The sequence below is a fragment of the Anabaena sp. CCY 9402-a genome (assembly GCF_963920945.1).
In the GTDB taxonomy this organism is placed as follows: domain Bacteria; phylum Cyanobacteriota; class Cyanobacteriia; order Cyanobacteriales; family Nostocaceae; genus Trichormus; species Trichormus minutissimus.
This window is the reverse complement of the sequence record NZ_CAWUDL010000059.1, coordinates 1-43,320: the sequence shown is the minus strand read 5'-3', so window position 1 is coordinate 43,320 and position 43,320 is coordinate 1. Positions and strand designations below refer to the sequence as shown.

Below are 43,320 nucleotides of genomic sequence, written 5' to 3'. Positions count from 1 at the left end.
TCTTGGCAACAATGCCTACTTTACATCACTTTGAGCCTTAACTGAACCGTATTGGAATTGATCCAACTTTGTTGTTAGCAGGAATGAATACTCGCTTGCGCCACTGAATTACTTCAGTGAAACATCCAACAGCCACAAGTCGATCAGCTAACGGTAAAGCATCAACTAACTCAATTCGTGGCTCACCACCAGATCAAGAGTCGCCCTTGGTACTGAGTAGCAAACTCAAGCATTTCCTCAGCCATTCTGATGTTGTTCCGTTGAACTCGCTCAATCTTCAGGTGACCAAAAATACTAATAATAGAAAAGCAGGGAGTAATTGAGAACCAATTTGTACTAGCTCAGTTGGATGTCTTGAATCCGGCAATCCGGGAATTCCCTGGTTAGTAGAAGACATTGGTCATTTCACAGAATTTGTAATATCAAGACTGCTAAAACCTCACAAAAGTTTCTGTGAAAATAACTATGTATTTCTTCTGAACAGGAAAAAATACTTGATCCAAATTTCAATCTAAATTATGATGCTCAAAAATCAATTATTTTGTCTTGTTAGCTTCTACCCGACAAACAATTTCCATAGAGTTAGCATCAGCACTTCTGGGTTTAGGAAAAATTTCTTGCTCTGTTTTATCAACACGATGCAAATGACCATTAGATCCATAGACAGCCAATCTTCTAGAGAACAATCTGCCTTGGATACAAGCAGCACGAAGAGTTCTCCTTGCTATGCCATTACCATGCTGTTCTAACAGAGTATATTCAGTTCCTTTGACAGATGCCAAATCTAAAACAATTGGATCACCATTTCTATTAGAACCTACTTGCAGGTAAAAGTTATCTTTTGAGGTTTCAGCTATTGCTATACCACTAAATGATAATGAGAGTAGCGCAACCAATCCACCAATTTTTTTTAACCACATAATTAATATTTTTGTAAAGCTATACTTTATTTTTATTCATAAAGTATTGTTTTCGGTGTGGTAAAATCACTAGAAAATCTTTACTTAGCGATACAAGCGAAAATATCAAAAATGAGTATTTATAGCAAAATAAAAAAACCGTAGCGGAACAACTACGGTTAATTTAAGTGAAATACTGAACTCTAAACCTATTTTTAAAGTTGCTGTCTTACAACTTCAGCTCTTCACCTTTCGGTAATCTCTTTATGAAATGAAGTCTAACTACTTAAAAGATATTTGTCATTACTGAATTAAGAAATTGAAGATGGTCAAATATTCATCTAATTAACTGTGGAATTATCTGTATTGTTAGAATTTAAGAAGCTATTAAATAGAGATTCTATGTAATATCACTGAATGTATGAACTCGCTTAGATACTTTTTTGATAATATACCCAGGGATCAAGTATAAATTGTTATATTTGCAAACTGCAAAAAATTCGGTAATCAAGCATAAATAAACCTTCATGAAGAGTGCTGAGTTAAAAGATTGCCTACATTCGCGCAGCGTCCCGTAGGGAGGGGCGGGGCTTTTACCGAGTGCGAAAGTACTGAGCCATCTTCTTACTCAGCACCGACTAAACGCCCCGCTACCGCTAACAGCACTCAGCAAAGAGGATAATTAGCCTAAGTGAGCGGCTTTGTTTTCCCTGTCATCTGTAAACTGTTACCTGTTTCCTTTTATGACTTACACTCCTTAAGTAATTGCGGCATCTGCTGCTCTATTTTTTTAGCTGTCTGTTCTTCCTGCTGCAAGTTTTGCTGTAGCAGTTGGACAACTTTTTGTTGTCCCATCTGTTCAGCAACTTGAATCAAACCACGGTAGCAAGCAATTTCTAATTGTTCGACCTTAGCTTGACATCCAGCCAGTCCCAAGGTGAGAACTTTCTGACTTTCCGCAGCTAGTAGCATGAATTTTTGACCATCACTGACCAGACCAGCCGCAGCATCACAAGTGATCCGCTTTGGTTGCTGTCCTAAAGCGTTGAACACTTGTTCTAAATTTTGAATCTGTTGTTCTGTTTCTCGAATATGAGTCTCAATCAAAGACTTCAACTGGCTGTTTTGACAACACTGCAACATCATCTGCTGCGCTTCCCAAAAGCGTTGTTCCGCATCGTACATAGCACCAACTTCGTAGATAAATTTCTCTTGTAAGTTAGTGATTTTGCTAACGGGGCGTTCACTTAGTTGAACCATAGTTCTTCTCCTGGGGTTTGGACACCAAGTGATTTGGTGTTTGTACTTTTAAACTACGTTCTACCTTCGCCAATCAATTCTCTCTTCTCGTCATACCAGAGGAACAACTGACTGTTAATTATGAATGCTAAGTAAAATACATAATCATTAGTCATTGGGACATGAGTTACTCTCTACCTTGTCCCTCATCCCACATGAGAGCGTTAGTAAAGTAAAGTAAAGATAGATTAAGAATGCGCTGATAATTAAATGACTGTTCCACAATTGCAGGAAATTTCCTCTCAGTTAGAAAGTCCAAATTTGCGCGATCGCATGGTAGCGTTGGCTAATTTGCGACACATACCAGCTGAAGATGCTGTACCTCTCATCAAAAAAGTCTTAGATGATGAATCTTTGCAGCTGCGATCGATGGCAATATTTGCCCTAGGCATCAAGCCAACAACAGAATGTTATCCAATTTTGGCTAAAATTCTCGAAAATGACCCAGATTATGGTATGCGTGCAGATGCTGCCGGTGCTTTGGGCTATTTGGGTGATACTAGAGCCTTTGAGGTGCTAGCACGAGCATTTTATGAAGATACTGATTGGTTAGTACGCTTTAGTGCGGCTGTTTCCTTGGGTAATCTTAAAGATCCACGGGCAAGTAAAATCTTAATTCAAGCTTTAGATAGCCCAGAAGTTGTCTTACAACAAGCTGCCATCTCAGCTCTCGGAGAAATTCAAGATATCGATTCGGTAGATAATCTGCTACGCTTTGCTCAATCAGATGATTGGTTGGTCAGGCAAAGACTGGCGGAATCTTTGGGTCATCTGCCTACGGATAAGAGTGTATCAGCTCTCAAGTATTTAGCAAAAGATAGTCATCCCCACGTTGCGGAAGCAGCTCAGATTTCACTGACACGACTTGAGCAAAGAGATAATCAAGTCTAGTATTAAAACCTCTAACTGCTTTTTAATAATAAGTGGGATTTTTCGGATTTTGATGCAGGGTAATTTCCATTATGAATATTGAAGAATTTTTGGAATTGAGTGCTGGTAAATGGTTTTCCCATCGTACTAGTCACAATTTAGCTTTTAAACAATCGCAAGACGGTAAATCGGAGGTGATTATTGAGACACTGACAGCAGATCACCCAGAAGTTATCACACTGTGTCAACAATATGAAATTTCTCCTAGTGCTGCCTTTTTTAGCATAAAAGTTACCTGGAACGGCACAATGGGATTAGAGGACAAAAAACACACTCGCTCTACTATATTAGTGACTGTCCCGGATGATGATAAACCCAATGAAGGCAGACTACTGCGAGCAATGGGTGATGCCGAGAAAACACTTGTAGCTGGTCGGTATAAAATGGGCAGTGATGAAGCATTGACTCTAATTACAGAATCCGAAACTATGACGTCTGAAGAACGCTTGTGGTTTGCCAGCCCTAATTTACGGATGCGGGTAAGTGTCTTGAAACATTTTGATGGTTCAAGTCTAGCTTCCTTTACTTCTGAGATTCGCATGGGTGTTGCTGCGCCTGCGAAGAAAGCTTCTGAAGCTGCTAATTCAGCAAGTTAAGAGAGTGCTGAGTGCTGTTAGCGGTAGCGGGGCGTTTAGCCCGTGCTGAGTGCTGGGTGCTGTTAGTGTAGCTAGAGCATAAGCCCTTGCGGAGTTAAAAAACCGCTAAGAAAGGACAGGATATTTACTGAAGGCAGCTAATACTGATACTGGGCATTTTCTACTCACTACTCAGCACTCACTACTCAGCACTCAGCACTCACTACTCACTCATTCCTGCTAAATTTGCAACAAATTAGCGATCGCCTGTGGCATTGGCAATATAATAATCACTAGCAAAGCAATTGCCATTAAGCCTAAGATGTCCCGCCTATTATCTAATTCCGTGACATCATTTAAGGCGGGTTCATCAATCAAGGGGATGAACAGTAAAATAATTGCCCACACAAAGAATTCTGGCTGGATTAAAGACAACATTAGCAGCAACAGACGGGAAATTTGCCCAATCAGCATAGCAGTACGTTGTCCGAACATGGCATGGACAATATGACCACCATCTAGCTGTCCCACAGGCATGAGATTCAAAGCTGTCACAATTAGACCCAAAAAACCAGCTACAGCGACGGGATGTAAATCAATTGCTGATTTTGTCGTTAATTCGCTGCCTAAAGCTATTTTGGATAGTATCGCTAAAAGAATGGAATATTTAGGATTGAGAGCATCGGGGTTTAATAGACCTGTTTTATCACTCATGGGAACTATCTCTGAGTGAATCAACCCCCACATAATTAAGGGTAGTGTGGCGAGAAACCCAGCTATTGGGCCGGCGATACTCACATCAAATAAAGCCTTACGGTTGGGAATGGGACTCCGCATTTGAATGAATGCCCCAAAAGTTCCCAAGAAAAATGGTATGGGTATAAAATACGGCAGAGTGGAGCGAATTTTGTAAAACTTAGCGGTTAAATAATGTCCAAGTTCGTGGATACCCAAGATAGTCATCAGACCTAAAGCATAGGGTAAACCTTGCAAAAGTATCGCTGGGTTTGATGCTAGGGTTTTGGGATCTATGCCAGCCATTTTTACCCCCACCAAGGAAGTAGTGACTAAAGTTGCTAACACCAGTAATAAAGCTAGTCCAGGGCGGGTTAATTTTTCTGGCTTCTTGACACTTCCCTCTTTAGCTGCTTGTGCGTTAGGAACTAACACAAAAAAGGGTTTACCATTAAAACCTTCTTGAAAAATAATCAAGAAGCGATCGCCAAATCGTGATTCAATATTTGCTCTAATCTGCTGATAGGCTTGAATAGGTGTTGTTCTCAACTGACCGCGACAAATAATTGCCTGGGGTCTATACTCAATGTTTTGGATGTAGTAAATAGACCAGGGAAAACAATTTCGCAATTGGGTTTCTTCCGTCGGTTCAATGGGGCGCACAGGTACTTGTTCTGCGGTAGGATGGATAGCCGATTGTGATTCTGGGGTTTGGGCTTGGGTTTGGGTATCCCTCGGCGGTTGCCGTCCCCACTGAAACAACAGCCAGTATAACAAAAGGCAGATGATTGCAGGCCAGATAATCAGTGATGGCGGTGGAGGTTGTTTTACTCCATACGCCAACGTCCAACCACTCAACAATAATGCTGGTGTCATTAATACCAACCACAACAACCAAATTGGTGTGCGGGTGATATTAGCAACACTGCGCTGCACCATTAGATAAGTAGCCAATCCCAATAGGAGGAGAAACCAAAATGTCATTTGCTCTTCATTAATTTGGAAAAAACAGCCTCCTAGTAGAAGAAGGCAAAAGTAAAAAGCAAGAAATATTATTTTCTCAGCTTCTTACCTGTTGAATACACCCTACTCCCTAGTAGAGACGTAATTAGCCGCGTCTCTACCTACTCCCTAATCCCCACATTTGCTCATGTTCCCCCAATCTCAATCACCAAGTTCTACAACCAAGTCACCACGGGTTATCTTAGAAAATATTTTTGCCTTTCCACCAAATCGGGACACATTAGGGGGAACTTCTTATTTTATTGTAAGAAATGAAGGGAATATCCTCATAGATTGCCCATCACTAGACCAAATAAATCAAGATTTTTTGCGATCGCATGGAGGCATAAAATACTTATTCCTCACCCATCGGGGTGCTATTGGTAAAACCTCAGAAATTCAGCAAAATTTTGCTTGTGAGGTACTAATTCAAGAACAAGAAGCCTATTTATTACCCGGTTTGACAGTCACTACCTTTACTCAAGAACTGACTTTAGATGCCACAACCAAATTAATTTGGACACCAGGACATTCTCCTGGTTCATCTTGCTTACACTATAACAATATGGGAGGCGTGCTGTTTTCAGGCCGTCATTTAGTCCCCAATCTGCAAGGCGAACCAGTGCCATTACGAACCGCAAAGACATTTCATTGGCCACGACAAATTAAAAGCCTACAAGCACTACTAGAACTCTTCACACCCGAAACACTTCAGTATATTTGTCCTGGTGCGAACACCGGATTTTTGCGAGGTAAGCGAGTTATAGAGCAGGCTTATCAACGGCTTTCATCAATTGATTTAACGTGAGTTCGATGACCTCTCCCCAACCCCTCTCCGACGCGGAGAGGGGCTTAAATATCTTGAAATATCAACGAAAAATAAAGCTTTTGAAGCCTCTCTCCTTGCAGGGGAAAGGTTTGGAGAGGGGTTTTTTAAATTCGTCGAACTCACGTTGATTTACAAACCTTGTTGTAGGGAATTGGGCATTATAAATTCAAAATTAAGAATTAAGAATTTTAGAGATAGGGGATGGGATTAATATTCATCAATCACCCCAGTCCCCAGTCCCCAATCCCCTAAACCTTTGCACCCGCTACCACAGAATTTTTCTGCAACAATTCCAGAGCAGCTTGATATTGCAAATCTGACTCTGTACCAATCTGGTTGCGCTGGAGGGGTGGTTGGGAAATCACCTGATCTGGTTTAATCCCTAATTTATTAATATCTCGATGGGTAGGCGTTTCATACTTGGCGATTGTCACAGCCAAACCAGAACCATCAGAAAGTGCAAATAAAGATTGAATTAAACCTTTGCCAAAGGTAGTTTCACCTACCAACTTAGCGCGATCGTTGTCTTGGAGTGCGCCGGCTAAAATCTCGCTGGCACTGGCAGTTCCCTGATTGACGAGAATTACTAAAGGATCGTCTGTCAAAGCTGGGCCGAAGGCTTCAAAATTGCCTTCAACACCTTGGCGGTTGACGGTGTAGACTATAGTGCCTGAATCTAACCACAGACGGGCTATTTCAATGCCGGCTTGTAGTAAGCCACCGGGATTATTTCGTAAATCTAAAATATAGGCATCTGCGCCTTTTTTTTCTAGACTAGAAATGGCGTGTGCCAACTCTGTAGAGGCGTTGGCATTAAATTGTGTGAGGCGCAGATAGCCAATAGATTTACCTTCAGGGGACGAGCGTAATTCCGCCACAACTGGATTAAGAGCAATGCGATCGCGCATGACTCTGATTTCCTTTTCGCCATCTCCATCTCGTTCAATTAACAGCGTGACTAAACTACCAATCGGCCCGCGCATCCTGGCGGCGGCTTCATCTAGGGTCAAATTTTCTGTAGAAATACCTTCAATTTTGATAATGCGATCGCGCGGTTGAATTCCCGCTTTATCTGCTGGTGAACCTTCTATGGGTGATACTACCTCCAATTGACCAGTTTGGGCATTGAGGGCAATTTGTAAACCTACTCCAGTTAGTTCTCCAGAAGTATTAACCTGCAAACTGCGGTACTGCTCAGGGTCTAAAAACCTAGTAAAAGGGTCATCAAGGCTCTTGAGCATATTTTGAATGGCCACATATGCGGCTTTTTGGTCTTTAAAGGGCTTTGCGAGTGCCTTTTGTCTGGCTGCTGCCCAGTTTTGATGATTGAAAGTATCGTCCAGATAAGCACGATTGACAATTCGCCAAACTTCTGAAACTAGTTTTTGTTCCTCCGTCAATGCGTCTGCTGGTTGGATGAGTGTGCCAAAAACTAAACCAAAAGCCACTAATAGTGAAAATCCGAGCCGAAAAACCTGTTTGTGCATGAACCCCATTATCAATGTCACCTCAACCCAAATTGCCTAAGAATTCCCCAGTCACCACGTCGTTGATGAAATCTATCTCTCGATTATGTTACTTTTTTTATAGAAGTGGTGCATTGTTCTCATCAAGTTGTTAGAGAAACCATGTGAATAACCACCTCAACAAAAGATAAAATCTACTTTGTACCCACCACTAAGGGTGTTGGCTTGCAAAGGGAACGTAATATATTCCATATTTACAGAGTGTTAAGTTTCTAAACTTTTAGCACTCTCAAAGTGCAAAAGCAAACGAACAAAATCCTCTTACAAGAAAATCCCAAAACTGCTAATTGGGAGATTGAATCAACCGCAACCGATTTTTAGGAACTTGAGATTGTATGGCCAACGTTTACGACTGGTTTGAGGAACGCTTGGAAATTCAGGCGTTAGCTGAAGATGTCACAAGCAAGTACGTCCCTCCCCACGTCAACATCTTTTACTGTCTAGGTGGCATCACCCTGGTGTGCTTCCTAATTCAGTTCGCCACTGGCTTCGCCATGACGTTCTACTACAAGCCAACTGTGGCTGAAGCTTACTCCTCAGTACAGTACATCATGAATGAGGTGAACTTCGGTTGGCTAATTCGCTCCATCCATCGCTGGTCTGCCAGCATGATGGTGTTAATGATGATTCTGCACGTCTTCCGCGTGTATCTGACCGGTGGTTTTAAAAAGCCCCGTGAATTAACTTGGGTAAGTGGTGTTATCCTAGCTGTGATTACCGTCTCCTTCGGTGTTACAGGTTATTCTCTGCCTTGGGATCAGGTTGGTTACTGGGCGGTGAAAATCGTCAGTGGTGTGCCAGAAGCAATTCCCGTAGTCGGCGTACTCATCTCCGACCTACTACGTGGTGGTTCTAGTGTCGGTCAAGCAACATTGACACGTTACTACAGCGCGCACACCTTTGTATTGCCTTGGTTAATTGCGGTCTTCATGCTGTTCCACTTCTTGATGATCCGTAAACAAGGTATTTCCGGCCCCTTGTAATTTCATCAGCCTTAATGCGAACAGGCAACAGCACTCAGTTACAAGAGCGAGTCATTTAGTTTAAACTGATGAGAAATCAGCAATTAATGGCTCACAGTTTCCCTCACGGTAAATGCTCGTATTTGAGACTTAAGGTTGGCTACCCAAAAACACAGCAGCAGGGCTAGTTTGACTTTAGGTTTGCCTGAATGATATTGATGGCTGCCATCAAAGCTTTAACTGAAAACTCCGCAGGAGAGCGCATTTCCAATATGTCAATCCAAAAAAAACCCGATCTGAGCGATCCCAAGTTAAGAGCTAAACTCGCCCAAGGTATGGGTCACAACTACTACGGTGAACCAGCTTGGCCAAATGATCTACTATATGTATTCCCAATAGTAATCATGGGTTCATTTGCTTGTATTGTGGCTCTAGCTGTTCTAGATCCTGCCATGACAGGTGAACCAGCCAATCCTTTCGCCACACCACTGGAAATTCTGCCAGAATGGTATTTATACCCAGTATTCCAGATTTTGCGATCGCTTCCTAACAAATTGTTGGGAGTGCTAGCAATGGCTTCCGTACCTTTGGGATTAATCCTCGTTCCCTTTATTGAGAACGTCAATAAATTCCAAAACCCCTTCCGCCGTCCAGTAGCAACCACAGTTTTCTTGTTTGGAACTCTGGTGACTCTGTGGCTAGGTATTGGTGCTGCTTTACCTTTAGACAAATCCTTGACCTTGGGCTTGTTCTAAGCTGAAGCTAGTCGTCAAAAACTTCTTTGACGCTTGTAGTTTTCAAGAGTGCATATCTGAAGTTATGATGTCTGATGACAAGCCACCCTTGGGTGTCTACGACAAAACTGTCGTTCAGTTCTTCGGTATATGTACTTTTGAAAACAATCAACAAGCGTCAATTTTAGTGAATTGGGAATTGGGCATGGGGAATTGGAAATTGGGAATTGGGCATGGAATTTTTCTCCCCCGGCTTCCCTAGTTACCATTCCCTAAGAGTTCTTTAATTCTGAATTTTGAATTAATTTGTCCCCAATTCTGTCTAGTTAAATTTTTTATTTTGAATCCGAAAGTTATTTCAAAATTTAAAATAGATTGAAGAACAATAAATTACAGACATTCTTGTACATATTAAATTCATGCCACGGTCAACGCTTGGCATTATGCAGCAAGACCATCTCAAAGTAAAAAGCGAACTCAAGCTCTTAAACCAAGTACAACAATGGTTTGAGGACTTTTGCCTAAAACACTTATTTCAACTTGGCTGGTCAGAAACCCAACTGTATCGCCTCAACTTGGCACTAGCAGAAGGCTTTACAAATGCAGTTCGTCACGCCCACCATACGTTACCGCCAGAGACAACCATAGAAATTGAAGTAAATCTATGGGTTGACAGGTTAGAAATTAAAATTTGGGATCATGGCAAGCCTTTTAACCCAGATGCGATCGCAGAACCAGCACCAGGTACTCTACAAGTAGGCGGCTATGGTTGGTTTCTGCTGCGACGTTTGGCTGATCGTGTTGTTTATGAACGTAGCGATGATGCGAGAAATTGTCTGGTAATCCTCAAGTATCTTCAAGAATCACAGAGGTGAGACTAATACCGCAGTCTTGCCGTGATTTGTGTTCGCACAGCTTGGTATAGCCCTACTTAATATTACTTACGTGTCGTGATTGATGGATTACCCCAAATATTTACATTCCCATCAAATCCGCCGCTAGCAAGCATTTGCCCATCACGACTAAAAGCGATCGCGCTTACCCAATCACTGTGTCCGACCAGTGTATTTAATAACTCACCTGTAGTTAAATTCCACATTTTAATGCCATCCCTACCCGCACTAGCAAGAGTTCGCCCATCGGGGTTAATAGCGATCGCATTTACCCAATTGTTGTGTCCGGTGATGGTATACACTGGGTTTTCAGAAGCGAGATTCCAAAGTTTGATGGTGCGATCGCGGCTGGAAGTAACTAAATTTTGTCCATCAGGAGTATAAGCAATATCTGTCACTGCGTCAGTATGGGCGACAAATGTCCTAATTAACTCACCAGTGCTTAAATTCCACAGCTTAATTACACCTCTTTTGTCACCGCTAGCCACTGTCTGACCATCGGGACTCATTGCTAGGGAGTGAATTGTATTATCGAAGCGTACTAACGTAGCTAGTGGGCGTTGTTGTAGCAAATCCCACATCCGAATCCCATCTAAAGCTCCACTAACAAGAACTTTACTATCAGGAGATACTGCTAAGGACAAGACACTAGCACTATGTCCCACGAAAGAACGTGTAAATTTATTGTTTTTAATATTCCACAGGTTAATAGTGTTGTCACTACCACAACTGACTAAAGTTTGCCCATCTGGGGAAATTACTAAAGATTCCACGCTCGTTTTTTGGGCTTTAGTAATACTACCCGCCTTTTTGCCTGTGATGGGATTCCACATTCGGATTATCCCCTCATTGTAAGCACCTCCACTAGCCAGAGTTTTACCATCTGGACTAAAGGCTAAAGATTTTACAGTTCCCCGATGTGCCGCGAGGCTGTGAAGGAGGCGGGGATTGGTAAATGCTCCTGTCGTTTCTGGGGTATTAACTACTGGATTAGCATAAGCAGGATTGATTTTTAACTCTTGCCAGAGGTTTATCGGCAGAGCGATCGCTGCTATGAATGCCAAAATAAAATACAGACCACCTTTTCCCTCACTCCTCACTGTTTTTCCTCACCAGATTAAAGACACAAATCAAAACTCAACACTTTTATACAGACGCGATTTATCCCGTCTCTACTCTCTACGCTGCTCAACGCCCTGCTACCGCTCTAAGCGCAGCTATTGCCCGCAGGGCTTTACACCATTCCCTAGTAAGGTGGTTTTTTCTTATTCACAGTTAGCATAGGCAAAGTCGGACTCGATGAACGAGGCGGTAGGTAATGTTGTACTACAGGCTCTTCTGGTGCAGGACGTTGCTGCTGGCTATTGCGCCACAGCTTAAAAGCAAGGCTAACACCTGCTGTCCCTAAACCAACAGCAAATAATGACCAACTATCATCCAACCCACCAATTAGGGCATCTACTACACCCATAGTCATCAAGATGGTGACTATAGGTTCTCTACGGTAGGCTGACTTTAAAAAACGAGGTAATACAGCATTCATCACAGCTTGGTTTATCCAGATTACCTTTTGTTGATTGACCAAGAATACCTCACCTGGGAATTACCCTTCTCAAGAAAACGCTTCTTAAAAAGATTATAATTTCCTTAAGTATAGAAGTACGTGTAGTAATTAACGCCTTTGCATAAAGTTTTTGCAAGTTGAAGCTATTACTAGCAGTCTCTACTGCGCCTTATAAAGATAAAGGGTAACTTGTGTGTAGGTATTCCACTATTAACTAATACAGTTTAAACCAGCTAGATGTTCCAGCTGGTTTAAACTCTTCTAATTATTAGCTTACAACTTCAACACTAAGAACTACTTAAGGCCAAGCCAAGAGAGAACACCTTGATTGGTGGCATACTCAATTACCACCATTAAGAGAAATCCAATCATGGCAGCTCTACCATTTAAACGTTCGGCATACTCATTAAAGCCAAATTTAGGCTCTTCTAGTTTGGGTGTAACGGTAGGTTGTGTTTGTGACATATTCTAAAAACCTCTTTTCGGCAAACGGGAATGAATAGCGAGTTGTGAGATGATTGCAGGGCTTGAGTTTCAACATAACTTAAAAAGCTATGCTAACGCTCGTTAATAATTTGTAATTATTCTTTATATATTGTAGAAATAATTGGGCAATCGTCAAGGGATAAGTGCTTTGAGGTTTAGTTAATTGAAATAGGGAAACCTAATGTTGTAGATAGCTATCCCTAATACGGAACTGTCAGTCTGATACTGGCAGGCTAAATTAAATAAAAAATTGAGCAGAGGCGTTACATGGAAATCGGTGTTCCTAAAGAGACTAAAGATCAAGAATTTAGAGTTGGTTTAAGTCCTGCTAGTGTGCGGGTGCTGAAAGAAAATGGACACACTATTTTTGTAGAGACTCAAGCTGGTAGTGGTGCTGGGTTTACAGATGAAGATTATCAAAGCGCGGGTGCGGAAATTGTCTCCACAGCAGAAGCGGTTTGGAATCAAGAATTAGTGGTGAAAGTTAAAGAACCACTGACTAGGGAATACAAATTTTTACAAAAAGAGCAGATATTGTTTACTTATCTGCACTTAGCAGCCGATCGCAAATTAACAGAAAGTTTAATTGATTGTGGCATTTGTGCGATCGCTTACGAAACGGTAGAGCAACCAGGCGCAAACAGACTTCCTCTACTTACCCCCATGAGCATCATTGCCGGTAGACTAGCCGTGCAGTTTGGCGCACGCTACTTGGAACGTCAACAAGGTGGTAGAGGTGTGCTTTTGGGTGGCGTTCCTGGAGTTAAACCAGGCAAAGTAGTAATTTTAGGTGGTGGCGTAGTCGGTACAGAAGCCGCCAGAATCGCTGTTGGGATGGGTGCGGCAGTACAAATTTTAGATGTCAATGTTGAGCGTTTATCTTACTTAGAAACAATATTTGGTTCTAGAGTTGAATTGCTGTACAGCAGCTCTGCTCATATCGAAGCGGCTGTGAAAGAAGCAGATTTACTTGTGGGTGCAGTTTTGGTATTGGGAAGAAAAGCACCAATCTTAGTTAACCGTGAATTGGTGAAACAAATGCGCCCTGGTGCTGTCATAGTTGACGTTGCAGTTGACCAAGGTGGTTGTGTGGAAACCCTACACGCTACATCCCACACCAACCCGATATATATAGAGGAAGGTGTAGTACATTATGGCGTTCCCAATATGCCAGGAGCAGTACCTTGGACAGCTACTCAAGCTCTGAATAACAGTACCTTACCTTATGTTGTGCAGTTAGCAAATTTGGGCATCAAAGCACTAGAAGTCAACCCCGCTTTAGCTAAGGGTTTGAATGTGCAGAATCACCGTCTAGTACATCCGGCTGTGCAAGAAGTATTTCCTGATTTGGTAAGTTAAAATTTTTCATAATTTACTTCCTGTAGGTTAGTTATCTGTGATCAAACACCAGCCTACAGGAACTTTTATGTTTATTAATATTGAGTATTTTACTCGAAATTTACCCAAATCAATGTAATTTTGCGATTAATATTTAAGATACGGTATTAGTTTTTTATTTAAAAATTTACTCTGCTATAGTACATTATTTGTTATATTAATTGTGTAGATTGCAATAAGCAAAATAAATTAATTTTTTAATAAAGATGAAATTTGAATGTTCACAAATACCTAAACAGATAGAATTACCTTTAAGATTAGTAACTCATCAAAGTAAGTTTAATTTTGTTGATCTATTTGCTGGTATTGGTGGATTTAGAATTGCTTTAGAAAAATTAGGTGGTCAATGCTTAGGTTATTCTGAAATAGACAAACAAGCAATTAAAGTTTATCGACAAAATTTTATAAGCTACCTTAATGAAGATGAAATTGAATTGGGAGATATTACAAAAATTTCTGAACTGCCTTCTAATTTAGATATAGTCGTTGGTGGTGTTCCGTGCCAACCTTGGTCTGTTGCGGGATGTTTAAAGGGTTTTGATGATCCTAGAGGTAAATTATGGTTTGATGTGATTAGACTAGTTAATCAAAGTCAACCTAAATCTTTTATTTTTGAAAATGTCAGTGGATTAGCCAGCCCTAAAAATCGAGAGAATTTGGAACTAATTTTGCATGAATTAGAAAACTTAGGATATTGTGTTAAATGGAAGATTCTCAATGCTTATGATTTTGGTTTACCTCAAAATAGAGATAGAGTTTTTATCGTTGGCATTAGGAATGATATAGAAAAATGCCAAGAATATAATTTTCCTAACCCTTTGAAAGTACATCCTAAAGTTTTAGACATTTTAGATGAATTTAAGAATATTAAAATTTTAGAAAAAGTCAAATTAGATTCACATACCTTATTTAAAGGTATAATTCCACCATCTAGAACTAGATTTCAGAAAGATGATGAACTGAATGATTTTTTTATTTTTTCAGATTTAAGAAATGGACATACAACAATTCATTCTTGGGACATTATAGATACTACTGATAGAGAAAAAATGATTTGCTTAAATCTTCTAAAACATAGAAGAAGCAAAAAATATGGAAACAAAGATGGTAATCCTTTATCTTTTCATGATTTTCTGGAAATAATACCTGATATGAAGTTAACTGAATTAAATAAGTTGGTAGATAAACAAATACTTAGGTTAACTCATGGCAATAAGTATGAGTTTGTTAATTCTAAGAATATGACAGGTATCAATAATATTTATCGCATTATATTACCTACTGCTGATATAGTACCAACGTTAACGGCAACTGGTGCTAAAGACTATATAGCAACAATATCAATTTATGCGACTCATCCAGAAGAGTATAAACGTATTTTTTTAGAAAAAATATATAAAAATAAACAATATATACCAATTACTGGAAAGCACGCTTGTAAATTACAAGGGTTTCCTACAGATTTTAAATATCATGAAAAAGATGATATTGCCAAAAAACAGTTTGGCAATGCTGTTCCTATACCTGTTGTTGAGTATGTTGTTAAAGAATTACTCAAGATTATAAAAATATAGTTTTGAGCAAAAATTAATACCTTAAGTTACTTTTATTCGCGTTTATAAAAAATATCATGAAATTCTGCTGCGAAGTTCTCTTGACCTAGCTCAACAAAAAGTGATTTAAGTTGTTCAAATGTATTTTCTCTTCCAGAGCAGAAATCCCAAAACTCATTTTCAACCCATATATCTTTATTGATATCCAATGGAGAGTTAGACAACATACTTTTTTGATGTTCATACCAAGATTTTTTAAAAGGATTAAAAGGAATAGCAATACGAGCTTCTAAATTTGCATAAGGGTTTTCAGCATATCTATATGCGTACCATTCTAGAAGTTGTCGATTAAATCCTTTAAAATTCCCTTGATTTGGTTGCGTAGTTTTTATATCAAAAATATATTCAATGCCATTTTTGCAAAAATGGATATCAACACCAGTTCCAGATGGAGGAGATGTATATTTAATGATGTCTTCTTGATTAGTCTTTAAAGCAGCATCTTTCAGTCTATTTATACATTCTTCTGTTAAAACCCTCTGGTTATTCGGTTTACTTTCACGCTCATAAACTAATTTATTAAATTCATTCCGTAATTTTTGTGGAAATGGTTCAGGGCGTAATATTTTTTTTGTGATAATTTCAAACCCATTTATTTCTGCTAAGGTTTTCGCTATAGGTTCCCAACAAGTTGTTCCTAAACTGGTTTCTAAACCACCAATTAAAGAACGTATTCGTCTTTCAATTGGAAAAATATCATCTAATACTTGGTAATTTTGTACTTCTTTATGTTTAAAAAAGGCTCTAATTGATTTTTTAAGATTCTCCTTTATTTTTTGTTTAATATATTCATCCATATTTTAATATTCTGAATCTGTATTGTAATTAGCAAATAAATCAGGAATGGATATATTTAGAGCTTTAGCTAATTTTTCTATATTGTCCAAGGACACATTACATTTTCCTGATTCAATACTTGAAATGTAAGTACGATGAAGTTCTGCTTTTTTAGCTAATTCTTCTTGAGATAAGTCTAGTTCTCTTCTTCGCTTTCTTACAGATCGCCCAAAGTGATACTTTATATTCACCTCTTTTATTTGTCCCAGCTAGACATCATCAACAAAATAAGACTTTAAATCTACAGATTATAAACTACATTTTGTAGACTATAGTTGACATAATTACCAGCCAATTACAAACTTTCGGTATATTTGCACCGTGACTAAAAAGTTTATCCTAATTAGGGTGGCTAGCTAATGGAGAAAGTTAGTGGAATTTTTATCCGATTCCGTGGTGCTATCACGGATGCAATTTGCCTTGACTGCAATCTTTCATATGCTTTGGCCTGTCCTGACTACAGGGATGGGAATCTATTTAGTCATCGTGGAAGGAATTTGGCTAAAAACTAAAAATCCCGACTATTATCTTCATGCTCGCTTTTGGGCTAAATTTTATGTGCTGAATTTTGGGATTGGTGTAGCGACTGGTATCCCGATGGAATTTCAGTTCGGCACAAATTGGGCCCCATTCTCGGAAGCAGTCGGTAACTTTTTTGGTAGTGTAATTGGTTTTGAAGCTTCTTGGGCGTTCATGCTAGAAGCGGCTTTTTTAGGAATTATGTTATTTGGTTGGGAGAGAGTAAATCCTGCAATTCACTATCTCTCAACTATTTTGGTGGCTGTGGGTGCAAACCTTTCCACTGTGTGGATATTGACAGCTAATTCGTGGATGCAAACCCCAGCAGGTGGGGAATTAGTGAACGGTAAGTTTGTTGTTCACGATTATTTTCAAGCAATTTTAAATCCGTTTATGGTCAACAGTGTGCTGCATATGTTCTTTGCCACACTGGAGACATCTTTATTTGTGATTGGTGGGATTAGTGCTTGGTATATTCTTCAGCAACGCCATGCTGATTTTTTTGCTAAATCTTTGAAAATTGCTTTAGCAACTGCGATCGCAGTTGCTCCATTACAAATATACATCGGACACCTAAGCGGCGAACAAGTTTATCACTATCAACCCACAAAACTAGCCGCAATGGAAGCCCAGTGGAACAGTTCACCAGCCGGACAACCTGCTGACTGGAGTTTACTGGCGATACCCAACGAAAAAGCCGAGAAAAATGATTGGGAAATCACTATTCCCAATGCGTTGGGTTACATTCTGGAATTTAAACAGAACCTTTCTGAACCATTGCGCGGTTTGAAAGAGTGGAAAGCGAGCGATCGCCCCCACATGGTAGGTTTAATTTACTACGCTTTCCGTACCATGATTGCGATCGGCTTTTTCTTTGCCGGGTTAATGTTGTTGAGTACCCTGCAATGGTTGCGTGGTAAGCTTGCAGCCGAAAATATTAGTCAGCAGCGTTGGTTAATGTTGGCTTGGGTATTCGCTGCGCCTTTAGGATACATAGCTGTAGAGTCAGGTTGGATTGTGCGTTGTGTCGGTAGACAGCCGTGGACACTTTACGGACAAATTCGCACCGTTGATGCTGCTTCGCGTTTACCTGCAAGTAACGTGTTAGTTTCGCTTACTACTTTTGCCGTAGTTTATACAATTTTGTTTATCACAGCCATGTACTTTGGTAGCCGCATCATCCGCACAGGGCCAAATCTAGAATTACCAATCCCAGGAACAGAAATCACTAAACCCGCCATCGATACCACCCCTGGCGAGTTTGTCCCCGATGAGCGTCCAGTTGAAGCGAGGGAGTAGAAGTAGGGGACAGGGGACTGGGGACTGAGGAAAAGAAAGCAGGGGAAGCAGGGGAAGCAGGGGGAGAAAAATACAATGGCCACTCATCACTCAGCACTCACCACTCATCACTCACCACTCATTACTCATTACTCATTACTCAGCACTCAGCACTCAGCACTCAGCACTAATTATGGAAACACTCGAATATTTTCTTCCGCAAGTTTGGTTTGTGATTTTAGCTCTGTTTCTCTTCCTCTACGTCATGCTAGATGGATTTGACTTGGGTGTAGGGATTTTATCTCTCACTTCCTCCGATGATGAACGTCGGGGAATTTTAATGACTAGCTTAAGCAACATTTGGGATGCTAACGAAACTTGGCTAGTTCTGATGGCTGGGGGTTTGTTTGGTGCATTTCCCCTGGCTTATGCCACAATTTTAAACGCCTTGTATATCCCAATTATCGTGATGGTATTTGGGTTTATTTTTCGGGGTGTGGCGTTTGAGTTTCGGGAATTATCTAGACGGAAATTTTTTTGGAATCTCGCCTTTGGTGCAGGAAGTTTTACGGCTGCACTCGGCCAAGGTTTTGCTTTAGGTGCGGTACTTAAAGGAATTAAAGTTGATGAGGCGGGACACTTTATTGGTACTACTTGGGATTGGTTCAGTTTACCATCGGTGTTAGTGGCGTTAACTTTGATTCAAGGTTACGTATTGATTGGTTCTACATACTTGGTATGGAAAACTACCGGAGAATTACAAGAAACTCACTATAAAACAGCCAAACTTGCTGCATTGACTACGCTAATAGGTGCGATTTTTATTACTGTCACCACACCATTTATTTATGAAAATGCTAGAGCGCGTTTATTTCAGCAACCACTAGTTTATATTTTCGCCATTATTCCGATTTTGGGAGTGTGGTTAATTTGGCAACTTTTGAATAGTCTAAACCGCAAGGAAGAACGTGCGCCTTTTGTCTGGACTATTCTATTATTTGTGTTGTCATTCATTGGCTTGGGATTGATTGTTTTTCCCTACATTATTCCCCCGCAGATTACCATTTATGAGGCGGCTGCTGATCCTAGTTCGTTGGTAATTATGATCATTTTTATCGGCTTTCTGATTCCGGTGATGTTGTTCTATAACCTTTACCAATACATTGTTTTCCGGGGTAAGGTGACTGGTAATGGCTACGGGGAATAAACTCTTACCGGTTCGTAGTCAGGACTTCAGTCCTTTTTGCTGCAATAGTCGGTCGGAGACGATGGCGTACCCGCCCACCGGAGGTGATCGCAATAGTGCAAGATGTGTATATATTGATTTAATCAGCGATCGCCTTGAGTTACGATAATACCTGCAAATACCTAGCCGAAACATACCCAGCCGATTTTGCCAGATGGTTACTCGCATCTGAGACAACTGATATCGAGGTACTCAAAACCGAACTTACCCTCGAACCCATTCGCGCTGATTCGGTGACATTCCTACAACTTGCCAATCAAATCTTACACTTAGAGTTTCAGACTACACCTCAATCCACACGCCCGCTCGATTTTCGGATGCTGGATTATTACACCAGATTGAAACGTCAATACTGGTGCGATATTAAACAGGTGTTAATTTTTCTCCAACCCACCTCCTCAGAAATTGCGTTCAAGACTCAGTATGTAGATACCAATACTACACACAGATATCGAGTGATGAGATTATGGGAGGAAGATCCTACACCACTATTAGCTAATCCTGCACTTTTACCACTGGCAACGTTAGCACAAACTGACTCTCCCCAAGCATTATTAGAACAAGTCGCGGCGGCTGTCGATATGATTGAAGAAACAGATGAGCGACAAAATATATCCGCGTGTGTACAAGTTTTAGCTGGTTTGCGGTTTGAGAAAAGTTTGATTACACAACTTTTTAGCGAGGAAATTATGCAAGAGTCTGTCATTTATCAAGATATTTTGCAGAAGGGAGAAGAAAGAGGAAAGAAAAAGGAGGCGTTAGAACTGATCTTACGTCTGTTGACACGTCGCTTTGGTGCAATTGAGCCAGAAGTAGAACAGCAGATTTGTACTTTATCAATTACTCAACTAGAAGATTTAGCTGAGGCTCTTTTAGATTTCACTAGTCCCAGTGATTTAGTGAATTACTTAGCGAATATCTCCCCACTTCCACAGGTGACAGGTGACAGGTAAGAAGGAAGTGTTTCTTTCATTGGTTGCTATTGTGTAGCTATGCTAGTCAGAAGTTCATAAGATAGAGGAAGTGTAGCCATCCGATCGCCTGACTTCACATCACTCCACTACAATATATATATATATTGTTGCGAATTGTATAGTTAGGGTTTAGCTGTCATGGCTGCCGCCGTTTTAATTCAAAATCTACAAAAGCGTTACGGTACTGTTGAAGCCGTTAAGGATGTTTCCTTCCAGGTAGAACCAGGAGAAATCTTTGGGTTACTCGGCCCCAACGGTGCAGGTAAAACAACTACTCTGCGTGCATTGTGTACCCTCACTACACCAGATGCAGGCAAAATCGAAATATCTGGGATTTCTGTGTTGGATAACCCCAGAGTAGCTAGACAAAGGCTAGGTTATGTAGCGCAAGAAGTCGCTTTAGATAAAGTGTTAACAGGACGCGAATTGCTACAATTGCAAGCCGCGCTTTATCACCTCCCAGGCGCAGTAGCCAAACAGCGTATTCAGACAGTTTTAGATTTACTCGGTTTACAAGAATACGCCGATAAAAAAACCGGGACTTACTCAGGTGGGTTACGCAAACGACTAGACTTAGCGGCTGGCTTACTTCATGCACCAGATGTTTTAGTGTTAGATGAGCCAACAGTAGGACTTGACATAGAAAGCCGTTTCGTGGTATGGGAATTCCTGCGGAAGTTGCGGGAATCAGGAACAACAGTAGTAATTACCAGCCATTATTTAGAAGAGGTTGACGCATTAGCCGATCGCGTCGCTATTATTGACAGGGGCGTAGTGATTGCTGTTGGTACACCTTCGGAATTAAAAGATAGAGTAGGAGGCGATCGCATCACCTTACGCATCCGCGAATTTTCCCCTACAGAAGAAGCAGTACAAGCCAAAGAAATCTTACAAGAATTATCTTTTGTGAAAGAAGTCATCATCAACAACGCTCAAGGTAACTCGCTCAACTTGGTAGTAACACCGCAAAATGATGCTCTGATTAATGTCCAACAAACATTAAACAATGCAGGTTTACCAATCTTTGGCATTGCCCAATCCCGTCCTAGCCTAGATGATGTCTACCTCGCCGCCACTGGACGCACCCTCATGGATGCCGAACTAGCAGGAGTCGCCAACCGCGATCCTAAAGCTGAGAAAAAGCAGAATATGCGTTAAATCAATTCAAAATTCAACATCCAAAATGAAAGAATTTTTTGACCTTTAACTTTTAACTTTTTCATGCCCAATGCCCCATTCCCTAAATTCCTATGAGTGTAACCCCTAAACCTGATATCAATTGGCAACCAGCGACATTACCGCAAGCCAACACCGAAACAACCCCTAATTTTTTTGGTGAATTAGTCCAAGAGACATTAGCTTTAACTCGTCGCTTGTTTATTCAATTACAACGCCGTCCCTCAAGCTTATTGGCGAGTATTGTTCAGCCTGTCATGTGGTTAGTATTATTTGGTGCGTTGTTCCAAAACGCGCCTAAAGGTTTATTCGGCAGTACGACAAATTACGGTCAATTCTTGGCAGCAGGTATAATAGTATTCACAGCTTTTGCGGGAGCATTAAATGCTGGTTTACCTGTCATGTTTGATCGTGAATTTGGTTTTTTGAACCGCTTGTTAGTTGCTCCCCTGGCTTCGCGGTTTTCGATTGTGTTTGCATCAGCCATTTTCATTATTAGCCAGAGCTTACTACAAGCGGCTGTAATTATTGGTGCGGCGGCGTTTCTGGGTGCTGGGCTACCTGATGCGATGGGATTGAGTGCAATCGCTCTTATCGTCTTCCTGCTAGCATTGGGAGTTACTGCTATTTCCCTGGGTTTAGCTTTTGCCCTACCCGGACACATTGAATTAATTGCAGTAATTTTTGTTACTAACCTACCATTACTGTTTGCAAGTACAGCTCTCGCTCCTTTATCCTTCATGCCCAAGTGGTTGCAGGTTATTGCGACCCTCAACCCTCTCAGCTACGCCATTGAACCCATTCGCTATCTTTATACTCACAGCACTTGGGGACTGAGTAGTCTAGTCATGCAAGCACCTTGGGGTGATGTTACCTTTGGTGGTGCATTGCTAATCTTATTTGGGTTTGCTTTAGTTGCTTTACTAAGCATTCAACCCCAACTTCGCCGAACTCTTGCGTAATATAAAAGCAGTCCCTATCAACTTTATATTCATACATTGCTAAATGAAAAAGAGTTTAGGGATGAGAAGCTAGAAGCTAGAGGCTAGAGGCTAGTAATTTTTACTCAGCACGGGCTAAACGCCCCGCTACCGCTAACAGCACTCACAACTAAGGATAGTGTTAGAGGAACTTATGAAAAAATCACTTTCAGCAATCACTAAACTTTTAATGGCAACTATAGCCAGCGTTGGTTTCGCTTCCTTACTCACAGCGCAGCCTAGCCTTGCTCAACTTGGTACAGTAGACGCAGGTGGCAATAATGCAGATCAACAAAATAATATTGACTTTAGCAATGGCAATTTCAATATGTTTGACCTGATTCACCGAGCAACTTTAGGAACTGGTTCTTGGGATGCTAACCAGCAAAACCAACAAATAGATGAAGCCGCCAAGGCATTTAGAGAAAAACAAAACCGAGCAAATACCAACAATCAGCAGCGAGGGCAAATACTCCCTTTACCAATTATTACTAGTCCAAGTGTTAACGAGCCAGCAATTCAACTTAAGTGAATCAGAGTGCTGAGTTATGAGTCAAGCGACTACTCAGCACTCTTGAAAAATATCCTACTTCTCTTAAGATACAAGGTTGGGTTGAGGAACGAAACCCAACACCGAGATCCATTTTGGGTTTCCAAAATCCATATCGGGCTGCGTTACCCTTTACCCAACCTACTAGCTAGCTACTCACTACTTAGCACTCAGCACTCAGCACTCAGCACTCAGCACTCACCTACAGCCCTAAAGCAGCTAAAACATCACCAGCATGGGTAGTTGTGTTGACGCTAGCATCAACGTGAGTGATTTTACCTTCGGGGCTAATGACGTAAGTAACACGTTTGGCATAGCCACCACCATCAACATCGTAAGCTTTGATGAGAGATTGGTTGGTGTCAGCCAATAAGGGGAAATTCAGATTATATTTTTGGGTAAATGCCTGATGAGAAGCTTCATCATCAGCACTAACTCCCAGAACAACTACATCTTTGCCTTGATAATCTGGTTGAGCATCCCGGAAGCTACAAGCCTGCTTAGTGCAGCCTGGGGTGTCATCTTTGGGATAAAAATATAAAACAACAGTCTTTCCAGCAAAATCAGATAATGAAACGGTGTTGCCGTTAGTATCTTTGACGGTAAATGCAGGTGCATTTGTACCAACCGTTAGAGGCATAATGAACCTTTCCTGTTTTAGATTGTTGATGACTTTGAGATTTTACAATAATTTACAATAATTTCATGACATTAGTGTAAAAACTAAGGCTAAGGACAGAGGAGCAGAGGAGAACAATTTCATTTCCCATGCCCCATTCCCAATGACTCATTTCCAAAGATAAAACTATGCCTGTGGTTAAATCTCAAAACTCCAAAATCCTGACTTATCCGCCTAGCAGCGTCAAAAGGGCTGAAAAATCACTGCTTTGTTCTCCCTTCAAAATCAAATTATTTGAGACTATGCGTCGTCAGAGTGTTGCCTTGGGTGCGATCGCATCAGAAAATGGTGTCAAACATGGCTACACCCAAAAACCTCTATCAGAATTGTCCTGTGATAACGATTTGGGTTGGTTAATCGAAGTAGGCATATTGCGACGCGAAGTCGATGGACAGGGGATTACAGATGGTTTTCGCCTGACTCCTTTAGGTCATCAACTGAGCGAAAAATACCAAGGTCAAAACTTACCTGCTCCCTCATGGCGCGATCGCCTATATAATTCCGTGATTCGTTGGTTGAGACTCCCTTTATAGCTGAAACCAGCCAAAAGTTAGGATTAAGTATTTTCAGGGAACAATAAATACGGAGAAACATCAACCCATTTATTAATTCTTTACCATTTTCATCGCTGAGAACTGGTGAAATTGTTAAGCTGGGTTGCTTATTTTCCTCAATTTGAAGCGGAATATCTGCTCTGAGTCTACGATGGGCATTGGAGATTTCCAGCCTTTATGCTAAAACTCACACAAATTACGAATTACGAATTAGTCTCATCCCTTATTTTGAATAAGTAACAGTGTCTATGAAATCTATTATGGTAGTGGGGACAACTTCCCACGCAGGGAAATCACTAATAACTACAGCTATTTGTCGGATTTTGTCACGGCGTGGCTGGCGAGTAGCCCCCTTTAAAGGGCAAAATATGGCTTTAAATGCCTACGTTACAGCCAATGGAGGAGAAATTGGCTACGCCCAGGCAGTACAAGCTTGGGCAGCAGGTGTGATACCTTGGGTAGAAATGAATCCAATTTTGCTCAAACCTCAAGGAGATATGACATCTCAGGTAATTATCAGAGGTAGGTACGTAGGTAAAGTTAATGCGGCTGACTATTACGAGCAATATTTTGAAATGGGTTGGCGGGCAATTGAAGAATCTTTACAGCATTTAGGCACAGAATTTGATGTCGTCGTCTGCGAAGGTGCGGGAAGTCCAGCCGAAATTAATCTCAAGCACCGCGACTTGACCAATATGCGGATAGCAAAACATTTAAATGCCCCCACTATACTAGTAGTTGATATTGACCGTGGAGGAGCTTTTGCCCACGTTGTTGGCACACTAGAATTACTCGATCCAGACGAACGTCAATTAATCAAAGGTATAGTAATTAACAAGTTTCGGGGACAGCGATCGCTCTTAGATCCGGGGATTAAATGGTTAGAAGAACGGACAAAAATTCCTGTAATTGGTGTAATACCTTACCTGCAAGAATTATTCCCCGCTGAAGATTCCCTAGATTTACTCGACCGCAAACCATCAAAAGCCCAGACTGATGTAAATATCAGTGTGATTCGCCTACCCAGAATTGCTAACTTTACCGACTTTGACCCCCTGGAATCAGAATCAACGGTATCAGTAAGATATGTGAGTCCAAAGCATGATTTGGGACATCCAGATGCAGTAATTCTTCCAGGGACAAAAACCACAATTGCAGATTTAATCCTGCTGCAAAAAACTGGTATGGCTGAAGCAATTCAAAACTATGCTGCTTCTGGTGGGACAGTTTTGGGTATTTGTGGCGGCTACCAAATGCTAGGACAAATCATCGCCGATCCGGAAGGTGTGGAAGGACAAGCCGGCAGATATCAAGGCTTAAATCTCTTACCCATTAAAACCGTGATTACCGGCCAGAAAATTGCCCGTCAGCGTCAAGTTAGCTCAAATTTCCCCCAAGCGGGATTACCTGTAACTGGGTTTGAAATTCATCAGGGGCGATCGCGTATAGAACCTCAAGGAGATACTCAGGCCTATCAAGCTTTATTTGATGATGCTAACTTAGGATTGGTAGATAGCTGTCAATCAGTTTGGGGTACATATCTCCACGGACTGTTTGATAATGGCCCTTGGCGACGCGCTTGGCTCAATCGCCTCCGCCAACAACGAGGATTGAAATCTTTGCCTACAGGTGTTGCCAACTACCGAGAACAACGGGAGCAGATGCTAGACCATCTGGCGACTGAAGTTGAAACCCACTTAGATTTAACGCCCTTTTTGTCGTAGTTAGGCTAGATTTCATGAATGTTCGTGTCCGCTTTTTGCCAGATGATATCACCATTGATGCTGAAGTAGGAGAACCCCTATTAGATGTAGCAGATAGAGCTGGGGTTTTCATTCCCACTGGTTGTCTGATGGGGACTTGTCATGCTTGCACAGTAGACCTTGATGATGGAGATACTATTCGTGCTTGCATTACATCTGTACCACCAAAAGATGAAGAATTAACCATCCATCTATTTACTGACCCAACTTGGTAGTTTTTTCAAGCAACCACAGAAAAAATATAAGATAGGCATAGGCTCAACCAAGATGCGATCGTCATGGTAAAAACACCTCCACAGCATCGGACAATTCCCCTTCTAGAAAATGGCGACAAACTCAGCCAATATGAATTTGAGCGTCGCTACAACGCCATGTCCAACCTGAGAAAAGCCGAATTAATCGAAGGAATTGTCTACATTATGCCTGCTGCTTTGCGTTTTAGAAGTCACGGTCAACCGCATGGTTGGATTCTTACATGGCTTGGTACTTATGAAGCGGCTACTCCTGGTGTAGCCTTGGGAGTTGAACCAACTGTGCGCCTAGATTTGGATAATGAACCCCAACCAGATGCTGTACTTATCATCACGCCAGAAGCAGGCGGTCAAACAAGACTAAGTGTTGATGACTATATTGAAGGCGCACCAGAGTTAATTATCGAAATTGCCGCCAGCAGTGTTGCCATTGACCTTCATGGCAAAAAACAGGCTTACCGCCGTAATGGAGTTAAAGAATATATCGTCTGGCAAGTTCTAGAGCAAAAACTGAGTTGGTTTTATTTAGAACAGGGTGAATATTTGGAATTAGTCCCTGATGATGATAAAATTCTGCGAAGTCGAGTTTTTCCTGGTTTGTGGTTAGCGATCGCAGATTTATTAGCCGGGAATGTTCAGTCTGTATTGGCTGTTTTACAAACCGGTCTACAATCCATCGAACACGCTACATTTGTCAAGAAACTCGCAGTTTGAGATGAATATCTAGCATACTAGACTACCAAACCGTATAACCGTGGCGTTACATCATTTACAGTATTTGCGGTCAAGTATAGGGCATCTTGATTGTTAACGGCGTAAACTTTTTCAACATAAACACCCGACACTAGTTATAATTTCCTATAAGTTGAAAAAAGTCTTAAGATTAGCGTAATAGTTACGCTTGTCTTATAAAGACTAGCTGAAAATCAATATTAGGAGGACTATCTATGGCGCTGGTACCAATGCGGCTACTGTTGGAACACGCAGCTGAGAACGGTTATGGCATCCCAGCTTTTAACGTTAATAACTTAGAACAGATTCAGGCAATCATGAAAGCGGCGGCTGAGACAGATAGCCCCGTAATTTTACAAGCTTCTCGCGGCGCACGTAACTATGCAGGGGAAAACTTCCTCCGCCACCTGATTTTGGCTGCGGTAGAAACCTATCCTCAGATTCCCATTGTCATGCACCAAGATCATGGTAATGCTCCTTCTACCTGCTACTCAGCCATCAAGAACAACTTCACTAGCGTGATGATGGATGGTTCTTTGGAAGCTGATGCTAAAACCCCTGCCAGCTTCGAGTACAACGTTAAAGTTACCAGCGAAGTTGTCAATGTAGCTCATTCCTTGGGCGTAAGTGTAGAAGGCGAACTCGGTTGCTTGGGTTCTCTGGAAACCGGTGCGGGTGAAGCTGAAGATGGACACGGTTTTGAAGGTACACTCGACCACTCCCAACTTTTAACTGACCCCGATGAAGCTGTTAGCTTCGTAGAAGCAACCCAAGTAGATGCTTTGGCTGTAGCTATCGGTACAAGCCACGGTGCTTACAAGTTTACCCGCAAACCCACCGGCGAAATTTTGGCTATCAGCCGCATTGAAGAAATTCACCGTCGTCTACCTAACACCCACTTGGTAATGCACGGTTCTTCTTCCGTTCCTGAAGATTTAATCGCCTTGATTAACGAACACGGCGGTGCGATTCCTGAAACCTACGGTGTACCTGTAGAAGAAATTCAAAAAGGTATTAAGAGTGGTGTTCGTAAAGTTAACATCGACACCGACAACCGTTTGGCTATCACTGCGGCTGTGCGCGAAGCTTTAGCAGCAAATCCCAAGGAATTTGACCCCCGTCACTTCCTCAAGCCTTCTATCACATATATGCAGAAGGTTTGTGCTGAACGCTATGTACAATTCGGCACTGCTGGTAATGCTAGCAAGATTAAGCAAGTTACTCTGGAAGAGTTTGCTGCTAAGTATGCTAAAGGTGAACTAAATATGATCACCAAGGCTGCTGCTAAAGTTTAATTTTAGTCAAAGATAAATAGGGGTAATATTTTGCTCCTGCAAAAATTTTTGATATTCATATAAATCAACCGGGATACCTAAAAGTTTCCCGGTTTTTTATGTCCTCAATACACAACCTACCGTGTACACACAAGTCTTAAAATCTCAGTCACCACTTGCTTTATAGCCCTTCAATGTCATTCTGAGTGGAGTGGAGAGAAAGGTAAAGCCTGCGGCATAGCTCCGCTTAACGCGAAGCGTTCCGTAGGAAAGAATCTCGGACTTGCACCGTAGTCTCTAGATGTTTCATTTCGCTGTCGCTACATTCAACATGACAGTTGAGAATTTTGTCAAGGTTCTGAAATGTACGCTGGTAGCACTTGTGTGTACACCGTAGCAATACACAACGGAGGGAAAAGTAGGCAAAGTAGGTTGAGCGAAAGCAAAACCCAACAACGTCTTGAGAATGCTGGGGGACTCTCCGATTAGACTTACACTCGCGCCGCAAAGGGTGCGCTTACGTTTGTTATAGGATTTCTGCTCTAATACTTGTAAAAGCGTACTTGTAATCATGTAGTATTTTAATTTAAGTACCTATATAAAACCATACAGCCCAAAAAACCAGAATGTATCCCCACTCACAAAATCCTTTCGTCGTCGGAACTCCTGTTCCACCGGAAAAATTCATCGGTAGAACGTCACTCATCCAAACAGCCTTCGATCAAATTAATAATTGCAGTCACTTAGCAATATGGGGTGGACTGGGAACAGGGAAAACCTCTTTACTAACAAAAATAGCTTCTCCCGACACTTGGAGACAGAATGGACAAGATCCATCTTCAGCAGTCATAGTTCGCTTTAGTTGTGAAGCAATAGAGCCTTATTTTACTCCCTCTGGTTTCTGGACAAAAATACTTAGCTTAATTAAAGATCATCTGCAAACTGAGCCAGAACTACAGGAGCAAGTTAACACCTTGTTAGCAGAAGGTCGAGCATCAAAAGATAGCTTACGTCAAATATTACGAGAACTGGCAAAAAATCAGAAGTTATTAGTATTGCTCATAGATGACTATGATATAGCTCTTGAGCAAAATCAGGAATACTCTGATGAAAATATGCAAAAGTTTTTGGGTGAATGTCGGAACTTGGCAGTTCATTCGGAAGGAAAGCGCAATTTCTCTATTATTGTCACTTCTAAAAAACGCCTGAATGACCTCAGTCCCCGTCTCAATCCCAATCAATCACCGTGGTATAACCATTATTTATTCCGACAAATCAAACCATTTGATAATACAGAAATTGAACAACTACTCAAGCCATTTAATAAACCTATTACACCAGAATTACGGCAAGCAGTAGGAGAAATTGCTGGGGGACATCCGACGCTTCTACAAAATGCCGGATTTTGGTTATATCAAGAGTTGAAGCATAATAATGAGCCGCAAATAGAAGAATTTATCAAGGAATTTGAACGGAATACTCAACCATTTTTTGATAGCCTTTGGCAAAGATGTAATAACAAAGAACAAAATTTATTGATGCTGATGGCACTATCAAAATTAAGAGGTCGTCTACATCCAAGAAGACGATATGACTTAAAAGATGTTGACTTAATTTTGACTCAAAACGATAGAATTTTAACTTCCTTAGAGGAACAAGGTGTAATTAAACGTGTAGTCGCTAATGGCAACAACACTTCTAATTTTACTTCCTCATTAATGGAGAAATGGGTAATTCAAGAAATTTGGAATTCTAATGAAGATTCATTAAAACAAAGACAGAAGGAGTTTTTGAACCTCATGAGTCACCAGCAATCTGAAAATATGAAGAATGCGATCGTTTGGATAGGTAAAAATAAAAATGATGTCATTGCATCTCTACAATTTATTGGCAATATAGTTCAAAAAATAATCCAATTTCTGGCAATTTAAATAATTCCAACAAACAAAATATCATGGCTAATAATCCTTACATAGTTGGGATTCCTGTGGAAACTTCAGATAGTTTCTTTGGCAGAGAATCTCTTTTAAAAAATATAGAAGATAGTTTAGTTCAAAATACAAAATTTATTCTATTGCATGGACAAAGGCGTATAGGTAAATCATCGGTATTAAAAATAATTCCTCTGGTAGTATCTCCAGATGAATTTTTATTTGTATATTGTGATTTGCAAGCTCACGGACATTCTAATTTAAATGAAATTTTCTATGCAATATTCTGTGAGATTTTCCATAAAATTGGGCTAGGTAGTAATCAATTAGATATTTTATTAAATACAGATTCGGAAAACATTCTGAGAAATATCCGGCGTTTATTAGCCCTAGAAATTTATAATTTGGTAGGTAAAAAAAAATTAGTATTACTGTTAGATGAATTTGATGTTGTTACATATGATGACACAGAACAAGCAGTCCAATTATTACAACTTTTAGAAAATCTAGTCAAACGAGAAGACGAATTATTTGTAGTTGCAGTAGTTGGTAGATATCTCAATTCTATGCCTAGTTTACTGCAAGTATTTAAAAATGCAGCCTCTCAAGAAATTGGTTTATTGGATAAGTATAGTTGTAAAGATTTAATAACTAAACCAACTAAAGGTATTTTGCAATATCAAGAAAAAACTATAGAAGAAATTTGGAAATATTCATCAGGACATCCTTTTTATACACAAGTTTTATGTAATGAAGTTTTTAATATAGCCAGGAATGAAAATGATATTAGTAAAATTCCTGATGTTTTAACTGATGATGTAGTTGAGGCTTTACCCCAAGCAATTGAAAATGCTGAAGGGGGATTAGGTGGTTTTTGGGAAGGTTTGAATATTCACGAAAGGGTGGTGATTGCAACTGTTGCTGAGGCTCAAGAGTCTCAAAATACGAATATCACAAACAATCCATTAAAACTACTAGAAGACTATGGGTTAGTGATCACAGATGATTTAGAAGAAGCGATCAAAACACTAATTAATAAGGGGTTTTTAGATAATAACCCGATTAAAGTAAAAGTAGAAATAGTTAGACTTTGGCTCAGAAAAAGTCATCAATTACGGGATGAGGTGAGGAATTTAGAAGAAATAGCAGGAGGCAACGTTGAATCACTGTTGGGTGTGGCTCGTAGTCGCTGGGAAGAAAAGGGTAAACAAACGAATGCTTTAATTTTATATGAAGAAGTTTTGCAGCTAAATCCCAATCATTTTAGTAATGTAGTGGAGTTAGCAGAAAAATACTTGGAAGTAAAAGAATTTACTCAAGCTTTAAAACTTTATGAGCGAGCTTACAAAGTAGATAAATTTAGCTATGAACAAGAAATTATTCAAGGTTTAGAACAATATGGACATTGGTTAATAACCCAAAATAATTTTACAGTTGCCAAGCAGCAGTACGAAAAAATTTTAGAGATTCATCCTGACCATAGTTTAGCTAAACAAAAGCTAGCAGAAATTAAAGTATTTCAAGACAAAAATAATAATTTTAGTGTTAACTTAAGAAGAATTATCCTATCACCTATTTTCTTGACAATCTTATTAATAATTGGTGGGGCTGGAAGTATATTCGTAGGGTGGACGATTTTTGTTTCAAATCAACCTCAGACTACTACCAGTAATAATATAGAAGATAGCATTAGCCGTGGCGATCGCACTTTATTTCGTCAGATACTAAACCCGGCTCGTGACCGAGGAATTAAAAGTTTTAAAGAAGGTAATTACCTCAAAGCTGAGGAAGAGTTTAAAGCTGCTTTCAATAATACTCAACCTAAAGACCCGGAAGTGTTAATTTATCAAAACAACGCTCTGGCTCGTCAAAAAGGTAATCCTTTAACTGTAGCCGCAGTAGTACCGGCCACAGGTAAAACTGACCTGTCTCAAGAAATGTTACGGGGTATTGCACAAGCGCAAGATAACTTTAATCAACGAGGATTAAAAGGTCGATTCTTAGAGATTGTGATTGCTGATGATGCAGGACAAAACGAGCAGGCAGCAAAAGTTGCAGAGAAACTTGTTACAGATGAATCCCTGTTAGGCGTTATTGGACATTTGTCTAGTGGAGTCACAGCTATAACATTACCGATATACGAAAAAGCTAATTTACCGATTATCTCACCTACTAGCACTAGTACGGAGTTAAGAAGCTCTGTCTTTTTCAGAACAGTACCTTCAGATAAAGCAACTGGTGAGAAGCTTGCTGAATATGCTTTCACAAAGAATTTAAGAAAAGTATTAATCGTCTGGAATCCTGGTGATGGATACAGTAGAAGTATTAAATCAGCATTTAGTGAAGAATTTATCCGCCAGTTTACCAAAAAACAGGTTGATGTAGATTCTCCTGCTGAGATTAAGTTAGCTACCCCAGATAAAATGATGGAAGACTTAGCAAGTATAACTTCGGATGAATCGCCATTACAAGCGATAGTATTTTTCCCCGATACCAATAATCGTCAGAATGCTATGGAGTTTGCAAAGATGATTCAACAAGATCAGAATCTTCAAGGAGTGCAACTATTAGGAGGTGATTCTCTTTATATCCCAGAAGCCCGTTTTGTAGAAGGATTAGTTTTAGCTGTGCCTTGGTTTCGGAATACAGAGTCATCAAAAAACTTTGCAAATATAGCTGAGACACAATGGAAAGGCGGTGTGAGTTGGCGTACAGCAACTAGCTTTGACGCTACCCAGGCTTTTATTAATTCTTTAAAAATATCTACTACTATCTCTAAATCAACAGTGTTAGAAAACTTAAAACACATCAATGTTACACCTAGAGAAACATCTGGAGAAACCCTTAAATTTAACAAAAGTAGTAGAGAAATTCAGCGAGAAGCTATTCCATTGCAGGTTAAAAAAGAAACGTTTGATGTTATACAGTAATGAAAACTGGGAAAACTTAACATGAGCATTATCAGCTGGTTAACCATAAATGATCAATAATAAAAGTTGTAGCAAACAATAGAGTAAAGATGTGCTTTTTCTTTGTTGTGCTAAGACAGCGCATGGGTAACTGCTGCATAATAAACCACTGCTTAGTAAACCTATCGCAACTAATTATCTATGATATCTTTAAAGTCTCAGAGAAACCCTTATATAATCGGTCGTCCCATCAACGAACCAGAACTGTTTTGTGGGAGACAGAAGCAATTATCTTTTGTTGAGGAAAATCTGAGGCGAGGCGAAAAAGTAATAGTGCTGCATGGAGAAAGACGAATTGGTAAGTCATCTCTGTTGCAAAATATCCCTAAATTCGTAAAATTAGACAAATTTAAGTTTGTTAGCTTTGATTTAGAGTATCATAGCCAAGAAACACTAGAGTCTCTGTTAGAGAAATTAGCAGCAGCTATTATTGAACAGTTAGATATAAATACTCAAGAAATTGAAATACCAAAGGCAGAAAAAATAAAAGTCCAGAAGGATATTTTCTGCAATAAATTTTTACCCCAAATTTATGCAAGATTAAAAGATACTAAATTAGTCTTGTTATTAGATGAATTTGATGCTTTAGAACCTACATATATAGGTGCAACACTCGAATCATTATTTGGGCAATTAAAAAGCGTTGTTGAAAATAATAAAAGGCTTTTTGCAGTTATCTTTGCTGGTAGAAAGTCTACAGATATAACAAATTTATTAAAAATATTTAAATCTGTACCAATTGCAGAAGTTGGTTTATTAGATGAAACCAGTGTGCAGCAGTTGATTATTGAACCTGCTTCTAACTTACTAAAGTACACACCAGAGTCTATACAGGCGATTATTAACTTATCTTCAGGACATCCCTATTTTACTCAAATTATCTGCTTTGCAATTTTTAGTAGAGCGCGAGAATTAGAAAAATGGGAAGTAAATCAAGAAGATGTAGAAGCTATTGTAGAAGCATCTGTTGAACTAGCTGAAGCTGGTTTAGCGTGGTATTGGGAAGCTTTATCTATACCAGAGAAGGTCGTATTTGCGGCGGTGGCTGAAGCCCAAAGGATAGTTAATGAAAAACACGATCAACGCCTGAGCCAAGACCCATTGATGCTACTGAAAAGTTACAATCTTTTATCTAAAAATGAATTAAAATTAGTCATCACAGAATTAGTATCTAGAGGGTTTTTAAACGCACAGGGTAATAAAGTAAAAATAGAACTAGTGGGACGTTGGTTATTGAAACGTCACCCTTTATGGCAAGAAGCTAGAGAATTTGAGAAGCGAGATAAACAAGAAATTAAGGAAAGTTACGAAATACTGAATCAAATACATCAAGTAAGTCAAAAAGGAATTATAGCCAAGACATTTCAACATCAACAAGAAAGTAGTATCTTGGAAAATCATATTTTAAATGAATCTCCACAGAATGCGTCTGAGGGTGTATTGTTATTAAATAGTAAAGATAATACAAAAGCTTTAGCAAATAAAATTTATTTGGCTACACAAGAAAATAGATTACTTATTTTAATACTCGGTTTAGGTATAGGAGCGATCGCAGCTTTTATAGCAATTATTTACCCCATGATGAACGATCATCCAAACGACAAGCATAGCTCACCACCTGTAGAAAGCAACGGTAGTCGCTAGTTTTCAAACTATGTTGTTTTCATTAACTATTATTGCCTGTCCTTGAACTACCTTTGGTAAAACAGCTAAAATGTTTGGGACTAAAGGCTTGAGATCGGCTAAACGATTCGATTTTGCTTGCAGGACTATTACCGCAATATCGAACTGTAATAGATTCTGTTGAAAAGATAAGTTGCGATCAACCGTGATGAAAATGTCAAACTCTGCTTGTGCAAAAGTAAGAAGTTGACCATTCTTAACTCCTGCCCATCCCATCTGGAAAACTGTTTTCACTTCATAGCCAACAAATTCTCTGGTAAATTTGCGGTCAATACACTCATCCACTAGCAACTTCATGCTACCATACCAAGAATTTGTTTCCCAGTTTCTTCTAAAAATGCGATAACTTGCTCTCTAGTCACAGTTGGAAATCCATCTAAAAAATCGTCAATAGATTCTCCTGCTTTGAGATAGTCTAAAAGTGTCTCCACGGGAACTCTAGTACCAGCAAAAACAGGTGTTCCGCCCATAATCTCTGGTGATGATCTAATGATTGAGGAGTATTTAAGCATAGCTCTTTGACCTCCAGTTTCCGTACTCAATACTTTATCAATAATCTAGCTCAGATGTTAATGTATTTTATCTATCTGCCAAATTTTGATGGTTTGATCGGAACTCCCACTGGCGAGGATTTTACCATCAGGACTCAGCGCAATGGAGTTGACTTTTTTGGAATGTCCAGTCAGGGTTTCTATGGCTTCACAGCTAGAAATACGCCAAATTTTGATGGTTGTATCTGCACTGCTACTAAAAAGTAACTGTCCATCAGGACTTACGGCTAAGGATGTGATTTCGTCGGTGTGTTCTGTTAAGGTGTAAAGCACTTTACCTGTGATTAAGTGCCAAATTTTGATGGTTGTATCTGCACTACCACTAAAAAGTAACTGTCCATCAGGACTCATGACGATCGCTTTCACATCACCAGCATGACCGATAAGTGTACGTAAAGGGTCGCCTGTCTGGGGATTCCACAGTCTGATTTTGGTGTCGGAACTCCCACTGGCGAGGATTGTACCATCGGGACTGATGGCGATCGCATGAACGGCTGATGTGTGCCAAAGGGTGCAAATGCGATCGCCTTTTTCTAAATTCCAGATTTTGATTTTATTGCTACCGCTTGCTAAAATCTGTCCATCGGGGCTAATCACTACAACATTCACGGGTTTTTGATGTCCTAGGAGTGTATGCAGTAGTTTGCCTGTTTTTAAATCCCAGACTTTGACGTTACTTCTAGGGTGTTCGCAGCTACCCACAGCGACAAAATCACCGTTGGGACTGACAGCAACTGATGAAACTTCGCCTAGATTCCCGGCTAAAGTCTTGACAAAATGACCATTATTGATGTCCCAGATATTGAGATTTTGGTCTGTACAACCACTAACTAAAACTTCACCCTCTGGACTAATGGCGACAGATGTGACTTTACCAGAATGTCCTGTGAGGGTGTAACCTAGATCGGGAGTTGCTAAGGTGCGTTTGTGTTTGAGATGTGCGATCGCTGTTAATAATTTTTCAACATCTAGAACACTCTGTCTATCGTTGACGGTGAGGAAATATTCCTGTAACTTTTGTACATACTCCTCATCTTCGATTTTGATGGCTGATTGCATTGCCTCTAGGGGGCTAGCCAACTCTTGGAGTGAGACTTGATGTAAATCTAACCAAGTATTTATGGAGTAGTTTACCTGTGTTTGTGACCAGGTGCGATCGGGTAAATGAGCTAAACTCTGAGCTAACTGTAAAGCTAGTTCTGGTATCCAATAAAGCCGCTCTTTTGATAAAGCTTGGTAAATTTGCTGATAGCTTGTAGCGATCGCTTGCACTGATTGTAGATCAAAAGTGTCTTTGAGTAAGTTTGAGAGTAACTCTGGCAGGAGGGGGGGGACATCATGATGCACTAAATGATAGATATCTGCTACCCATGCAGCTACTAAACTATGACAGGTAATTAATACTTGAGAAAGTTGCTCAAAATCTTGATGATTAACTTGGTATTTTAAATCTAGTTTACTGGTATCAATTCCATGTGCTTGCCATTTTTCAGCTTTCTCTAAAATCGCTAAATTAACTACATTATCTTTACCAAATTTGTTGATTTCTGCAATATCTTCTCCCAATTCTAATAAATTATTGCGGATTTTTCTCCACTCTAAAGCCCGATTTTTAGCAGATTGCTGAATAATTTCTCTGTAAGGGATACGAGAAATAGTTTTATAGTAATAATTTGTTTGTCCTAAACCCCAATAAGCAATACGGAAATTTAAATAATCGCCATCATTTTCGGTTTCTAAAATTAAAACTGGCTCTGTTTTTAATGTGCCGAATAAAGCCTTAATGCTAGATTCACTGTGGAAACGTTTACTATCCCAAGCTCCTGCTAAAAATTCTGTTGGTCTAATGGGATTATGTAGGGAGTAGTTGTTGTTGATGAACTCCCTGATTCCCTCCGCTAGCATTGTTTCTGTACCAGCATTCTCATCATTATTGTGGTCAAATCCATCAAATTTTACTTGCGGTGGTGCTAGGAAAATTTTTAATGGTGTACGACCATAATCTTTGTGAGATGCTAATATCTGAGAAGGATATAATCTTAAAGGCCAGTTATCAAGAATTTTATTAATTTCTGGTAGATTTAGAGCCGTCTCCCTTTCTTGTTTGGTTACTTCTAATTGTGTTTCACGATAATAAACTGCTAGTTGCTTTTGCAAAAGTTTTTCTTTCTCAAATCCTATCTCTACACTTTTTTTCGGTTTGGCTACATTAGCAATTTCAATAAATGCTTGAATTGCTTGAGGAAGTGGGTATTTAGTTGTATCTAGACTTTTTTCCGTTCTCTTTTGTATAAGAGTGACAACCACAGGTGCAAACTCTATCACTAATTGAATGAGTAGCCTTAATCCTTGCTCCATAAGGAGATTCCTGTTAAATTAATAACTTTAATGCTTTACTGATAACCCCAGTATTAGTTAGCCAATAGACAAAACTGATACTTTCATTTGCTTTTTGTTTCGTGGTGACATCTATCTAAAGATATCTCTATATATGGCCTATCCTACTACTTGAGGGAATCCTTTTGCCATAAAAGTTTATTTCCCTAAAAATTTGATTCATAAAAGAAAAAAGAGAAGGATAGCGTATTTGCTTGTTATCCTTCTCTTTTGGTGATTAAATGCTAGGGGAAGACCAAAAAATAAATTATCCGCCATTGATGGTTGGGTAGGGTGCGTCAGTATGAATAATTTCTGAGTGTAGTTAGGTTCTACCGCACTGACGCACCCTACAGTTACTACTATCCTACTACTTGAGGGAATCCTTTTGCCATAAAAGTTTATTTCCCTAAAAATTTGATTCATAAAAGAAAAAAGAGAAGGATAGCGTATTTGCTTGTTATCCTTCTCTTTTGGGGATTAAATGCTAATTTTTACAGACTGATACTACAAGATACTAAGTACAGTTTTACATTAGTTGGTAATTTTTTTAAACGTGGAGGAAAGCGGAGTCCTTCCCAGGTAGATTGACTATTTTGTACTTAGCGATATTTATTAAAATCGGATTCCCAACTGTCCATTGACTCCCCGTACAGAATTATAACCAGCACCGATGAAGAAGCGATCGCCTGCATTTACCTGCATACCACCAGACAAAGCCACGCCTTTATCTTCAGAATAATATCCCACTCCCACATAAGGGGAAAATACTGGTAAACTCAAAAATCTCAGCACATCTACCCCTGTAGCACCATCAGGGCCAACACCTAACTCTACACCTAAATTCACAGCTCTCGCGCCGACAGCATAGGTTGTATCCCCATCTTTACCGCCGACTGAAACCCAAGGTTGAGGGATGATTTGCGCTGCTGCGGGACTAGGAGCGAATAAAGCTAAACATCCTATTAATGTGATGATTGATTTGGCAATAATTGCTCTATTCATACTTGCTCCTCAACACTACCTACCAAGTTGATACAAGAGAATGACTAAACTAGATGTAAAAAAGTTTCTAGTTTTTGGTAAAGTAATGGGAAAGTGTGACACTTTCTAAAAAGTCCACAAACACCAATATTCTTAATAACATCACCTAACCCTTCAGTAACGGGTAGGACTCCAAGGGAGGTTTAGATGAAAGTCCTGCATGGCTCGTGGATACCAAATACAGCATCGGATTTTATTCAGTCGGGTTCGTTTTACCTATGGGTAGAAACTCCTATAAGTAAAAAAAAGCATACTCATCCACAAGCTCACCCTGGACATCTATCTTCAGAGGAATTAATCTCTTTTTTAACGGGAATTTTAGGTTTTAAAGAGCGCGAATTACAATTAAAACAACGCATATCTACCCAATATTTTGCCCTACCCACAGCTAATAATCAACCTTTACCTTCACCAGAATTAATCAAGTATCTAGAAATCGAAGTTCCTGAAGAATATGAAGAGTTTCAATATTGGCAAGTAACCTGCTATGAAACTGTTGGCTCACTTAAATCAGCAACAGTAATTAATGTTATTAAATTACTTAATGATATTCATTTTTTAGCTCTGTACAATGCTAATGAATTTCAACTAGGATCAGATTTATTATTTTGGTATCATTACACTCAAGAATTTAGACAAATAATTCTCAAAGACCAATATATTCCGTCTCTAAAATATAGACCTATAGCGGCAGCTAAAACAACTAAGAAAAAAAGTAAGTCCCCACAACCACAGGAATTTGAGATATATGCTGGGTGGGAAATTATCTCTGAGCAATACGAAGCTAATATTCAAAAGTATATTGAATATATGCCCCTGATTTGTATGGCAGGAAATACTATACAGAGCGATAAGATAGAATTTTTTGATCGGGAAACTCTATTACGTCACTTTTCTGAATGTCTCCTCAACAATTTAGTGACCAATACACCCTCTACAGCTGCTTTTGACAAACAAATTGCCGATTCTCTAATTTATTATTGTCTTTATCCCCAAAAGCACAATCCACTGAGAACTTATACTGTTCTCCAAGAATATCAGCAATGGTTGGCATGGAAAAATAGAATTATCCGTACTCAAGCTGATTCACCGTTTCATCTGTGTTTCCAGTTACACTCTCCCACGGCGGAACAAATAGACAATTGGCAGATGCAATTTTTGGTATCCAGTAAAAAAGACCCTTCTTTAAAGTTGGCTTTGGCTGATTACTGGACGATGAACCAAAAAACCAAAACTGGTGTAAACAAAGAATTTGGTAAGGATTTTGATACTAATTTGCTGTTGAGTTTAGGCTATGCAGCACGGATGTATCCCAAACTTTGGCAAGGTTTGGAAACGGACTCTCCCACAGGGATGCATCTGACTTTAGAAGAGGCGTTTGACTTCCTGAAAGATAGTGCTTGGGTGTTGGAAGACTCAGGATTTAAGGTGATTGTCCCGGCTTGGTATACACCGGCTGGTCGTCGCCGTGCAAAAGTTCGCCTCAAAGCGTCAAGTCGCAAGCAAGCTGCAACTAAAGGTGAAAGCAAAAGCTATTTTGGTTTAGACTCACTGGTGCAGTATCAGTATGAGTTAGCAATTGGTGAACAGCCTGTCACACCCCAAGAGTGGGAACAGTTAATTAATGCTAAAGCACCGCTAGTGCATTTTCGCGGTCAATGGATGGAATTAGACCGGGATAAAATGCAGCAATTACTAGAGTTTTGGCAATCCCACGGTGATGAACAGCCGGAAATGAGCTTGCTGGAGTTCATGCAACGCAGCGCGGAAGCAGGGGACGAATGGGAAATTGAGTATGACGCAGGTTTATCAGAAATCATGGCGAAGTTGCAAGATAAAAGTCAGTTAGAACCGATTTCTGAAGACTTAAATCTGCAAGGCAACCTGAGAGAATATCAAAAGCGGGGTGTAGCTTGGCTGCAATATTTAGAAAAATTGGGATTAAATGGCTGTTTGGCAGACGATATGGGACTTGGTAAGTCTGTGCAGGTAATTGCTAGATTAGTCCAGGAGAAAGATAGCCAAAATTCCCAACTACCGACATTATTAATCGCGCCGACTTCCGTTGTCGGTAACTGGCAAAGAGAAATTGCCAAGTTCGCACCCCATTTAAAAACTATGGTGCATCATGGTAGCGATCGCCTGCAAGACTCTGCCGATTTTAAAGCCGCCTGTAAACAGTATGATGTGATCATTAGCTCCTTTACCCTAGCGCGCAAGGATGAAAAACTCCTGGGTAGTATTGAATGGCAACGTCTAGTTTTAGATGAAGCGCAAAATATTAAAAATCCTAAAGCGGCGCAAACTAAAGCAATTCTCAAACTCTCAGCAAAACACCGCCTAGCTTTAACCGGTACACCTGTTGAGAACCGTTTACTTGATTTGTGGTCTATTTTTAATTTTCTTAATCCTGGTTACTTGGGTAAAGAAGCACAGTTTCGTAAATCTTTCGAGATTCCCATTCAGAAGGACAACGACAAAGTTAAATCAACTACCTTAAAGAAACTGGTTGAACCTTTAATTTTACGGCGCGTTAAAACAGACCAATCTATTATTAATGACTTGCCAGATAAAGTTGAACAAAAGCTCTATACCAACCTGACGAAAGAACAGGCTTCATTGTATGAAGTGGTAGTCAAAGATGTGGAAGAGAAATTACAAGAAATCGAGGGGATAAAACGCAAAGGCTTAATTCTCTCCACACTGATGAAATTGAAACAGATTTGCAATCATCCCAGACAGTTCCTTCAAGATAATAGCGAATTTTTACCGGAGCGATCGCACAAACTTTCCCGCTTAGTAGAAATGGTAGATGAAGCTGTCTCTGAGGGTGAAAGTCTGCTGATATTTAGTCAATTTACAGAAGTCTGTGAACAAATAGAAAAATATCTCAAACATAATCTACATTGCAACACTTACTACCTACACGGTGGTACAAGTCGCCAACGTCGGGAACAAATGATTCATGATTTCCAAAATCCCGATACAGAACCATCTGTATTTGTTCTCTCCTTAAAAGCAGGCGGTGTTGGTATCACTTTAACGAAAGCCAATCATGTCTTCCATTTTGACCGTTGGTGGAATCCAGCCGTAGAAGACCAAGCCACAGACCGCGCTTTTCGGATTGGTCAGAAAAAGAATGTCTTCGTCCATAAATTTGTGGCGATTGGAACTTTAGAAGAAAAAATTGACCAAATGATTGAAGATAAGAAAAAACTTTCTTCCGCAGTAGTGGGAAGTGATGAATCTTGGCTGACAGAATTAGATAACGAAGCCTTTAAACAACTAATTGCCCTGAATAAAAGCACAATTTTGGAGTAAATATATGAATAAGTTTAGCAGAACTTGGTGGGGCGATCGCTTTATCAAAGCACTAGAAGATTTTACTGATGATAGCCGCCTGCAAAGGGGACGTTCTTATGCTCGTGGTGGTAAAGTTAAAAGTTTTGCAATTGATAAAAATATTATCACGGCTCAAGTTAGAGGTTCAGTTAATCCCTACTTTGGTGTTTACAAAGAACCTACATATAATATAGTCATTGAAATTACCCCGATTGCCAAAACTCGCTGGAATGAAGCTATAAAAAGCCTTTCTTCTAAAGCTAGTATTGTTTCTCGGTTGTTGCTGAATGAAGTCCCAGAAAATATTGAAGAAAATTTCTCCCAAATGGGGTTACATTTATTACCCCATAGTAGTAAAGACTTCAAAACTAAATGTTCTTGTCCAGATTATGCTAATCCTTGCAAGCATATAGCTGGAGTATATTATTTAGTAGCTTCTCAACTGGATAACAACCCATTTTTATTATTTGAGTTGCGGGGACTCTCGAAAGTAGAACTACAAGCAAAGTTAGCGGATTCTTCTTTGGGTAAAGCACTATCTACAGTATTCGATTCTCAAGAGTTAACTATTGAACCTAGCGCATCTTTTTATCCAAAGTTAGAAAAACAATCTGTGAGTGAAAAACCAAATTTAAGAGAGTTCTGGTTAGGAACAAAGCGATTACCTTCTACTATTGAAGTCTCCAATGATAGCGGCGTATCAGCGATTTTGGTGAAGAAGGAAGGTGATTTTCCAGCTTTTTGGCGTAAAGATAATTCTTTTCTTGAGACGATGGAGGAACTTTATCAACGTGTGAAAACTAAAAATCAGAATTTAATGTAAGAGGTTGTTTGAACCCACATTCCGTACTTCATGATGTAGCAGTAATTGCTACGTAATGACCCTTTGGTACTGAGTCGTCGTGAATGCCGAGAAGTGTTTCTCTATGCTATTAAAAAAGCTAATGTGCAACAAAGTATCGCGGTTTTTGTAAATAGGAGTACACAAAATCTTCTATTTCATGGTTTGGGCGTTTCATTTGAAGATACACTATCTAAAAACTGACTCGGTGTAACAATCAAGATATCTCGAAAAGGATGCAGTTCTAATAAATCTTTGTCTCCTGTGATAATAAGTAGCTAAACAAAATTAATTACATAGTTTTTACCAAATTCTCGGAGAATTT

At 39.9% G+C, this 43,320-nt stretch carries 40 protein-coding genes; 26 read left to right on the top strand and 14 right to left on the bottom strand.

Annotated elements, in window-relative coordinates; genetic code table 11:
- Nucleotides 1-116 precede the first annotated feature (116 nt).
- Complete coding sequence (locus ACM0OR_RS20130) at nucleotides 117-323, top strand: hypothetical protein (protein WP_414578302.1); 207 nt, start codon at nucleotides 117-119, stop codon at nucleotides 321-323.
- A 213-nt stretch (nucleotides 324-536) separates the two neighbouring features.
- On the opposite strand, the gene ACM0OR_RS20125 is transcribed toward ACM0OR_RS20130, so the two are convergent.
- Nucleotides 537-920, bottom strand: a complete 384-nt coding sequence (locus ACM0OR_RS20125) for a hypothetical protein (RefSeq protein WP_414578301.1) — start codon at nucleotides 918-920, stop codon at nucleotides 537-539.
- A gap of 720 nt (nucleotides 921-1,640) precedes the next feature.
- Entirely contained in the window at nucleotides 1,641-2,159 is a 519-nt protein-coding gene (locus ACM0OR_RS20120) for a ferritin-like domain-containing protein (RefSeq protein ID WP_190695980.1), read from the bottom strand.
- A 249-nt stretch (nucleotides 2,160-2,408) separates the two neighbouring features.
- Here ACM0OR_RS20120 and ACM0OR_RS20115 point away from each other — a divergent pair, with 249 nt between their 5' ends.
- Nucleotides 2,409-3,089: a HEAT repeat domain-containing protein gene (locus ACM0OR_RS20115; protein ID WP_414578299.1), complete on the top strand. Its 681-nt coding sequence runs from the start codon at nucleotides 2,409-2,411 to the stop codon at nucleotides 3,087-3,089.
- A 71-nt stretch (nucleotides 3,090-3,160) separates the two neighbouring features.
- Nucleotides 3,161-3,724, top strand: coding sequence for a phycobiliprotein lyase (locus tag ACM0OR_RS20110; protein ID WP_323266240.1), 564 nt, complete (start codon nucleotides 3,161-3,163; stop codon nucleotides 3,722-3,724).
- Nucleotides 3,725-3,943: 219 nt separating this feature from the next.
- Here the strand turns inward: ACM0OR_RS20110 and ACM0OR_RS20105 are convergent, their stop codons facing one another.
- Nucleotides 3,944-5,422 carry a site-2 protease family protein gene (locus ACM0OR_RS20105; RefSeq protein WP_414578297.1) on the bottom strand — a complete coding sequence of 493 codons (1,479 nt, stop codon included), beginning with the start codon at nucleotides 5,420-5,422 and terminating at the stop codon, nucleotides 3,944-3,946.
- Between the two features lie 166 nt (nucleotides 5,423-5,588).
- Here ACM0OR_RS20105 and ACM0OR_RS20100 point away from each other — a divergent pair, with 166 nt between their 5' ends.
- Nucleotides 5,589-6,248, top strand: coding sequence for an MBL fold metallo-hydrolase (locus ACM0OR_RS20100; RefSeq protein ID WP_414578296.1), 660 nt, complete (start codon nucleotides 5,589-5,591; stop codon nucleotides 6,246-6,248).
- A gap of 269 nt (nucleotides 6,249-6,517) precedes the next feature.
- Here the strand turns inward: ACM0OR_RS20100 and ctpA are convergent, their stop codons facing one another.
- Nucleotides 6,518-7,765 carry a carboxyl-terminal processing protease CtpA gene (ctpA, locus tag ACM0OR_RS20095; protein ID WP_414578295.1) on the bottom strand — a complete coding sequence of 416 codons (1,248 nt, stop codon included), beginning with the start codon at nucleotides 7,763-7,765 and terminating at the stop codon, nucleotides 6,518-6,520.
- Between the two features lie 365 nt (nucleotides 7,766-8,130).
- Here ctpA and petB point away from each other — a divergent pair, with 365 nt between their 5' ends.
- The 4 genes from petB (at nucleotide 8,131) to ACM0OR_RS20075 (ending at nucleotide 10,366) form a co-directional block, all read left to right on the top strand.
- Entirely contained in the window at nucleotides 8,131-8,778 is a 648-nt protein-coding gene (gene petB, locus ACM0OR_RS20090; protein WP_190561121.1) for a cytochrome b6, read from the top strand.
- 251 nt (nucleotides 8,779-9,029) lie between these two features.
- Complete coding sequence (gene petD / locus ACM0OR_RS20085; RefSeq protein ID WP_190696632.1) at nucleotides 9,030-9,512, top strand: cytochrome b6-f complex subunit IV; 483 nt, start codon at nucleotides 9,030-9,032, stop codon at nucleotides 9,510-9,512.
- A 64-nt stretch (nucleotides 9,513-9,576) separates the two neighbouring features.
- Nucleotides 9,577-9,753, top strand: coding sequence for a hypothetical protein (locus ACM0OR_RS20080; protein WP_414578293.1), 177 nt, complete (start codon nucleotides 9,577-9,579; stop codon nucleotides 9,751-9,753).
- A 157-nt stretch (nucleotides 9,754-9,910) separates the two neighbouring features.
- Nucleotides 9,911-10,366: an anti-sigma regulatory factor gene (locus tag ACM0OR_RS20075; RefSeq protein ID WP_323266244.1), complete on the top strand. Its 456-nt coding sequence runs from the start codon at nucleotides 9,911-9,913 to the stop codon at nucleotides 10,364-10,366.
- Between the two features lie 62 nt (nucleotides 10,367-10,428).
- Here ACM0OR_RS20075 and ACM0OR_RS20070 read toward each other — a convergent pair whose 3' ends face one another.
- From ACM0OR_RS20070 to ACM0OR_RS20060, 3 genes are all read right to left on the bottom strand, one after another.
- Nucleotides 10,429-11,484 carry a WD40 repeat domain-containing protein gene (locus ACM0OR_RS20070; protein ID WP_414578291.1) on the bottom strand — a complete coding sequence of 352 codons (1,056 nt, stop codon included), beginning with the start codon at nucleotides 11,482-11,484 and terminating at the stop codon, nucleotides 10,429-10,431.
- Nucleotides 11,485-11,630: 146 nt separating this feature from the next.
- On the bottom strand, nucleotides 11,631-11,927 hold the full coding sequence (locus ACM0OR_RS20065; protein WP_414578304.1) for a hypothetical protein: 297 nt from the start codon (nucleotides 11,925-11,927) through the stop codon (nucleotides 11,631-11,633).
- Nucleotides 11,928-12,242: 315 nt separating this feature from the next.
- Complete coding sequence (locus ACM0OR_RS20060) at nucleotides 12,243-12,413, bottom strand: chlorophyll a/b-binding protein (RefSeq protein ID WP_010996510.1); 171 nt, start codon at nucleotides 12,411-12,413, stop codon at nucleotides 12,243-12,245.
- Nucleotides 12,414-12,701: 288 nt separating this feature from the next.
- On the opposite strand from ACM0OR_RS20060, the gene ald reads away from it, so the two are divergent.
- Both ald and ACM0OR_RS20050 read left to right on the top strand, forming a co-directional pair.
- Nucleotides 12,702-13,793, top strand: a complete 1,092-nt coding sequence (ald, locus tag ACM0OR_RS20055; protein WP_414578290.1) for an alanine dehydrogenase — start codon at nucleotides 12,702-12,704, stop codon at nucleotides 13,791-13,793.
- A 245-nt stretch (nucleotides 13,794-14,038) separates the two neighbouring features.
- Nucleotides 14,039-15,406 carry a DNA cytosine methyltransferase gene (locus ACM0OR_RS20050; protein ID WP_414578288.1) on the top strand — a complete coding sequence of 456 codons (1,368 nt, stop codon included), beginning with the start codon at nucleotides 14,039-14,041 and terminating at the stop codon, nucleotides 15,404-15,406.
- Nucleotides 15,407-15,438: 32 nt separating this feature from the next.
- Here ACM0OR_RS20050 and ACM0OR_RS20045 read toward each other — a convergent pair whose 3' ends face one another.
- Both ACM0OR_RS20045 and ACM0OR_RS20040 read right to left on the bottom strand, forming a co-directional pair.
- A complete protein-coding gene (locus tag ACM0OR_RS20045; RefSeq protein ID WP_414578286.1) occupies nucleotides 15,439-16,242 on the bottom strand; it encodes a TdeIII family type II restriction endonuclease in 804 nt (267 codons plus the stop codon).
- A gap of 3 nt (nucleotides 16,243-16,245) precedes the next feature.
- Nucleotides 16,246-16,473 (bottom strand): helix-turn-helix domain-containing protein, encoded by a 228-nt coding sequence (locus ACM0OR_RS20040; RefSeq protein ID WP_414578285.1) that lies wholly within the window; start codon nucleotides 16,471-16,473, stop codon nucleotides 16,246-16,248.
- 181 nt (nucleotides 16,474-16,654) lie between these two features.
- On the opposite strand from ACM0OR_RS20040, the gene ACM0OR_RS20035 reads away from it, so the two are divergent.
- The 6 genes from ACM0OR_RS20035 (at nucleotide 16,655) to ACM0OR_RS20010 (ending at nucleotide 22,987) form a co-directional block, all read left to right on the top strand.
- Nucleotides 16,655-18,100: a cytochrome ubiquinol oxidase subunit I gene (locus ACM0OR_RS20035; protein WP_414578284.1), complete on the top strand. Its 1,446-nt coding sequence runs from the start codon at nucleotides 16,655-16,657 to the stop codon at nucleotides 18,098-18,100.
- 172 nt (nucleotides 18,101-18,272) lie between these two features.
- Nucleotides 18,273-19,286, top strand: coding sequence for a cytochrome d ubiquinol oxidase subunit II (cydB, locus tag ACM0OR_RS20030; protein ID WP_414578282.1), 1,014 nt, complete (start codon nucleotides 18,273-18,275; stop codon nucleotides 19,284-19,286).
- A gap of 134 nt (nucleotides 19,287-19,420) precedes the next feature.
- Nucleotides 19,421-20,278, top strand: coding sequence for an Rpn family recombination-promoting nuclease/putative transposase (locus ACM0OR_RS20025; protein WP_414578280.1), 858 nt, complete (start codon nucleotides 19,421-19,423; stop codon nucleotides 20,276-20,278).
- 159 nt (nucleotides 20,279-20,437) lie between these two features.
- Entirely contained in the window at nucleotides 20,438-21,457 is a 1,020-nt protein-coding gene (locus ACM0OR_RS20020) for an ATP-binding cassette domain-containing protein (RefSeq protein ID WP_414578278.1), read from the top strand.
- A gap of 92 nt (nucleotides 21,458-21,549) precedes the next feature.
- Nucleotides 21,550-22,437, top strand: a complete 888-nt coding sequence (locus tag ACM0OR_RS20015) for an ABC transporter permease (protein ID WP_414578276.1) — start codon at nucleotides 21,550-21,552, stop codon at nucleotides 22,435-22,437.
- 172 nt (nucleotides 22,438-22,609) lie between these two features.
- On the top strand, nucleotides 22,610-22,987 hold the full coding sequence (locus ACM0OR_RS20010; RefSeq protein ID WP_414578274.1) for a hypothetical protein: 378 nt from the start codon (nucleotides 22,610-22,612) through the stop codon (nucleotides 22,985-22,987).
- 220 nt (nucleotides 22,988-23,207) lie between these two features.
- Here the strand turns inward: ACM0OR_RS20010 and ACM0OR_RS20005 are convergent, their stop codons facing one another.
- Nucleotides 23,208-23,645 (bottom strand): peroxiredoxin, encoded by a 438-nt coding sequence (locus ACM0OR_RS20005; RefSeq protein WP_323266253.1) that lies wholly within the window; start codon nucleotides 23,643-23,645, stop codon nucleotides 23,208-23,210.
- A 167-nt stretch (nucleotides 23,646-23,812) separates the two neighbouring features.
- On the opposite strand from ACM0OR_RS20005, the gene ACM0OR_RS20000 reads away from it, so the two are divergent.
- The 8 genes from ACM0OR_RS20000 to ACM0OR_RS19965 all read left to right on the top strand — a co-directional run bounded on the left by ACM0OR_RS20000 (nucleotide 23,813) and on the right by ACM0OR_RS19965 (nucleotide 34,802).
- Nucleotides 23,813-24,217 (top strand): Npun_F0494 family protein, encoded by a 405-nt coding sequence (locus ACM0OR_RS20000; protein ID WP_414578271.1) that lies wholly within the window; start codon nucleotides 23,813-23,815, stop codon nucleotides 24,215-24,217.
- A 269-nt stretch (nucleotides 24,218-24,486) separates the two neighbouring features.
- Complete coding sequence (gene cobQ, locus ACM0OR_RS19995) at nucleotides 24,487-25,962, top strand: cobyric acid synthase CobQ (protein WP_414578269.1); 1,476 nt, start codon at nucleotides 24,487-24,489, stop codon at nucleotides 25,960-25,962.
- Nucleotides 25,963-25,976: 14 nt separating this feature from the next.
- On the top strand, nucleotides 25,977-26,216 hold the full coding sequence (locus ACM0OR_RS19990; RefSeq protein WP_190696023.1) for a 2Fe-2S iron-sulfur cluster binding domain-containing protein: 240 nt from the start codon (nucleotides 25,977-25,979) through the stop codon (nucleotides 26,214-26,216).
- Between the two features lie 63 nt (nucleotides 26,217-26,279).
- On the top strand, nucleotides 26,280-26,966 hold the full coding sequence (locus ACM0OR_RS19985) for a Uma2 family endonuclease (protein ID WP_414578267.1): 687 nt from the start codon (nucleotides 26,280-26,282) through the stop codon (nucleotides 26,964-26,966).
- Between the two features lie 233 nt (nucleotides 26,967-27,199).
- A complete protein-coding gene (fba, locus tag ACM0OR_RS19980; protein WP_190696029.1) occupies nucleotides 27,200-28,279 on the top strand; it encodes a class II fructose-bisphosphate aldolase in 1,080 nt (359 codons plus the stop codon).
- Nucleotides 28,280-28,884: 605 nt separating this feature from the next.
- Nucleotides 28,885-30,189 carry an AAA-like domain-containing protein gene (locus ACM0OR_RS19975; protein ID WP_414578264.1) on the top strand — a complete coding sequence of 435 codons (1,305 nt, stop codon included), beginning with the start codon at nucleotides 28,885-28,887 and terminating at the stop codon, nucleotides 30,187-30,189.
- A 23-nt stretch (nucleotides 30,190-30,212) separates the two neighbouring features.
- Nucleotides 30,213-33,119, top strand: a complete 2,907-nt coding sequence (locus ACM0OR_RS19970) for an ABC transporter substrate-binding protein (protein WP_414578262.1) — start codon at nucleotides 30,213-30,215, stop codon at nucleotides 33,117-33,119.
- Between the two features lie 180 nt (nucleotides 33,120-33,299).
- Nucleotides 33,300-34,802, top strand: coding sequence for an AAA-like domain-containing protein (locus tag ACM0OR_RS19965; protein WP_414578260.1), 1,503 nt, complete (start codon nucleotides 33,300-33,302; stop codon nucleotides 34,800-34,802).
- Nucleotides 34,803-34,805: 3 nt separating this feature from the next.
- Here ACM0OR_RS19965 and ACM0OR_RS19960 read toward each other — a convergent pair whose 3' ends face one another.
- From ACM0OR_RS19960 to ACM0OR_RS19945, 4 genes are all read right to left on the bottom strand, one after another.
- Nucleotides 34,806-35,138: a DUF5615 family PIN-like protein gene (locus ACM0OR_RS19960; protein ID WP_414578258.1), complete on the bottom strand. Its 333-nt coding sequence runs from the start codon at nucleotides 35,136-35,138 to the stop codon at nucleotides 34,806-34,808.
- Nucleotides 35,135-35,353: a DUF433 domain-containing protein gene (locus ACM0OR_RS19955; RefSeq protein ID WP_414578256.1), complete on the bottom strand. Its 219-nt coding sequence runs from the start codon at nucleotides 35,351-35,353 to the stop codon at nucleotides 35,135-35,137. Before ACM0OR_RS19955 ends, ACM0OR_RS19960 begins: the two co-directional genes overlap by 4 nt.
- 57 nt (nucleotides 35,354-35,410) lie before the next feature.
- Entirely contained in the window at nucleotides 35,411-37,750 is a 2,340-nt protein-coding gene (locus ACM0OR_RS19950; RefSeq protein WP_414578255.1) for a WD40 repeat domain-containing protein, read from the bottom strand.
- A 633-nt stretch (nucleotides 37,751-38,383) separates the two neighbouring features.
- Nucleotides 38,384-38,773, bottom strand: coding sequence for a hypothetical protein (locus ACM0OR_RS19945; protein WP_414578253.1), 390 nt, complete (start codon nucleotides 38,771-38,773; stop codon nucleotides 38,384-38,386).
- Between the two features lie 186 nt (nucleotides 38,774-38,959).
- Here ACM0OR_RS19945 and ACM0OR_RS19940 point away from each other — a divergent pair, with 186 nt between their 5' ends.
- Both ACM0OR_RS19940 and ACM0OR_RS19935 read left to right on the top strand, forming a co-directional pair.
- On the top strand, nucleotides 38,960-42,133 hold the full coding sequence (locus tag ACM0OR_RS19940) for a DEAD/DEAH box helicase (protein WP_414578251.1): 3,174 nt from the start codon (nucleotides 38,960-38,962) through the stop codon (nucleotides 42,131-42,133).
- Nucleotides 42,134-42,137: 4 nt separating this feature from the next.
- A complete protein-coding gene (locus ACM0OR_RS19935) occupies nucleotides 42,138-42,977 on the top strand; it encodes an SWIM zinc finger family protein (RefSeq protein ID WP_414578249.1) in 840 nt (279 codons plus the stop codon).
- Nucleotides 42,978-43,320 lie beyond the last annotated feature (343 nt).

Excerpts from the sequence above, each read along its gene's own strand:
- ACM0OR_RS20125 (WP_414578301.1), bottom strand. The coding sequence starts at position 920 with ATGTGGTTAAAAAAAATTGGTGGATTGGTTGCGCTACTCTCATTATCA.
- ACM0OR_RS20120 (WP_190695980.1), bottom strand. The coding sequence starts at position 2,159 with ATGGTTCAACTAAGTGAACGCCCCGTTAGCAAAATCACTAACTTACAA.
- ACM0OR_RS20115 (WP_414578299.1), top strand. The coding sequence starts at position 2,409 with ATGACTGTTCCACAATTGCAGGAAATTTCCTCTCAGTTAGAAAGTCCA.
- ACM0OR_RS20110 (WP_323266240.1), top strand. The coding sequence starts at position 3,161 with ATGAATATTGAAGAATTTTTGGAATTGAGTGCTGGTAAATGGTTTTCC.
- ACM0OR_RS20105 (WP_414578297.1), bottom strand. The coding sequence starts at position 5,422 with ATGACATTTTGGTTTCTCCTCCTATTGGGATTGGCTACTTATCTAATG.
- ACM0OR_RS20100 (WP_414578296.1), top strand. The coding sequence starts at position 5,589 with ATGTTCCCCCAATCTCAATCACCAAGTTCTACAACCAAGTCACCACGG.
- ctpA (WP_414578295.1), bottom strand. The coding sequence starts at position 7,765 with ATGGGGTTCATGCACAAACAGGTTTTTCGGCTCGGATTTTCACTATTA.
- petB (WP_190561121.1), top strand. The coding sequence starts at position 8,131 with ATGGCCAACGTTTACGACTGGTTTGAGGAACGCTTGGAAATTCAGGCG.
- petD (WP_190696632.1), top strand. The coding sequence starts at position 9,030 with ATGTCAATCCAAAAAAAACCCGATCTGAGCGATCCCAAGTTAAGAGCT.
- ACM0OR_RS20080 (WP_414578293.1), top strand. The coding sequence starts at position 9,577 with ATGATGTCTGATGACAAGCCACCCTTGGGTGTCTACGACAAAACTGTC.
- ACM0OR_RS20075 (WP_323266244.1), top strand. The coding sequence starts at position 9,911 with ATGCCACGGTCAACGCTTGGCATTATGCAGCAAGACCATCTCAAAGTA.
- ACM0OR_RS20065 (WP_414578304.1), bottom strand. The coding sequence starts at position 11,927 with ATGAATGCTGTATTACCTCGTTTTTTAAAGTCAGCCTACCGTAGAGAA.
- ACM0OR_RS20060 (WP_010996510.1), bottom strand. The coding sequence starts at position 12,413 with ATGTCACAAACACAACCTACCGTTACACCCAAACTAGAAGAGCCTAAA.
- ald (WP_414578290.1), top strand. The coding sequence starts at position 12,702 with ATGGAAATCGGTGTTCCTAAAGAGACTAAAGATCAAGAATTTAGAGTT.
- ACM0OR_RS20050 (WP_414578288.1), top strand. The coding sequence starts at position 14,039 with ATGAAATTTGAATGTTCACAAATACCTAAACAGATAGAATTACCTTTA.
- ACM0OR_RS20045 (WP_414578286.1), bottom strand. The coding sequence starts at position 16,242 with ATGGATGAATATATTAAACAAAAAATAAAGGAGAATCTTAAAAAATCA.
- cydB (WP_414578282.1), top strand. The coding sequence starts at position 18,273 with ATGGAAACACTCGAATATTTTCTTCCGCAAGTTTGGTTTGTGATTTTA.
- ACM0OR_RS20020 (WP_414578278.1), top strand. The coding sequence starts at position 20,438 with ATGGCTGCCGCCGTTTTAATTCAAAATCTACAAAAGCGTTACGGTACT.
- ACM0OR_RS20015 (WP_414578276.1), top strand. The coding sequence starts at position 21,550 with ATGAGTGTAACCCCTAAACCTGATATCAATTGGCAACCAGCGACATTA.
- ACM0OR_RS20010 (WP_414578274.1), top strand. The coding sequence starts at position 22,610 with ATGAAAAAATCACTTTCAGCAATCACTAAACTTTTAATGGCAACTATA.
- ACM0OR_RS20005 (WP_323266253.1), bottom strand. The coding sequence starts at position 23,645 with ATGCCTCTAACGGTTGGTACAAATGCACCTGCATTTACCGTCAAAGAT.
- ACM0OR_RS20000 (WP_414578271.1), top strand. The coding sequence starts at position 23,813 with ATGCCTGTGGTTAAATCTCAAAACTCCAAAATCCTGACTTATCCGCCT.
- cobQ (WP_414578269.1), top strand. The coding sequence starts at position 24,487 with ATGAAATCTATTATGGTAGTGGGGACAACTTCCCACGCAGGGAAATCA.
- ACM0OR_RS19990 (WP_190696023.1), top strand. The coding sequence starts at position 25,977 with ATGAATGTTCGTGTCCGCTTTTTGCCAGATGATATCACCATTGATGCT.
- ACM0OR_RS19985 (WP_414578267.1), top strand. The coding sequence starts at position 26,280 with ATGGTAAAAACACCTCCACAGCATCGGACAATTCCCCTTCTAGAAAAT.
- fba (WP_190696029.1), top strand. The coding sequence starts at position 27,200 with ATGGCGCTGGTACCAATGCGGCTACTGTTGGAACACGCAGCTGAGAAC.
- ACM0OR_RS19975 (WP_414578264.1), top strand. The coding sequence starts at position 28,885 with ATGTATCCCCACTCACAAAATCCTTTCGTCGTCGGAACTCCTGTTCCA.
- ACM0OR_RS19970 (WP_414578262.1), top strand. The coding sequence starts at position 30,213 with ATGGCTAATAATCCTTACATAGTTGGGATTCCTGTGGAAACTTCAGAT.
- ACM0OR_RS19965 (WP_414578260.1), top strand. The coding sequence starts at position 33,300 with ATGATATCTTTAAAGTCTCAGAGAAACCCTTATATAATCGGTCGTCCC.
- ACM0OR_RS19960 (WP_414578258.1), bottom strand. The coding sequence starts at position 35,138 with ATGAAGTTGCTAGTGGATGAGTGTATTGACCGCAAATTTACCAGAGAA.
- ACM0OR_RS19955 (WP_414578256.1), bottom strand. The coding sequence starts at position 35,353 with ATGCTTAAATACTCCTCAATCATTAGATCATCACCAGAGATTATGGGC.
- ACM0OR_RS19950 (WP_414578255.1), bottom strand. The coding sequence starts at position 37,750 with ATGGAGCAAGGATTAAGGCTACTCATTCAATTAGTGATAGAGTTTGCA.
- ACM0OR_RS19945 (WP_414578253.1), bottom strand. The coding sequence starts at position 38,773 with ATGAATAGAGCAATTATTGCCAAATCAATCATCACATTAATAGGATGT.
- ACM0OR_RS19940 (WP_414578251.1), top strand. The coding sequence starts at position 38,960 with ATGAAAGTCCTGCATGGCTCGTGGATACCAAATACAGCATCGGATTTT.
- ACM0OR_RS19935 (WP_414578249.1), top strand. The coding sequence starts at position 42,138 with ATGAATAAGTTTAGCAGAACTTGGTGGGGCGATCGCTTTATCAAAGCA.